Genomic DNA, 57,671 nt, shown 5'->3' on the forward strand with positions numbered 1-57,671 from the left:
CTCTAGGGATCGTTCCTCTTTCAAGTTTTTCTCCTGCTTTGATTTTATTCATACCGTCTTCATTCAAAAGACCACCAGGACGTATAATTGTGTAATCCAAACTTGATTGAGTTAACATTTTGTCTGCATAGTGTTTAGCAACATAGTAAGGTCTAAGGTTTTCATTCCAATTTTCTCGATTATTAGCTTGCAGAGCGCTGACCATGATATATCTTTTCACACCCGCTTTTTCTGCTGCTTCCATGGTTTTTACAGCTCCATCTAAATCAATCAACAACGTTTTATCTGAACCAGTGCTACCTCCTGATCCTGCCGTGAACACAATGGCATCTGCCCCTTTTACAGCATTGGTTAACACTTCAACACTTTTTTCTAAATCAGCTACAACTGCTTCTATACCTTTTTTAATCAGTTGATCTGCTTGTTCTTGTTTTCTAACCATTGCACATACAGAAAATTCTTTGGAGTTCTGTAATAACTCAACAAGTTGTTTTCCTATCTGACCGTTTGCTCCTACAACTAGTACCTTCATAGATGAATTCTCCTCTCTAATAGCTACTTATGCATTTTCATTATTTCAAAAAAACCCCTTGATTTCAAAAGGTTTGCTTCATCACCTCATGGATTCGTAATGATCTTAAGAATATCTTCTTCAATTGCTTTTCCATTTTGATCTTCCTTTAAATGATTAAGTAATATTGAAAAAATAATTTCATCTCCATTATTCATTGTGGTATATCCTGATAACGTACTTACATTTGTTAATGTACCTGTTTTAGCGATAACTTTTTCTTTCAGATGATTATTCGTCATTCGATTAGAAAGTGTTCCACCCGTTAATTTATTATTCTCTCCTGAAACAGGTAAAGAGCGATAATATACTTGAAACCAAGTAGCTTGTTTAATTTCATATAAAAGCTGAGTAATGACATTTGCTTGTACTAAATTCATATGAGATACACCAGATCCATCTCTGATAACAATTTGTTCAATAGGCACTCCTAATTTTGTTAATACATCATTCTCAACCTTAATCCCAGACTTCCAGCTTCCTTTATCTTCTTTGACTTTCCCCATTTCCTTTATAAGTCCTTCAGCTATTGTATTATTACTTAATTTCATAAACGGAACTAACAGTTTCTCAAGTTCTAATGAAGAATGTTTCAACAGTAAATCTGAATGTTTTGGAACATTTCCTTTTGTTATATCCCCAACAAGTTTTATTCCATTTTCTTTTAAAGAATACTTAAACAAGCTAAGAGCATAATTTGTTGTGTCCCATACAGACACCCATTCTCTTACAGGTGCTTGATTTATTGGTATTTCTCCTTCTATTATCAACTCATTTTTTCCATGTTTCCGTTTAATTGTTAATGTATTTTTATTCGTAGCTGCAACAGTTTTAGCACGATTATAGATCTTAAGATAATCCAACTTAGGAGTAAAATTGATAATTGGAGCTTCTTCTTCTTTTAAAGCTGGTGCGATTTCTATCCTCATGGTACCCGCATCATAATCTTTGTCAGGAGATGCGGTTAAAGCAGAGATTTGTGCCCCATAATTAGCCGTTTCATCACTCCATGGTAAATCAATCGAATAACGAACATCATCATACCAAGAATCATCTCCAATTAAATCGCCACTAATATACCTTATTCCTTTACTTCTTAGCTTTTTAGCAAATTGATCAAAATCTTTTGGTAAAAGAGTTGGATCACCTTTACCTTTTAAATATACATTACCAATAAGGCCATTCCATTTGATATGACCATCAGTCCATATTTCTGTATCAAAAGTATATTTAGATCCTAAAATTTCTAATGCTGATGCAGCAGTAAAAAGTTTCATGTTAGATGCTGGTGTTAAACTTGTATCACCGTTATGAGAATAAAGTAATTCACCTGACAAAGCAGATCGGATACTAACTGCAGAAATAGATCCCTGTAAATTAGCATTCCTTTCTAAATAATCTGTTAATTTATTGAAGTGTTGCTTGTGAGTTTCTGCATGAATTGTGTGATGTTGCGGAGAAAGGAATGAAGTAATGAACATTAATAAGATAAGAAAATATTTATGCATAATCAAATAAGAGCTCCTCTCATTTATAGAATCTCCTATAATCTTATCTAACGAGTTATTTACTATACAAATTATCATCTAAAAGAGAGATCCCATATAATTTGGGAATATTCAAAAAATCTAATTATGCTAAAATAGTCAAACTTTATAATATTGCTGTCTTATTAATTAGTTAAGCTGGTAAAACAATCTCGTTCCGTTTTGCTACAGACGCAAGATTGGAGGGGAAAGCTTGAATCTTACTCAGATACACCTGCTTAAGCCTCAGGGTTTCCTCTTCTTTCCTTGAAGTAGAATGTCTTCCCCTCCATTCCACTAGTTATTAAGAATAGTATAAAAAACTATATAAGATAGCAAATAAAGACCCGAACGATTAGACGAAGAATTGAACTGTCATCTAATCAATCGGGCCCAAGCCTCTTTTATTCAGTTAGAATTAAACAAGATTAAACTCATCTGGATCTGGTCCTACACGTTTATCTTGATTAAGTGAATTAATTTTCTCCATATCTTCTTGGTTTAATTCAAAGTCAAAAATGTCTGCATTTTCTTTTATTCTATGTGGTTTTACCGATTTTGGAATTGTAACAACTTCATTCTGTAAATCCCATCGTAAAATGACTTGTGCAGTTGATTTGTTATATTTTTTGGCAATATCAACTAAAACAGGTTCATCAAGTAAACCACCTTGCATTAATGGAGACCACGCTTCAAGCTGGATTCCATTTTTCTTACAAAATTCATGAAGTGCTGTTTGAGTTAATCTTGGATGATATTCTACTTGATTTACCATAGGTTTAATTTCACATTGATCAAAAAGATCTTGGAGATGATGCTCTTTAAAGTTACTTACACCAATAGCACGAACGCGACCATCTTTATAAAGCTCTTCTAATGCTTTCCAAGTTTCAATGTATTTCCCATGCTCTGGAACTGGCCAATGAACAAGATAAAGATCTAGATACTCTAAACCTAATTTGTTCATACTTTCATCAAAAGCAGCAAGAGTTTCTTCAAAGCCTTGGTTTGAATTCCAAACCTTAGTTGTTATAAATAACTCCTTTCTAGAAACACTACTTTTTACAATTGCTTGTCCAACACCCTCTTCATTTCCATAAACAGCAGCTGTGTCAATACTTCTATATCCTGCATCGATCGCTGAAGTAATTGAATTAATAACATCTTCTCCATCCTCAACCTTAAAAACACCTAATCCAAACCATGGCATTTTCACACCATTATGTAATGTTGTTGTACTTTGTAAACCACTCATTCCTTAATTCACTCCTTCCATTCTATATTATTATCTTGCATCATTTAATTATTTATGAAAAGTAATTTGCTCATAAATTCTTATTTAACACTTCGCTATTTTTTATCATTTAGCTCTGTTAAACTTTCCCTAAATAATTAATTTCCCCTTCTAGAAACTAGATCGCGTGATTATGTAAATTTTTAAAATATCTTATATTGTCAGAAAAGCCTATTATCAGGTAGGATAATAGGCTTAAAGTGATATTGGATGTTAATTAGTATCCAACATAAGAAGCACCAATGATGATTAACAAGATAAACAATACTACGATTAAAGCAAAACCTGCTCCGTAACCGTAACCGCCACCTGCAGCACCCATGATATCACCTCCACATTTTTATGTATTACTATATGTTAGGAGTGCTCAGTTCGTTATGGTTAAAACTCTAATTTATAAAAATTCTATTTTTATCCTAACTTGATGTAAAATAATAATTAACATTAGCATAATATGGAGGTCCGAAAATGTGTGGTCGATTTTCTTTAGCGACAGATCAAGAAATACTTCAAAATCAGTTTGATTTCATATTACATGATGAGGTTATGAACAGATACAACATCGCTCCTTCTCAAGATATTTTGGTCATAGGATCTAATGGAAAGAACCGTGTTGGAACACAGATGAAATGGGGACTTGTACCACCTTGGTCTAATGATACAAAGATTGCTTATAAAATGATAAATGCTCGGTCTGAGACAATTGATGAGAAAGTTAGCTTTAAGAAACCATTTCTTATGAAACGATGTTTAATTTTAAGTGACGGATTTTATGAATGGAAGAAGAATGGTAAAGAAAAACAACCCTACCGATTTAAAATGAAAAACAATCGTGCCTTTGCATTTGCTGGGATATGGGAGAGGTGGGATAAAGGTAATAACCCTTTATACACCTGTTCAATTATTACAACAAAAGCTAATTCACTAACAGCGGACGTCCACGATCGAATGCCAGCAATTTTGCCAGAAAGTTCATACGATCATTGGTTAAATAGAGAATTTCAAGATCTTGAAAAGTTAAAATCACTACTTACGCCATATTACTCAGATGAGATGGAGAAGTACCCTGTTTCCAGTATTGTTAATTCACCGAAGAATGATTCAGCAGAGTGTTTAGTTAAGTTAAATAGCCTTTAGAGTTCGCCAATGCCTAAATTAGAAAGATCTTATTTGTTTCAAAATCTTTAGAACTAGTTTCGAGAGTAGAAATCAAAACAATGTAAAAAAATTATACTTTTCACCCATGAAAAAAGGCTGTGACATATCGTAGTAATTAACAAAAATTCCGAACGAAGTAATAGCTTAGCGGATGAAATATACGTAGACTCCTGCGGGATGCAAAGCAGCGGCTAGACCCCAAAGTGCGAAGCACGAGGAGGCTTGCCAGCTTCCCGCAGAAAGCGGAGTATATTTCAGTAGCGATGTAACTACACCTAAAATCATTATTCGGTTTCTGTTTTGTTAAAATACTTATGTCCCAGCCTTTTAAAGGGCTTTAAAAATTGTCATTGTACCATTGTTTTGCTTTTACAATCTCTTCTCTTGTTAATTGATGACCTGCTTCTCCCCAGTATTCTGTCACAATTCCATTAGCAGCTTTTAGTGCATCAACCAATTCTGTCGTTTCTGCTTTTGGAATAATTGGATCATTTAAACCTGCTCCAATAAATATTGGTGTCTCCTTTAAATCTGGTATCTCCACTTCTCTTAAAGGAACCATAGGGTGTAACAAAATGGCACCAGCTAAGGCATCTTGATAGTGATACATCACACTTGCTGCAATGTTTGCGCCATTAGAATATCCTATAGCTAATACATTACCTCTGTCGAAATGATATTTTTTAGACATGTCTTCTATAAAATCATATAATTCCTTTGTTCTAAAAACAAGATCTTCTTCATCGAAAACTCCTTCAGACAATCTACGGAAGAAACGAGGCATTCCATTTTCTAATACATTTCCTCGCACTCCAAGTACAGATGCATTTGGTGAGATCATTTCTGCAATTGGTAATAAATCACGTTCGTTTCCGCCTGTCCCATGAAGTAATAAAAATGTTGGTGCATTCTTATCATTACCTTCCTTAAATATATGTTCCATCTTTATCCCTCCTCTAATTAGTCGTCTCTAATGGCTTTAATCGTGCTTCAATTTCTTCTCTTTTATCCTCAAAATAAGGAGGTAAAGCAAGTCTCTCACCGAGATGTTCGAAATCTTCATCACCTTCAAAACCGGGTCCATCTGTAGCTAGCTCAAATAAAATGCCGTTTGGTTCTCTAAAATATAGCGAACGGAAATAATAGCGCTCAACAAATCCAGAGTTCGGTAAATGATGTTCGTTAAGTTTTTCAACCCATTTATTTAATTCATCAACATTTTCTACTCGAAATGCTACATGGTGCACACTTCCTCTACCAGGTCTTTCGCGTTCTAGCATACCTTCTTCTATCACATGTACTTCGGCACCTGTTCCACCTTCACCTGTTTCAAACACTCTGACAAGATTACCATCTTCCCTTTTGAATCCCTGTATTTCACGAAAGCCCATTACATTTTCTAAAACACGAATGGTTCTTTCCGGACGAGATACTGTTAATTGAACTGGACCAAGACCAGTTACACCATACTCTTGCGGAACAGGACTTTTATCCCAAGGAGTACCACCTGCTACTCCTACATTTTCTTCATCAGAAACTAATACTAAACGTTGACCTTCATGATCTTTAAAGAAAAGTTTTGCTCGACCTCCTTCTTTAATTATATCTTCATGGTCAATTTGTAATTCTTCAAACCTTGTTTTCCAATATTGAAGTGCGTTATCATTTTTCACACGTAAAGATGTAGACGTGATACTATTTGTACCTGTATATGTTCTACCTGCACGTGGAATTTCAAAAAAAGTTAAATCTGTTCCTGGATTACCTCTTTCATCTGCATAAAATAAATGATAAACCGATGTATCATCTTGGTTAACTGTTTTCTTAACTAATCTTAAGCCTAACACTTTCGTATAGAAATGATAATTATCTTTTGCATTTGCTGTAAGAGCAGATACGTGATGAATACCTTTTAATGGTTTTAGATTCATATATTACACTTCCTTTACCAGTGTCTTAATATCTCAATTACAATAATCTTGAATTCAAGATAAATTATAGAGAATTCATAGATTTCTGTCAACACATCTACTCAGGTTAATGAGTAAGGTAAAAAAATTCGAAGTACATAGATTATACTCGGACAGAACTAAAGGTATAGACAATACTCTTTCTACAAAATGACTTTTTGATTTATAGCTCAGAAAAAGGAATTAAATTTCCCCGAGAACCAAGCGATGAAGCTATACACATATTTATGATATTCTGACATTGTTGAATCACATCATTATGTCCTTGCAAACTTTGTTGATCCATTTGTACTGCCTCTCCCTTTCCTTATATACTTTAGAAAGGTGATAAAAAACTACTCTAAATTGTTTCCAATCTAGAGTAGCAGTTATTAAGATCTTGCATGTTGACTAATCAATTGTTCTTCTTGAACTCTTTGCATTTCTTTAATCGGCGATTTCTTATACCGACCGATAATGCTACTTGCTATAAAAATGCAAAAAATAGATAATAAGCCTTTATACCAGCCAACTAAAGCAACTGCAAACAAGATAATAAGAGAGTCACAAAGAAACAAAACAATTCCTCTATTTACTCCAAATTTCTTATCAATATACAGCCCTAAAATATGAATACCACCTAAAGATGAACCGTTATTTAATACGAAAGTAACACCAAATCCAATGAGAAGACCTGCTATTATTGCAGCCAATACAATATTTAAGTCAAAAGCAGGTATTAACACATCAAGCCATTCTCGAATAAACGAAATACCTGTGATTGATAATAAACTTGAAAAAGTAAACCATTTTCCTAGCTCTTGTATGGAAATAAAGAAGAAAGGTAGATTAACAATAAAAAATAATACACCCCATGAAATGTTTGTGATATATGTTAATATGGTCGCAATTCCAGCTGTACCTCCAAAAGTTAATAAACTATTTGAAAGAATTTTTATACCTAATGATGTTAGAACCAGTCCAATTGAAACAAGCAGTAATGTTTTTATTAGATTCATATCTTTCCTCCAATGAAAAAAACGTCTCCTTCTAACTTATAACATGGCACTAGGAAAGGTCAATAAGCTGGGAATTATTCCGAATCTTACGTTTATTTTTAAAAAAATGACAGTTTCATGTAACTGGATAGGTGAATTGGCAAGAAGTTTTACTAAAGAGTATTCCTGTTGGAGTTTCCTAGATACTCGAGACACAAAACTAAAAAAAGCATTCTTTATAAAAAAGTCAAAACCACCTATCACAATCTATTAGGTGGTTTTGACTTTTTTATTATTATCTTTTGTTAGCATCATAGAAATGTAACCTATAATCATTCATTTAACAAACCGATCATACGAACTAGCTTATCCATTACACTTATTCTATTATACTTATTCTATTATACTTAAGGCAGCTACTCTCTCTGTTACTTGTTCATTCGATAACCCATGTTCTGTTACATAACGATTACGTTCATGAACACGACATTCATGACTACATCCTCTTAAGTGCTTATGTTCATTTTCTTCAGAGCAGAGAATTTTTTTATTACATTCAGGATTTCCGCAGTTAACAAAGCGCTCACAAGGTTCACCTGAATAATAATCTCTACCTACTATGGTTGGTTCAACTCGGTTTACAGGTACTATAAGACGCTCATCGAATACATAGCACTGGCCTTCCCAGTCTTTACCTTGAACTTCGGGGTCTTTTCCGTAAGTAACAATTCCACCATGTAATTGTGCAACATCATCAAATCCTTCTTTACGTAACCAACCGGAAAATTTTTCACAACGTACTCCCCCTGTACAATACGTTAAGATTTTTTTCCCTTCAAATTGTTCTTTATTTTCTCGAATCCAATCTGGCAGTTCCTTAAATGTATTAATATCAGGTAGGATGGCATTACGGAAATGTCCTACAGAATATTCATAGTCATTTCTAGCATCAATAACAACTGTATCTTCATGTGTCATAGCTTCGAGAAATTGCTTTGGACTATAATATTTACCAGTAAGCTCTAGAGGGTTAACGTCCTCTTCTAAACGAAGCGTCACAAGCTCTGGACGATGACGGACCTTCATTTTCTTAAAAGCATGTTCATCTTCTTCATCTATTTTATAAACCATGTTTTCAAAGCGCTCATCTTCTTTCATGAACGCCATATATTGGTTCGTTTGCTCAATTGTGCCTGAAATTGTCCCATTTATTCCTTCTTGAGCAACTAAGATTCTCCCTTTTAACCCTAGATTGTTACAAAATTCTAGGTGTTGCTTAACAAACTCTTCAGGATGATCAATAGTAACATAATGATAATACAATAAAACTCGATATTCTTTTGACATACACTTTTCACCCACTATATTATATTTGCAAGATATACATACAGAGATGGTTCTTGCTTTTAAATGCTTCATTTTTTATAAAATGTAACAACTAATTAAAACAGATTATCGCTAAAATTTCAAATGGAAAATTGTTAAAATCAAGCTAGTATAATACATAGCTGCTCAAATACCCTTCCTTTGCTATTTAATGATCGTTTAATACCCAATGTATTTTTCGTTACAGATTTGCTAACAACAAAGTTTTCTTTATGGTGTCTTTTAGATTTTGATTACATCCTTAACTCTTGTTATGATTAGCACAAATGAAAATTTCATTAGTAGGAGGAGTGAGTAAATAATGAAAGTAGTTCTCTACGTTATCATAGTAGGTCTCTTATCAGGCTGTACTTTTGGGGATAACTCTAGCAACAAAGAAAGCATTGAAACTTCTAGCGCAGCAGTTGAAGTTTTAGCAAAGAACTTAAATATTCCTTGGACCATTGCTAAACAAAATGAAACATTTTACTTGTCTCAACGCAATGGGGAAATCATCGAAATCTCTTCAAATAAGAAGATTTCACAAAATGTAGCTGTTACGAAAAATGTCCATCACGAAGGTGAGGGTGGTTTGCTTGGTTTTATCTTAGCGCCCGACTTCGAAACTACTAATCATGCTTATGCTTATCATACATATAAGGACGGAAATCAAATAAAAAATCGAATTGTCCTTTTAGAAAAGCAAGATCAAACATGGATTGAAAAAGATATAATATTGGAAGGTATTCCTGGGGGAAGAATACATAATGGTGGCAGAATAAAAATTGGACCAGATAACATGTTATATGCAACAACAGGTGATTCAGGTAACTCCAGTTTATCTCAAGATAAAAATAGTTTAGCTGGAAAAATACTACGAATGACCTTAGACGGAAATATATCAGATGATAACCCATTTCCTAATTCTTATGTATTTTCTTATGGACATCGCAACCCTCAAGGATTGGCCTGGGATGAGGCAGGAACGTTATATAGCACAGAGCATGGTCAAAGTGCACATGACGAAATCAATTTTATTAAACCCGGATCAAACTACGGATGGCCTATCATTGAAGGCGATGAACAAGCTCGAAATATGGAGTCACCCATTTACCACACAGGTGAAGTCACATGGGCACCTTCTGGTATTGATTATTCAAACGGTAAACTTTACATAGCAACATTAAGAGATAGTAAAATACGAAGCTATGATTTGTCAACTGAAGCTGTGGAGATTGTTCATCAAAACAATGGAAGAATGCGTGACATTTCTATTATAGATGATGTTTTATTTACAATTACGAATAACCGAGACGGTCGTGGAAATCCTTCAAAGGATGATGATCAATTATTAAGATTAAAATTATGAAGTCTAAAAGTGTCATTTTTAATGAGTTTACAGCTCAAGCATGTGAAAAAACACTTACATAGATAATAAATGAAAACAAAAAATCCCTCTTTATCAAATTTAAATCTTTGATAAAGAGGAATTTTCCAAAAAAGAATTTGAACTAGCTTTGTTCATAGCTCAAGGCGCTTTTCCTAGAACATTGGAACTGGAGGATCGATTCCTAGTACAGGTTTACCATCTACCGTTAACCAAATATAGTAGTGATCGATTTCTGTATTTAAACGAGCTTCAATTTTACCGATTAACTTTTCTTGAAATTCAAAGCTCATTTTAGCTGTTTCTTCACCAAGCGGGATGTTTTTCAAACCAATTAAATCAGCTATATATCTAGCATCCTCGTAACTTACTTCTACATATTTATCATATTCTGGTAGATATGCAGCTTTCGCAGGTGTAACTGTAATTAAGATAACAAAAAGTAATGCAGCTAAAATTAGTCCTAACTTCTTCATACAATACCTCCTAATTCATATATTTTTGTATTGAAATAAATGCGTCAACTACTTCTGGAAAATACATTGTACCTTTACAACGGGCAATTTCTGAAATGGCCTCTTCTGAAGATTTTGCTTTATGGTAAGGCCTGTCCGTTGTCATGGCATCAAATGAATCCACAACAGAAATAATTGAAGCTTCAATTCTAATTTCATCTTTTGATAACCCATAAGGATATCCTTTTCCATCATAACGTTCATGATGCTGTTCAACGATTTCACCAACACTTTTAAGTAAAGGGAGTTTTGTTTCTTCTAATAACTGCCTACCATAAATTGAGTGGTTTTTCATTGTCTGCCATTCTTCCGCTGTCAGTTCTCCTGGCTTCAGTAAAATTTCCAAAGGGATTTTCACTTTGCCGATATCATGAAAAAAAGAGGCCATATTTAATCGAAGTAATTGTTGTGAGTCTAACGCTAACTTCTCCCCTACTAGCATTGATAGTTTACTAATTCTACCACAATGATCACTTGTATAGCCATCCTTTTGTTCAATAGAAATAGCTAGATTTACCAAATCTCTTGAAATCTGACTATACCGATGAAACACTGGTTGTGATGAAACATACAGAAACTCTGTCGTACCAACTGATTGAAACACGTAATGTTCTGTAACAGGATTACGATAAAATGAATCGCCTGCTTTATATAAAGTAAATCCTTCTTTTGTTAGTAGCTTTAATTCACCTGATAAGATGAATAAATATTCAAGAGCTACCCATCCTTCTTCAGGTTCTAGTGCCCATCTAGTGTCTGGATCAAGCTTATGATGGATTATTTCAGTAGAATCAGCTGAAGCAATAAGTGATATTGTTAAACCCTTCATCTGAACGGTTTCGATAAAATCCTTTTTATTAGCTAATTCTTTCATATACCTCACTTACTTTCCTTTTTTCTTCACTCTATTATATTAGACCTTTCATCTTTCGACTAGATAATTTATAAAAAATGAATATTATACCATATTTATATTGGAAAAAATATATAAAATACACTATTTTTTAACATTTTAGTAGTTAATAATACCCTTTGATGAACACTACATTTTCCTCATGTTTTTTTTGGATTGTTCTTTTGAAAATTAGTAGTTTTAGATTTAACACTTTGTTAATAAACCTGAATCTATGAAAATTATGCCTTTAATAAGCTGCGCAAAGAAATACCTTCGTGACAACCATCTCATGCGGAGAGTCACAGACCTAGTCTCGTCTTTGAACATGTCGGTCGTTGAGCTTTTCATTATTCTTGCCTGTAACGAAAAATCAACATCAAAGCTAACAAACTTCTAGTAAAAGAAAAGGAATAAAAAAAGGTCCTTCAGAGAATCTCTAAAGGAACCATTCTTTAGTTGCTATCTTCTTGTTTAACTTTTTCTAATACCTCTAAAAACACTTCGATTGGCTGAGCACCTGAAATTGCATATTTTCGGTTAATCACAAAGAAAGGTACGCCAGTAACACCAATTTGTTGGGCATCATTTTCTTCTTGACGAACTACATCTTCAAAAAGATTACTAGCTAACATCTCTTTTACTTCTTGTTCATTTAAACCGATCTCAACAGCAAGCTGTATAAGTGTAGAATGATCTGCTATATGCTTAACTTCTGTAAAATATGCGTCAAATAGACGAACGACCATTTCGTTTTCTTTTCCATTTTTCTTTGCGAAGTGAATTAATCGGTGTGCATCTAATGTATTTGTTGGCTTAACTTGATCAAGATGATATGTTAAACCTACTTCTTTTGCCTGCTCTGTTAATTGGTTATTCATTTTGACGATTTGTTCTTGTGATGTATTATACTTTTTTGCTAGTAATTCAACATAATCCCCCTCTGAGTGAATCGGCGCCTCGGGATTAAGTTCAAAGCTTCTGAATATAACATTCACATCTTCATTATGAGGAAATTGTTTCAGTGCTTCTTCCAATCGTTTTTTTCCGATATAACAAAACGGACATACAATATCCGACCAAACTTCTATATTCATGTAAAATTGCTCCTCTCATTATACAAACAATATTTTCTCATTTTATCAACTCTTATTATTTCTAGTAAAGAAATTTGCCTAGTTTATTGTCGTCAAGTAAAGTGACACTATTTAAATCAAAACTCCTCTAAACTTTGTTATTGATATCCGTCTTTCTGGAAGTTTCTTCGGAACTCTCGCCTCTGTAGTTCTCCCTTTGACACGCTTCTATACGTAGAAGTTACTTTTGTTTACTTCAATCAACAAAGTTCTAAAAACCAACACCGAGCATTAACATAGCTTAAATAAAAAAACAGTCATCTCTTATTGAAATCAACTGTTTTTTAATATTCTTTATTCGATTTTTTCTGGTTCTGGATAGTCGATTCCAAATGTTTCAACTGTTACTTTTTTCATTTTTTGTTCTTCAAGAGGCTTGTCTGCTTTATCAGTTTTGACATTCACAATTGAATCCACGGTATCCATGCCTTCAGTTACTTTTCCAAATGCAGCATAATTTCCGTCTAAACTACTGCTATCAGCGACCATGATGAAAAACTGTGAACCCGCAGAATCTGGTGCTTGTGATCTTGCCATTGAAATAATACCTCTTTCATGCTTCAAATCATTTTCAAAACCATTTTCCTTGAATTCACCTTTAATACCATAGCCCGGTCCACCTGTACCTATACCTTCTGGGTCACCACCTTGAATCATAAAATCAGGTATCACTCTATGAAAAATAAGACCATCATAAAAACCTGATTCAACTAAAGAAATAAAATTATTTACCGTATTCGGTGCAGTATTAGGATATAATTCCATCTTAATTTCTTCATTATTTTCCATCACAATCGTGACTATAGGGTTGTCCTCAATTTTTTGAGTAGGTTTTGTACTTCCATTACTATTACTAGTTGTATCGTTTTTTGCTGTTCCACAGCCACCTAAAATGATAATAAAAATCAAAACGAAAAAAACAAATTGTTTACTTTTCATGTGTCCTCCATACTCCTCATTCTCTATAAAATAACTTCTCGTCACATTCCAGATGAAATAATATCTTGTTTAGTCATGGAAACATTTTTCATATGTAAAATCATAAGGCTTTTATTCCCATCTAAATTTATGTTACCGTTAAATTATACATGATTAAGTAAGGTGGTGTCTAATATGGCAAATACAGAATTAATGCATCTTTTGAAAGATTACTACCCATTTACACTTTTGACCGAATATCAGCTTCAAGATATGACAGATAAAGCAAATCAAACGTCATTTTCCAAAAACGAATTTTTATTGCATGAGGATGAAACTGCAGAAAACTTAGATTTATATTTTCTAGTATCTGGTTTAGCTAAAAATATTTTACATCAAGCAAATGGAAAACAAATTTCCCTCCGCTACTACTACCCTGGTGACATCATTGGCTTAATGGTGATGTTTACGAGTGGAGAGTTGAATTTTTCAGTTCAAGCTTTAGAGGATTGTACCGTATTCAAACTTAATAAAACACATTTTTTTGAAATCATGACAAGAAACAATGAGTTTTCCAAAGTAATATGGGAAAGCATTGGTGAGCGGACAAAAGCTCTGTATGATGAGATGAAAAATAAAACCATCGATGAAGATGACGAAAATCTTGAACTTTTAAGAACTCGAGTTAACACATTGATGACTCCACCAATATTTATATCTTCACTAACATCAATGAGTGAAGCAGCTGCTATGTTGCAAAAAAATAATGTTAGTGGATTAATTATAAGTGATAATTCCTCCAGGATTAATGGAGTAATTACAAGAGATGAAATCTTAGACTATGTTAAGCAAACTTCACCAGGACGTGATAAGGTAACAGATTGGATGAATAGGTCCCCTTTTACCGTTCACGCAAACTCTTTTTCATTTGAAGCTCTTTCATTTATAAAGAATAAATTTCTTGATTTTATTCCAGTTACTCATAACCAGACAGCTATAGGAGTATTATCAAGTCGCTCTTTCTTAAATCTTGAAGAATCCAGTTATTTAGATATCTCCTTTAATGTGCAAAACTCGCATAATATCCATTCATTAACTAAACAAGGATCATTAGAGAACTTGACATTACAATCCTTTGTACAAGATTTAGTTAATAAAGATAGCTATGCTTATGAAGTTGCTGAAGCCATTACAAACCATAATGATAATTTACACAGACAAATTATTAAACTCACAGTAAATGAAATGAAGAAAGAAGGATATGGAACTCCCCCAATAAATTATTGTTTTATTATAATGGGTAGTCAAGCAAGACATGAACAAGGTTTTCATACTGATCAAGATAATGGGTTGATTTTAAATGATTATGCACATTTACCTAATAAGAAAGCTATAGAAGAATACTTTGAAATTTTCACAAAAAAAATAAACCACCATTTAAGTTTATCTGGTTTCCCAAAATGTACTGGTGGAATTATGGCTCAAGAGAAAAAATGGCGTAAATCATTAACTCAATGGAAAGAAGAAATCCAAACATGGAAAACAGAGCTAGATGCTCAAGAAATACAAAACTTTACGATGTTTTATGATTTTAGACCAATATATGGAGATTTTACATTAGCAGAGGAAATAAGAACTTACCTAACAGATAAAGCGAAGCGATCTAAAACATTACAGCAGTTATTAATGAAGGATGCGTTACGCTATAAAATACCGACTCATCCATTTGGAATTTTAAATTTAAAGCAAAAAACGAAGAAAATTAATATTAAGAAAACGGGTCTCACCCAAATTATCTACTCTATTCGTATCAATGCGATTAAATATGGTGTACAGGAAGTTGGTACAATAAAACGCTTGGATGTGTTAAAAAAAATTCATGCAATGCATCCTAGAGATGTTGAGAATGCTAAAACTGCTCTTCATTATTTGCACTATTACCGATTACAGCAAAACTTACATCAATTAGGAAAAAAACAAGAGGTTTCAAATGAAATCAACATTATGGAGCTTTCAAAAGAGGATCGTATAAAGCTAAAGGAAGCATTACAAATTGCACATCGAATGCAGCAAGTAACAAAAATTAGCTTTAACCGAAACCGGGTGGTGTAGAACAATTTGCCAGATGATTTAAAGATTTTAAAATATTATCTATGGGATCAACTATTTTTAAAATATCATATAAATAAACAAATTCATTTACCTGAACATCGTCAGGCTGAAGTAGCAATTGATGCATTTTTGAAAAGCCAGGATAAATTGAGAAATCAGGCTCTCTCTGAAACTACCTTTACAATATTGGATTTAGAAACAACTGGTTTTTTTCCTAACATAGGTGATGAAATCATATCAATTGGAGCTATTAAAGTTAAAAATTTCAAAATATTATATGATGAGGCCTTCTATACAATTATAAAGCCTATTAATAAAATTCCAAAGACCGTCCAAGAGTTAACAGGATTAGAGCCAGATGTTTTGGATAAGGCACAATCATTTCCGATAGGAATGAAAAAATTCATGGATTATTGTAAAGGGACGATTTTAGTAGCACATCCAGCCACATTTGATATTGAATTTTTAACAACAACGATTAAAAAGTGGCAACTTCCCGAATTTACCCCTGATTTTCTTGATTCACATATATTAGCAAATGATATTTATAAAGGGGAGCGAAATTATTTAGATGATTTGATATCTAGATTACAAATCACTGAAAGAGATCGACATCATGCTTTAAACGATTCGATTATGACAGCACATATTTTCATCCATTTATTAACCTATTATCAAAATCAGAACAGAAAAACTGTCGCAAATCTGCAACAGTTACTGGGAAATGAAACTCCTTTTCCATAATTCTTTATACAGCTAAAAAACAAAGAGGCTGATTATTATTCAGCCTCTTTGTTTTGTTGCTATATTTTTTTAAAAACAGCGGCAATCGAAGACATTTCCCCTGCTCCAGCATTTACAATATGTGAAAAGCCGTAGACACATCCTAGTCCATCTAGGTCAAATAAAGTCATTTCCATAAAATCCTGTGGAAGCTCGTGCAAATGCTTCAAAATAATTTCATTTTCAGATTTAATCACTAAATCCCCCTCCTGTAGATAATGAACAAAAGGATTTGTTTCGATACGACTTTCTAAAGGAATGTTATAAAATTTCATTTAAAGCACCTCACATTTTTTAATTTCAGTATTTTCTGATTATTTATATAATACACGAAAGTTATTCGTTTGAAAACTATTTTTTGAAAATTTTTTTATTAATTAACTTTAGTCGATTCCGTTTGTTTCTTCACAATAAATTGTCTCTATTTTCTTCTAATGAATGTTAATCCCCCCCATTCCTATCAGTAATATATTCCAATTACGATTTAGATTTTCCATGTTACTATGTAAACAAGGAAGTGACATAAATGATCAAAATTCGAATGTTTTTTATTATATTAGTAATATCTTTTCCCTTTCTTGCTAGCTTTGAAACTTACCAATCAAACCATCGTTCTCTTGCACTCTACCAATCACCAGAAGGTATTTTATTCAAAAGTTATTCCTCTATGTGGGATCAAAAAAAATTGATAGATTTATATCATAAATTACTTCAGAACAAACATGGTGAAGAACTTAAACTACTAAGAGTTGTTGAAATTAAGGGAACAACGCTAGATGGTTCCTTGTCAAAGGGTAGTTATGATCCACTTAATAAGACTATTACCCTTTATCAAGGAAATAAATACACAAATCCATCTAATTACCAAGAAACACTTTCCCACGAATATGGACATCATTTTGCATATTATTACTTTCCATCCCATCACTTCCCTCTTTCAAAATGGCAAAAAATGAGAGGACTAGATCTAGTTGAGTTAAGGTGGGATGCATTTTGGAATTATCAAAATAAGTATCACGCGAATTATCCTCAAGAAATATTTGCTGATGATTATGTCTTGTTATACGGAGCTACAAGACAAGTAGATACTGAGGATATCGAGACAAATGAGGCCTTTTATTTGAGAACTGAACATGAAAATCAACAAATTCCGAATGTACTTGAAAATTCAGAATTACATTACCTGTTAGAGAAGAAAACGGGAATAGAAATTGATAAAAGCCGTCTTTTACACTTACCAAAATTTAATGATTATAAAAATGAGATACTTTCCTTCCATATTACAGCAAAAAAAGATATTGCTTATCGATTAAATTTATCGTTAAAAGATTCTAGTGGACTAATCAATAAGCATGAATCTTATCGTATTCATATAAACGAGCCACAAAGCCTTTTAACTTTTGATTTAAATAAGATAACAAACGAAAATCTATCAAAATATGATTTAATTTCAGCTAGTATAGATGTAGTAGATTTAAATACTTCGATAGGGATGCAAACTCAAGAATGGTTCATTAAACCAGAGGATATCTAACAAACAAAGATAAGGCAAGAAAACCTCAAGGCCCAAGTCGGTATAATTAAAGCATAGTTTTTAAGTTATTTGCCGATGTTCATGATTTATTTGCTTTTTCGGCATTTATATTTGCTATCTTCATTACTGTATTTGCGGTTTTTAAAAATATATTTGCTAAAATCCACAATATATTAGTTTTTCGACGAAATCCGTCATCATATGACACCCAACACCCCCTACAAATTCTAATACTTTCATATTCTGTATAAAAAATAACTTAAGAGCAATGATGCCCTTAAGTTATTTTTTTCTTATCGTAAAGAACTGTTAAACTGATTAATGTGACAAGAATGGTTGCACCCATATCAGACAGAATGGCAATCCATAGTGTTAATAATCCTGGTATTGTTAAAAGCAAAGCAATCAGTTTTAATCCAAGTGCTAAAGAAATATTTAATTTAATAATCGTATTCACTTTTTTAGCTGATGCAATTGCTGACGGAAGTTTCTCAAGATGATCTTGCATTAAAACGATATCAGCTGTTTCTATAGCACTATCTGTTCCCTTTCCCATCGCAATACCTAGATCCGCTGTTGCTAATGCTGGTGCATCATTTATTCCATCACCAATCATCGCCACTTTGTTCGTGCGAGATATTTCTTTTATTTTCTCTACTTTTTGATCTGGAAGTAACCCCGCGAAATACGATGTAACACCTATTTTATTAGCCACTTTTTTAGCAGTGCTTTCATGGTCTCCAGTTAACATTATCGTATGATTAATTCCTACGGAATGAAGTTTTTGTATGACATTCTTACTTTCTTCACGGATTTCATCAGATATCCCCATTATCCCTAAGGTTTTCTCATCATTTGCTAAAATGACGAGTGTCATCCCTTTTTCTTTATATTCTTTAAGCGTTTTTTTAACTTTTTCGTCAAATGGTGTTTTACTCACATGTGCTTCATTACCTAAATAATAGGTGTTACCGTTGATTTTAGCCACAATCCCACTTCCGGAAATTGTTGTGATTTCATCTGGCTCTATTAAAGATAATCCATCTGCTTTTTTCATCACTGCCTTTGCAATTGGATGTGATGAAGATTTTTCAATTGATGCAGCAATCTGAAGAAACTCGGGATCAAATGCAATATATTCTTCTACATATGGTTTACCTTTTGTTAACGTACCTGTTTTATCAAAAGCAATGGTTGAGACTTTACCAAGTTGTTCTAAAAAAACTCCACCTTTAATTAAAATCCCATTTCTGGCGTTTTTCGTAATCCCAGAAACAATAGCAATGGGTGAAGATAACACTAAGGCACATGGACAACCAACTATTAATACGGCTAATCCTTGATAAAACCAATCTCCCCAATTCGCTTGAAAAAATAATGGTGGAACAATCATAACTATAACTGAAATAATCATAATTAATGGTGTGTAATATTTCGCAAATTTATTAATAAACAACTCTGTTGGTGTTTTTGTTTCTTGTGCTTCTTCAACAAGATGCAAAATTTTAGCTAATGAAGAATCTTCATATGCTTTTGTAATTAGGATCTTTAATACACCTTCATTATTTATACTTCCACCATAAACTGGTTCATTGTATTCTTTTTCAACAGGCATTGATTCACCTGTGATTGCTGCTTCATTTACAGAACTTTTTCCTTCCACAACAATGCCATCAGAAGGGATTTTTTCACCAGAACGAACGAAAACAATATCTTTTTCTTTTAATGAAGAAATCTTAACAGTTCGCTCTTCACCATTTTCAAGAATTGTGGCTTCTTTTGGTGCAATTTCAAGAAGTTTTTCCATTGATTTTCTTGCCTTTTGCATTCCTAATCCTTCTAAATATTCATTTAGACCAAAAAGAATGGCTACAAGGGCACCTTCTTTCCACTCACCGATACTTAGTGCACCAATTAATGCGATTGTCATCAATGTTTCTATATTAAATTTTAGCTTCACTAAATTTTTTAAGCCTTTAATAAATGTTTGAAAACCACTTAACACTGTTGCTGCAAGAAATAATCCAATTGCCACGTATTCATTTATCCACTTCTCTGCTATAAAAGCGACTATATAGAAAAGCGTTGAAATCGATAAAAGCATAATCCAATTAATTGCACCGTGATGATGATGATGTAATTCATCATCATCAGGACCTTCTTCTATATAAGCTCCATCAGATGATAAAATCTTTTTCACTTTACCTATATCAACATGACTCTCAAGTCGTAACTTGCCTGTATTATAGCTTAAGGAAGCTGATTCTCCCTGAGGAAGTTTCTGAATCTCCTCTTGAAGCTCTCTCGTACAATTAGCACAAGTTAAGCCTTTAACTTTAAATTCATTCATTTTGCTCAACTCCATATTTTTATTACTTAAGGCTGTTTTCGTTAAATTTGTTGCTTTAACAATTCCAAGTAATATAAGCACTATATAAAGCATAGTGGCATCTTTTCTTTTTAGGATAGGACATATTTTGCTATAACAACAATTAGATCAATTAGCAACAAACTTTCAGAAAAGAGCCCTACTTAATGATGCTGTGCATGGTTTATAGTTTGTTGTAATACATTCATCACATGATTATCATCTGGAGAATAATATAATGTTGTCCCTTCCCTTCTATATTTAACCAAACGTAAATTCTTTAGAAATCTAAGCTGATGTGATACCGTTGATTGTAAAAGAGATAACTTTTCAGCAATATCATTTACCGAATGTTCATTTTGTGATAACAAATAAAGAATTCTTATTCTGGTCGGATCACCCAAAGCTTTAAAAGTTTGAGAAACAATAAAAAGTGTTTCTTCATCAAGTTGTTCTAGCTGTAGATTTTCATCTTTTACAAATTCATCCACAAGGTTACACCCTTTCATACTACTAGTATATATTCAAATATGTATATATGTTCATATTATACATCTAATATTATAAAAAAAATTGACTAATGTCAAACTTAGCCAATAAGTAACAATACTTGAACAATAAAAAACCCAGTTAACGCACAAAGAAGATGAAATGATTTCGAGCCATACTTTACAGCAGGAAGCAACAATTCAAAAATTGCTACATAAACAAATGTACTAATTGAGAAACCTAATAAAACGCCTATTATATAGGAATCATTTACAGGAAAATGAACACCAAGTAATACAACACTGTATAAACTTACACTAAGAAACGCAAAAGCCAACAATATTTGTCTTTTCTTTAAGAAAGCTGTCATCGCAACCATCATTAATGACATACCCTCGGGAAAATGATGAAAAATGATAAATTCAAGCAAATGACCACTACCATCTTTCCTATTACCTAATGTTAATCCAGAAGGAACATTATGTAGAGTAATAGCTAAAATAAGAAAATAAAAAGAAAATTTATTTTGATTCATCTTACTAGTAAGTTGGTTATGTGCATATTGATCAATACAATAAACAAGGGGAAACCCTAAAGCTATACCAACTAATACAAATGCAAATTCATTTTCTAAAAAGCTATGAGGTATTAATTCTAAAAAAAGAAATCCACAGAGTATCCCTGCACAAATGGATGTAACATAATGAACGTTCATATTTAGCCACTTACAAGTGACATTTGCAAACACTGCTCCTCCTAATAGTGACATAAATACAGCTAGACAAAATAAAAAGCCCATACATACATCTCTCCCCCAAACAAACATCTAGCTTTATTTCTATACTAGATTTATGAATTTCGATGTTTGTTTAGTACAAGTTAATCTACAGGCTTTTTCTTCGTGCTGTATTCGTAAACTTATTTGCCAATTAATGAGTGTAGTGCTAGATTTAGATTCTCTACAATTTCACTCGCGTTTTCATGGAAGAATATAATATAGCTTAACTGCCGGCTTTTTCTCTGTTTAACTAGTGTATTTTCGGTTAAAAGGTGCGATCTGTAGAACCCTCATATCATTAACACAACAAAGTTTAAAAGCAGACTTTTTAATTAATTTGAGTTAAGAAATATTCACAAATAGCCTTAGATATTAATCGAATTCCTACAAAAGGTGGTTTAACAGGATCTTTTGTCGCTTCAAAAGGCATTCCTAACCAAAGACACTCTTCGTCAATCATTACAAATGGAAAATGAATTATTTTCTTTTCAAACTTACTTTCTTTTAATCTAGAATCGATTAGATTTGAAATTATTAATAATTGAACATGTTTGTTTTTATTCAAGAGTATGTTTACCCATTGATCAGGTAATTTCCTGTTTGATGGTAATCCTATAATAATCGTCCTTTTTGCTTTTTCAACGTCCATTTGAATTTCATCGAGCTTTTTAGCATGAATCCATTTTACATTAGAGTGTTGATTTTTTATCCAGGAACCAATATCTTTAGGTAATACTTCTTGATGATGAATTAATTGATGCTCAACAAGTTGACGAATTGTTTTACTTTTATATACTTTAGATTTGATAAAATGCTGATCACAAAGGTGAATAAATTTCCCTCTTGTTCTTGTAATGGCAACATTCAGTAGGCGGTCACTTTCCTTCCCTACTAAAAGCATACCTGGGCGTTCTTGGGGAAAACTGTCTACAGTATCAAATATCATCACGTCTCGTTCACTACCTTGAAACCGGTGAACAGTTGCTGCTATGATATCTGCCTCTACTATTTCTGTTGAATAGATTTCTTGTAATAGTGACTCCATTAATAATGCTTGAGTTCTATATGGTGTGATATAACCAATGGACGTAGCTCCAGAAAGATAAGCTTCGTGTATTAACTGAAACGACAATAAAAGCTGCCACAAATTGTATCGTGAATGTGTATCTTTGTCTCTTAGACAATGATTTCCAGTATAACTACTGTCTAATAAAATAGAAGCTCTATTTGGAAATGGGGTTCTTTCAACGATTTCATTTCGTGCAGTTTTCACACTTTGATGATCACCAACAAGAGAATGATATATATGTTTATTTGTAAAGGAAGAAATATCTGGATGCATTCTTCTTTGCTCTCTCAAAAGAAAGAGATTTGGATGTAACTGTTCATCACTATTTAACCAGTTTACAACACCTGTTTTATGAAAAATATCTTCTCTTAACCAGTCGTCAACAAGTGAATGTTTGGCTGTAGCTATAGGTGGAAGTTGTTTAAAATCACCGCAAATGATAATCCTTTGCCCTAGAGATGCCGCAAAAGCAATTTGAGGTATATAAGCCATACTTGCTTCGTCTACAATAACAACATCATAATTTTTTTCATATATAGTTGGGTCATTTGCTGCTTTTGATAATGTTGTTCCAATAACCATCGCATCGTTAACAAAATCAATTTCCTTTTGCCGGATTTTTTCTAAAACACTAGCTAACTTACCCTCAATAAAAAGCACCTTCTCAGTATCTCTTTTATTATAAGACTTCCCTAAATCCTTTTTTAGAAAGTTTCTCTCTTCTTGTAGTTGCTGCTTTTGCTGCGCTAAGTCAGGATATCTTTTTTCTAAAAGATCTATTGTTGTTAAAGGTGTGTGGGAAATTAAACTGGATTGGGATCCGTATCTTAGTAAATCACCTTCACGTAAACGTTCTTTTTTGTCAACAAAATGAGATACTTCGTTCATTAATACATCTACAGCTTGATTACTTTGTGAAAGGATTAAAACAGCTTGATTTTTAAAGTATTTATTAGCAGCAACTCTTCCTAATGTGTAGGTTTTCCCTGTACCTGGTGGTCCCCAAACAAATGTAACGGGATTATATTTACTTCGGAGAACAAGCTCATGGATGTTGGACTTTATCTTTGCAGTTGGATGCCTTGTTTCATGAGAAGGGTTCATTAGTCTTTTTATTCTTGAGCGCTTTCTTTTACTTTCCTTTATTTCTTCTAATCTTTCGTGTAATTGGTCTAAGAGCTCCCAAGGGTCATGAGATAAAAATAAACCAGATTCCAAATCTCCAAGCGATTGTTCAACAGAAATAATAACGCTATTTCCTTCAGATGATAATATCCTTGCATTAACACGTTGTTGAATTACTTCCACTTTTATCGTGGTTCCAATGGGAATTCGGATTGGTTGTGATGTTTCAAAATAATAGGTATAAAATTCATTTTTGCTTACTAACTGACCATTTTTTAAAGCATATTTTGAACTTCCATATTTCTTCAAATGCATAATTTCTGCTCTTAATGCCTTTTGCCATACTTGTATATAATATTTTGATGAGTGCATATATTCAGCTTCCTATCTCTTATACGATACAATTTAGAATCTGTTCCTTTTAGTAAGGCTATGTTAAAGCTTAATGTTGATTTTCAGCACTTTGTTGATTGGAGTGAAAGGCATGAGACTCCTGCGGGAGGAGCGTGTCAAAGGGAGACCCCACAGGCGCTTGCGCCGAGGAGGCTCCCGGACCTAGGAAAAAACGAACTGCATTTTTTCCCGGGAAAGCGAATGCCTGTAACGGAAATCAACAACAAAGTTTAACAGAGCCTTTAGTAAAAACATATGAATAGCATCTTCATAAAAAATTCTGGATTGATAAATCATACCCTCACTACATGAAAACATAAAAAGTTGAGACAATTAAGTCTCAACTTCGCTTGATTTATCGACTTTTCACTAGTAAATTAACAGCCTCTTTAACTAATTCTTCCGTATTTTCGCCTTTTTTATTCGCTTCTTGTACACATTCAATTAAGTTTGAACTAACAATAACACCTATTGTCCTATCTATAGCTGTTCTTGAAGCAGAGAGCTGTGTAATAATTTCTTTACAATCTTTATTCTCTTCCATCATTCTTAAGATGCCTCTTAACTGTCCTTCAATTCTTTTGACACGATTTTTAACTTGATCAGAATATTCCACTTCCATACTCCTTTCTAAAAGGCTATATCAGCTGATTTGTTCGTACATGTGCATTCTGATAAACTATAGCCTGTTACGCGAAATCCATTTTTTTGCAAAAAACGAATACCTATGTTTTTTTCTAATTTAGTCGATGCCACAACATGAACATTTTTACTAGGTATTTCATGATAATATCTTTTTAAATAAGCAATAGGAATAACAATTGCATCACTTACTAATTCTTTTGATATATTATTATAATCTCTAATATCAACAACAACCTGAGATTGAACATTGCTTGTATTAACATCTATACATGGTACACTTTTTAGTGATATGTTTCGTTGAAATAAAAAGACGACAATCGCTATTAAGGATATTCCTAATAATGAATATAATAGCACTGTTATTACCTCCTATATTGCTTTTCAAATGTTGTAAATAAATAATATACCCCTGTCGGTATATTGTCAATGCTGTTTTCTCTTCAAATTCACTATATAGTGATGGATAATGTTAATCAAGTAATTGAATTTGATCTCCTACATTTATTTCTCCTGTTTTTAATACAGAAGCATAAACACCAAAATGATTATTTCTTTGTTTAACAAGTGTTTTTAGTAAAGTTGATGAAGTGATACCGGTAGTTGGATCGACATTTACAATCATACACCGTTGGCAATGTCTTAAAATCTTCAATTCAACTTCTTTACCAATTTTAATTTTTTTCCCAAACCAATCTTCTTCAATGAATGGATTTTTTTCATGTAATGAAAATAATAGATTAGGTCTAAACCTCTTATAATCTAACTCTTTTCCCCAGATGTTTTGTAATTCTTTTATAGAAGAATCTGTAACCAAAAGAATATGTTCTTCTTCAATTGCTCCGATAGGAACATTCATAGGTTCGTATACAATCGGTAAAAGCTTTCTTTCACTTTGTGCTTCTAACTCATTCATTAACGCTGGGTCTTTCCAATTATAAACTTTCTGGTCTGGTGTTGTTACTTGTATTTCTGGGAAATTCAACTCAGATTCTTCTGATATAAAAGCCGCTTTATATTGAGCCATTCTAGGAAATTGAGTAATTGTTAAAAAGTTATTTTCTCGTGATAAGTCTTTAATAGCATGACTTCTATCTCCATATAATCCATAATTCATGACTTGTGTTTTTTCTATACTTTCTCCTCCGAATGATTTTACAGGATGTCGTGTAATTTCTTTTAAATGGCCTATCATCATGAGTATTGCTCCTTTTTATGAATAAAAGTATTTCCTTACTAAATTTATGATGAGTCATTGAAGGAAGTAACATACAGATTTAAATGAGTTATTTTCTAATTTAAACAAAAATTTTTCTCATACTATTATAAAAAAATTTAATTGGAACAAATATACAGATTCTAGTGAGAACAACGGTAACTAGCCTTAGTCACTTGTTCAAAGAACAATCAGAAAAATGATAAGGATAGAAGTTTTTTAAGATTCAGTTCAAAATAAAAACTAGACCTTTCACTCTTATAGAGTAATAAGTCTAGTTTTTATTTTAAATCACCTATTACTTATTCAATTTATCTAATAATGAAAAAAGCTCCTCAAGATGAGTAATTTCAAAATCAGGTTGAACTTCGTTTCTCTCTTTGTTATGACGATTAATCCAAACTGATTTCATTCCTAACCTAGAAGCACCAAGTATGTCGGTCATTAAGTTGTCTCCTACCATGATTGCTTCATCTTTTGTCACATTCATTTTCTCTAAAGCATGCTCAAAAATTGTGACATCAGGCTTTCCTCTTCCAAAAGCACCAGATATGATAATTTGTTCAAAATATGGAACAAGTTCTGGCGTAATTTCTAATTTAGTATTTTGCAATTCAGGTGAGCCATTTGTTAATAATAATAGTCGATATGATTCTTTTAGTCGATCAAGAACACGAAAAGATTCTTCATAGACGAAAGGCGATTTACGTCTTTGTGCTGGAAATTCCTCTGCTAGTAAAGCACCAAACTCTTGATCATCAACTCCACAAGCTTTTAGCCCTCTTGTCCACGCCTCTTTTCGATAAGTAGGAACGATATCTTTCATTTTTTGAAAATTTTCATGTTCATCATTAAAATTACCCCAAAGTCCTTCAAATGGATTAATTCCAATCATTTGTGTAAATTCATATGTATCATAAGATGAATATAATTCTCTTGCTTCTTGACGAACAGCTTCTTCTAGCTTACTAGCATCTATTTGATATTTTTGTTCTGCTAATTGACAAGTAGCAACAAATGCTTCCTTTACACTTTTTTGGTCCCATAATAATGTATCATCTAAATCAAAGAAAATTGCTTTAATCAACAGTAATCCCCCTAAGAATATGTATTTTAGAAAAAGTAAGAAGTAGTAATAGATTATCAGTCTAATAAATCTATAAAAATTATCGTTTATATTTAACTTAAAAGATCTTTAAAATTGGCTCTGTTAAACTTTGTTGTTGATTTCCGTTACAGGCATTCGCTTTCCCGGAAAAAAAGTACTTTTTTTCCTAGGTCCGGGAGCCTCCTCGGCGCAAGCGCCTGTGAGGTCTCCCTTTGACACGCTTCTCTAAGCAGGAGTCTCATGCCTTTCACTCCAATCAACAAAGTGTTAAAAATCAACATTAAGCTTTAATATAGCCTTAAAGTTAAAGCTTTAACAAGTATTTTCAAGATAATAATGAATTAAGCTAAAATATCATTTTCCCTATTTATAATACTCTTACTATTCAAACAATAGCTTACAGAGATTTTACAGATAAGTAAATAGAGTTATCTTAATTTACTGAATTTAATTGAATACTTTTTCTGCAACAATAATATAAAACCAAGTTTAATTAAACTTTCTCTCAAATTACATAGATTTTCCCCAAAAAAAAGGTTGAGTCAGTTACCTGAACACCTCTTCAAATGGTGCTCGTTTCTAAATCACATTAATGGTAGTATTGCTTTTATACGTTACAAGATCAAACATTCTAACTTTTAGCTCTGCTAGACGATTCTCTAACAATAAGTTCACAAGTTAGTAATATCTTCTCAAAGTTTTCTTTTTTTCTGCTCTTTTGATCGACTATTGAACGAACAGCTCTTTTCCCCATTTGCTCCTTTGGAACATGAATTGTCGTTAAGGTTGGAGACTGTAGATAGGAGTTATCTATATTATCAAAACCCGTTACAGAAATCTCTTCTGGAATTTTGACTTCTAGTTCCTTCAAAATTTCTATTACATATATAGCTATTGAATCATTGGCACAGACAAATGTAGTAGGAAGTTCATGTGATCCCAATTGTACTACTTGTTCCAGCCATTTTTTTATATTAGTGAACAAAGTTTTGAAATCTTCTCCTGTATTTAAGAGATTTACTTGATGATTTATTGGAAGCCCATGATATTCTATAGCACTACGAAAGCCAAGCCAACGATCATAAAAACTTCTTGAAAAGTTAATATTCCCAACAAACTTTAAGTTTTGATGACCTAATCCTATTAAATAATTTGTGAGTTTGAAGCTGCTATCATAATTATTTGCAAAGATTGTATCTGTATTAAATAAAGGTTCTTCATAATCAATTAGAACAACGGGGATTCCCCATTTTTTAAATTCTAATAAAACAGCAGTTGATAATTTACCAACACAGATTATTCCTAAAAACCCCTCTGGATTAATGATAGATGTAAATTGATCTGTTTCAGTAATAATCACCATTCCTAAATTAAGCTCAGAAAGCTCACTTGATACACCATCAATAATTCTTCCCCAGTACATTGAATCTTGATATTGACTTTTAGGCAAAACAACAAGTACATTTTGTTGGCCAGTTTTTAAGTGACTTTCGTTTTGCATTTGATTAGGAGAATTAAAAAATTGACCATTTGTATTGTATCCTAGTTTCTTAGCTGTATCTAAGACTTTGATTCTGGTTTCTTCCTTCACACCGCTTTTACCTGCTAAAGCTCTTGATACAACATATTTAGAAACCCCAAGATAATCTGCTATATGTTGTATTGTAATTTTCTTTCCCATCGTACCACCTCATATGTACCGTACACTTTTGTTATTCTATCTATTTTATCACATTACAAATGTTGTTTTAAATAAAGGTTTGTTCTCGCAAACTTTGTTGCTTTTAAAAAACCGTAGCAATCGGTACTGCATTAAGTCTAGTGGCATAATTTCTTCATAAAATAGTACTCTTATAGTGAAAAAAACTGTGTTCACTTTAAATTTTGGTTACATAGTAACAATCGTTCAGAAAAGAGCCTAATGGATCTGCTTTTTTAAAAGCTTATTTTCCAAAGATTACTACTAGTCACTTAATTTTTTTAGAGGTTGTTATATCATACTTTACTGTTTAAAACGGGAAAATTAAACATAAACAAAGAAGGTGATCAATCTGAAATCCCTAAAGTCACCTTCTTTCTCATCATACCGTTAGCTTTTTTTGTAAGATAAATTCTTCTACTACTTTTGCAACTCCATCATTCATATTTGTATCTGTTACAAAATTTGCTATTTTTTTTATATCTTCCGGTGCATTGCCCATCGCAACACCAAGTCCAGCAAATTCAATCATAGAAAGATCATTATAACTATCACCAATAGCAATAACTTCTTCTCTTTTAATATCACAACTTTTGATTAATTGATCTAAGCTTGTCCCTTTTGTTACACCTTTTTCTGTAAATTCTAAGAAAAATGGCTTTGAGCGCATAACACTAAAATCTTCTAATTCATTTTGAAGCTTTTCTTCTACTAATTTTAATTTATCTTGATGATCAACCATTAAAGCTTTCACAACTGGCACTTTTACTTCATCAACAAATGAGTTCACAATTTTAATGGGTAACCCAGTTAATTCTGATTCAATCGTTGTATATGGATTTTCATCTTCTGTAATAATTTCATCCCCAACATAGGTATGAATAAATACACCCTCACGACGACTAATTGTAAATAACTGTTTCATTGCTTCAGGAGATAATGCACTACTAAACATTTCTTCATTTGTTTTACAATTAATGATTTTACCACCATTAAAAGAGAGAATAAAACTCCCATACTCATCTAATGCTAATTCTTTTGCGATATGCTTCATTCCATAAGTTGGACGTCCAGACGCTAGAACAACTTTCACACCATTTTCTTGAGCTTTCATTAATGCATCTTTTGTTACGTTAGAAATTGTGTGATCATCTCGAAGCAAAGTATCGTCTAAATCTAAAACAATCATTTTATAATTCATATTCATATATCCCCTTTAATAAAATCAATATCTTACTATCCTACTATAAAACGTAATTTGATGGGAGATAATTCAGTAATTTTGCTTTACTAACTATTCATCTTTTATACTGAGATTTTATTAACTATGCTTTTAATTGTCCCCATTAGAGCATTCTCTTCCCTTTAAAAAATCAAGCCCATTTTTTTTGCTTCTCTAAGCAAAAATCTTGTATATTATTCATCCCCATATCAACATACTATTAAAATTCAACAACAAGCTATAACTTAACCTAACTTAAAAAATGATTTATTGTCTCATAAAATTGACAATAAACCATTTTTGGTAGTAATAGTTTTATACTCTTTTCGTCGAATTTTTTGCAGCAGTTACTTGAACTTCTATTGTTCCTGAAGATTTGTTAACAAATGTCTTAATCATAACAGGATAATCTTTATTATTCATAAATTTAAAGTCTGGTCCATTCCAAGAAACTGTAGCATCCCTACCTTTTGGAACATACCCGATTGATCTTGAATGAGAGTGCAGTTCAATGATGTCTAATCCTGCATTATCCACCGCATTAAATAAGGTGGATGAAGTTTGGCAAATACCTCCTCCAATTCCCTCAACAAACTCTTTATCTACAATTTCCATAGCCTTTTGATAGCCTCTTGCTGTTGTTCTTTCTCCGACAACTAAATTAAAATAAAACCGATCACCTGGTCCTAGCACAATTTGATTAATCGCATTTGCTGACAAAGAAATATTTTCCGTTCTTCCTGTCACACCTGGATTAAACGAAGTCTTATAGCTACCTATAACGATTTCCTCTATGGACTTAATAGCTTCCTCAGTAACATTGGGTGCTGTGATCTCTAATGGTAGGTCCATTTCCTTGTCAAGTGCTTTTACATTATTTATCATTGTTACTAATTTCTCTTCATCAAGAATAACACGACTCACACCATTTATTAGCTTTCCATTATTATCTAATTTGCTCGGCACCATTGGTTGATCAAATTTCAAAGATAACTCTTTGGCCAATTGTTTTAGCTCTTCATCGTCATTTTCATCAGGATTTAAAGATGGTAAAAATGAATAAATAACTTCTTTTGATTCCGGGTGAGTTAACTTAATGGTAAATTCAATTTCTTTGTCTATCACCTGTGATTCGTGTGTAGGTACATTTCTTACTTTTAATTGATCATCCTGATTAACACTTCCCCCACTAACACTACAACCTGTAACCATCAATAATAAAAAAATAACAGAACCATAATTTTTCACCATTATCTCTCCCACATTTCCTATGTTAATATGATTCTCTTGCTTTTCTCAAATTACTTTCAAGCAAAATTATATATATTCGAAATTCACCAAAATATCCTACCAAATGTTATTTTTTCCCTTAGAAATATAAAATGTTAGATAAATTAAGGACATTTGTGGTTCATAACGAATTCATTAACTGTAAGACGGTTCAGAAACAGGAAAAGTTTCAGAAGATTTTTCTGAAGAATTTATATGATAACACTATTAATAGGTTGTATTGTTTTAATTGCGGCAACTTTACGAAAGTCTTCTCGTATAAGGTTTGTGGGGCTTCTTTTTGCCATGCAATACCGCTAAAGTCTAATGCTTTTCACTCCCCACCCATATTCTAAAAATTATACAATGAGCTATCTCATAGACCTTAAAAAAGCAAGACTACAGTGGATGTAGTCTTGCAAACAATAAATTATTTCACTTCTGTTACCCAATTAAAGATGTCCTCGTGAGAACCCTTTTGAATACCAGTTAATGTATCATATAGTTTTTTTGAAATTTCACCTGTTTCACCATTGTTAATAATGATTTTCTCATTATTATAATAAAATTCACCAATAGGAGAAATCACAGCAGCAGTTCCCGTACCAAATGCTTCTTCCAATAGCCCTTCTTTATATGCTTGATACACATCTTCCATCGAGATCTTTCTTTCTGAAACAGTCATTCCCCAATGTGAAAGCATCTGAAGAATAGAATTCCTTGTTACACCTTCAAGAATGCTACCGTTAATTTCAGGAGTGATAACTTCACCATTAATTTTGAAAAAGATGTTCATACTTCCTACTTCTTCAATATATTTCTTTTCTACTCCATCTAACCATAACACTTGAGAGTAACCTTTCTTTGAAGCTTCTTCTTGTGCTTTTAAGCTTGAAGCATAGTTGCCGCCTGTTTTTGCCTTTCCAGTACCACCAGCTACTGCACGAACGTATTGATTTTCTACGAAAATCTTTACAGGATGAATGCCTTCTTTATAATAAGATCCAACCGGTGATAAAATGATCATAAATCTGTAATATTTTGATGGTGCCACACCTAAATAGTATTCTGTTGGAATGATAAATGGGCGAATATAAAGAGATGTACCCTCTGCTGATGGAATCCATTCCTTGTCAATAGCTACTAGCTGCTTCAATGCTTCAATGACAAATTCTCCATCAATTTGTGGGATACAAAGGCGATCATTTGATAAATTCAACCTTTGCATATTTTTTTCGGGTCTAAATAATAAAACTTTGTCATCTTTCGTACGATAAGCTTTCAAACCTTCAAATACAGTTTGCCCGTAATGGAAAACCATAGATGACGGGTTTAAAGAAATAGGCTCATATGGTGTAATACGTGCATCATGCCAGCCTTTAGTTGGACTATAATCCATCACAAACATATGATCAGTAAATACTCGGCCGAATTCCAATTGACTTGATTGAGGTTTTTCTTTTTTTGTTTCACTTAACGTGATATCAATTTTAGTTGTCATCTTTAACTCTCCCACCTATAAATTTAAAGAAGTTTTTTAAAGGCTCTTTTGCGAAAGTTTGTTGCTTATTGCCCTAGTATTGCAGTTTAATACATTGTACTTATTTCTTAATAAGTACTATTACATTAAGAAAAAGTGCCACCATGCTCGTGCTGTATACTTGGATTTGTTAAAAGCACCAAAGTTTTACGAAAACAGCCTTTTTAAAAAAACTTCCGAATGATAAAAAACAATATTCATAATTATTGAACTATATTTACCTATTTTATATCTTTAAGGAAGTAGATAACAACTGTTTTTCGACAAAAGATTCAAAATAATCTATAAAAATATTATTTCCATATAGAAATTCTTCCAAACTAGTTGATTTCACTGGATTTCTATAGAAAATATTTCCTCATTTCAGTTATTTAGGGGTTTCATTCAATTATCTTTTAAAGATAATATTACTTACAATGAATGATTGAAGATGTATTTTTATGTATACAGTTTATACTAAAGCAATATGAGTATTAAAAAAAGCATCGAAGTTTAATCGATGCTTCAGTTTATATATTATTGTTCTTTTGTTCGTCTAGATACAAGAAGTCCAATGATTAAAAGCATAAATCCAAGTAAAATAAAGTTAAAACTAGAGGTAGCAGTGTTAGGTAATTTATGATTAGTTGAAGAAACTGTTTGTTTCGAGTCATCTGCTTTATCTTCGCCAGCATCCTCAATTTTATTCTTCATTTTCTCTTCAACTACATCTTCCTTTATTTTGTCATCCTTAGTTTTTTCTGGAATAATTACTTCATCTTTTGGGTGATTTTCATCATTGGCAATTGGTGCTGGGTCTTTATCTTTCTCTGGATCTTCAGTTTCATCTGGGTTATCTGGGTTATCTGGGTTATCTGGTGTTTCATTTTCTTCTGGCACATTTACCTCTATTCCAATCTGATATGCTGCAATTGTGCCTGAAACTTCATGTGCGGCAAGTAAAAGGTTTTGACCTGTTGGACTATTAACAGCAGGAATAAATGTTAAACCTTCTGGAGCAACGTCACCACTTGAAGGTGTAACTTCTTCCTCTTCATTAAATACACGACTAGAGAAGTATTTAGTAAATATAGGAGCACTCGGATTATTAATATTATATATCATAATCCCCCCAACACGTTCTAAACCTATAAACGCATAATTCTCTCCTTGCACATTCCCGACAATAACAGATTCTGGTTCTATCCCTTTATCATCACTACGAGAATCAAAACTATTTTCGTCATTATTTGAATTAAAGTAATTTTCACCATAGACTTTTGCTGTTATTTCCTCAAAATCTGATCCACTATCATATGTTTGTTCTAAAGTTTCAGTATTCCAAATTGAGAAAGAACGCGCTCCATACCCATATATTGCTTCATATTTATCATTAGCATTTTTCGGTGCTGAAGTTGTTGTCATTAATCTTCCTAGTTGATTATCCTCGAATAATCCTTCGTTCACCATTTTATCTAACTCTTCTTGTGAATAACCATTATATAAATCTGCATTTAATTCATAGGAATCTTTTAAGTCCTTCACCCTTGCTTCCTCAGAAAAACCCCCATAATCTTGAGCATCACCTTCATTTGCTGATAATATATATGTTTGTCCATTTACTTTATAAGATGCAAGTCCATCAGGTTGATACATCGATAAAACAGGCCAGTTGTTAATGGCAATTTCATCATCTTTATTCGAAACATCCATTTTGTTACGATCAAAAGAGAAATCTTTATACCCAAGACTTTTGACAGAAGTGATTTGTTGTTTTTGTAAATCAAGTTTTGCTATTGCATTATTTTCTTGCAATGCAATGTAAGCAAACTTATTTTCTTCATCAACAACAATATATTCAGGTTCTAATTCTACAGCGTATGTATTTTCATGATTCACTTTTCTGACATTTTGATCTATTACTTCATCATTAAATTTTATTGTAGAAACATGCTTATTTTCTAATTGATGTATATCTCCTGTTACATCGATTATACTAACCGTTCCCTCAGGATTAATAGAGTAATCGTCATTTGGCTCTCCTTCATTTGCAACAAGTACTTTTGATCCATCAGAAGTAAATGTCAGCATATCAGGCAAAGATCCAACTTCTACATGTGAAAGATAATTTCCATCTTTCGTTAAAAAAACAACATGACCATAATCTACTTTATTTTCAGCAGGAGCTGCAATGGCGATATATTCACCTTTAGGATGAATTGCTACACTTGTAACATCAGAAGCTGAGACCCCAAGATCTGATAAAGTGATTTGTTTTATTAAAGGAATTTCTGGATTTCCTTCTTTTAACTTTGTCAAATCTAATATATCTACAGCTTTAGCTGCACCATTTACTGAGAAAGCATATTTATTAATTGAATCATAAGCAACAATTTCTGTTCCTCCATATCCAATATCTGCCCCGCTTTTGTATTGACCTACTAACTCAACATGAAGTTGTTTTCCTGTTTCATTATCATACTTCGTTAAAAATCCTGCTGCATGAGACTCATTAGCTGTTAGCAAAATAACACATGAAACAGCTGTAACTATTGCCTTTGTAACGATCTTTTTCATCATAAATCCTAATCCTCCTACTAATTTTTTAGACATGTTTATTTTAATAGATTGCTATAAAGTTAATATGTCTTTTATGTAATTTTTTTGTTAATTTCAACAATTTTCGTCAAATAGTGGATAAGAAGGGAAGTATTAGTTTAGTTTTTAGATGATAAAGAAGTCAACCATAGACTATTATATAAAAAAATGAAGACGTTATTTTTCTCGTCTTCATTTCCACAACATATTAAAATCAAGTAACTAATTTTGTCCATAATGTCATTTGTTTTATAAAATGGGTCTGTTATACTTTTAAGTTACTTATAAAAAAAAATCACCTAAATATATTCGATTGTTTAATCGAGTCAATTGCCTTAGTTAATTCATCATTACTTTGAACAAGGGCAATTCTAACATACCCTTCACCATGTGGCCCGAAAGCATGACCTGGAGTGACAACAACATTTGCTGAATCTATTAAAGCATAAGTGAAATCTAGTGAACTCCAACCCTTTGGTACTTCTGCCCAAACAAACATCCCTGCATCAGGTTTTACAACCTGCCAACCTAATTCATTTAATCCCCCTACAAGTAAATTCCTACGTGATTCATAGATTTCACGACTTCTTTTACAAAATTCCTCACCTTCTCTTAATGCAATAAGCGCGGCTTTTTGCAAAGGTAAGAAGACGCCATAATCAAGATTACTTTTCAGCTGATTCATCGCTTTTATCACTTCCGGATTGCCAGCCAAATACCCAATTCTAGCTCCCGCTAAATGATAATTTTTCGAAAAAGAAGACAGTTCTACGCCAATATCCTTTGCACCTTCAATTGATAAAAAACTAATAGGCTTCTTCCCCTCAAAATATAGTTCAGAATAAGCAAAATCATGGAGTACAAGAATATTGTTTTTCTTAGCAAACTCGACAACCTCTTCAAAAAATGCTCTGCTCGCTAATGCGGGAACAGGATTACCAGGAAAATTTAAAATCATCATTTTTGCTTTTGCGGCAATCTCCTTTGATATTTCAGAAAGTTTTGGCAAAAATTTATTTTCTTTTTTAAGAGGCATAAAATAAGGCTTAGCGCCAGCCATAGCAATTCCAGCTGCATAAGCAGTATATCCGGGATCTGGTACCAAGATAAGATCACCAGGATCTGCAAATACCATAGGAAAATGGACAAGGCCATCTTGTGATCCCATTAGTAATAAGATGTCAGAATCATGTTGAAGTTGAACATGATAGTTTCTTTTATAAAAAGCTGATACCTCTTTATAGAATTCAGCAGTTCCAGTTAAAGAGTAGCCATATTGATCTCTTTTCGTCACCTCTTTAGATAAAAGTGTTGTTATAAAAGTCGGAGGTGGTAAATCTGGACTACCAATACTTAAATCTATCATCTCTGCACCCTCAGCTATTTTTTTATTCTTATATCGAGAGAGCTCTGTAAAAATCGAATCTTTAAAAGAATCCATCCGCTCTGATAGTGATATTTTCATCTGCCTACCTCCACTTATTTCCCAATTAAAATATATTTATATAGTTATATTTTTCTAAAAATAAGTGTATCATATTTCATTCTCACTTATGAATATTACATAAGTGAATTTTGTCGAAATTACACATCGGCTCGTTCTTTATAATGAACAAACTGAGCACTTGAAAAGAAATGTATTGAACATAAGTGCGGTGATATGTGGATTTTATGTCCTATTTTGTCACTTTTGTCGTTTTCTAAAATACCATTTCAAATCCTTTAAAATGACCATAACTTGACATCGAAGAAAATAAAATCCTTAATCTAGCTTTATACTACGAATTATTGAAATCATAGAATGAATCAAAAACCATCCATGTATCACATACTACTTTGAAGATCATTCGAAACTTGTCTAATGCAAGGTGTTTATCTATGAAATTATGTAAAGTCAAGCTATGACAAATGTTCAAGAATATAAGACAATGTAAGCTAATGTTCATATAGAGCGCTTTAGTGGTTATATATATGAGACTACAATTTAGAGATTTGATGGCAACAGGTGACAACACAGGTTCGCAGCTTACCTGGAAACTCCCTGACTAGAATCCCTGAGGAAAGCGAATGCCTCCCAAACGGAAATCACGGATTCAGAAAAAGCAATAGTGTCTCAAAAATTTCTCTATAGCACCTTCAAGTTTTCCTAATCTATAAAGTCTAACTATAATAAATATAATTATTAATAAAGGTAGGAATGTATAGTGAGTCTTTTAAATCATAGTTATTATTTTCAAGAATATCCTTCAATTGTTATATCTCCCATTGGAAAAAAGAATAAAAACATCCGTTCGATTGGTCATAAAAATGAAAAGTCATTACTTAGCAGAATAAACGAAGCACTCTTAAAAATTGAATTATCTGAAGATGAACGTAAAAAACTGAGGAGATTTTTGCAGCTAAAGGATGATGCTTTTTTTCCTGTGATGATGAATAAAAATGAGAAAATCGAAGCAAAAATTATTAAACCGGAGTATCTACTTTGGCAATCTTTTTCACCTAATCACGGAATACCTCATCATAAAGATTCATTTTATAAGCAAGATATCTCTATTTTATCAAATGAAGATTTATCAAGATTTTTAGTAAATGTTTTAAAAGATTACTTATTTTGTGCGGTGCTTAATGAGAAAACAGAACAGAGTTGGGAATTATTTATTAAGAAGGCATATGATCAACATCCATTTGTCCAGTTGGAACAGGAAAAAAGAGAAATTGTTCATGCTGTAGAAAAAGCAAATCGTTCTCCCCTTCTTTCCATCCTTTCCTCACCAGAAGATGTGACTTACTGGAGACATCGAGTTGAAATTGTCCTAAGACCATATCGAAATCTTCCAGTATGGTGTGATCATGATAAAAATTTAGAGGTTTTACCAATAAAAGAAGCTATTTTATGTAGTTGCTTATCATGTCAAACTGAATATATATATCATGTTAAAGAGGAAAAAATATTGTTAGAAAATGATCCTAATATGGAACAAGCGAATAAACGAATAGCAACCATTGAAAAACAGTTTAATGACATCATTGATAAAAACTCTTCATTAGTAAGTGATTTAGAATTTCTCTCTTATCTAAAACAACATATTGACCTCTCAGAAATAGTACAGCTTATAAAGAATGTTCATTCTCTGCCATTTACTGTGAATATAGAAAATCAATTATCATTAAAATTAGTAACAGAGCTTTCCAGGGTAATTGTTCCTATCGAACGTTCAAACTCTAACTTATTGTGGGTTAGCCAATTTGAAATACCTAACATTACTTTTTTATCAGAACTAAAGAGATATTCATTTGAAGAAATAAAGAAGAAAGTACCACAGTTAATTGATGAACTTAAATATATTTGTAATGAATTGCCTTTCAAACCTAATGAAATTCTTATTAAAATAAACAATAAAACTCTTTCTTATTTAGAAGTAGCACACATTTTGAATGGGATATTAACCTTATGTGACTTTCCTTTACATATTATTGCTCAAATTATGAAAGGAAGAACTTCTTATTCTCTGCGTGAACAGAATCTTAACCATCATTTCTTATATCGTTTTTTAGAAAGTTGGGAAGAAAAAAGCATTCAAAAATTGCTAAAAAGGCTAGAGAAAGATTCGTGGATTAAGAAAAAAACAAGAGGGTATGAAATATTAGAGAAAGGAAATTCATTAATAGATATTTTAATAAATAACTACAATAACAATTAGAGTTACGAAGAAAAAGTGATAAGCACATAAAATAATGGCAATCAACATTAAGCTTTAATATAGCCATAAAAAAAGAAAGCTAAGTAGAAGTCATTTATAAAACATTCTTGACTCTTAAATTAACACTTACAAAATATGAACACTTTCTCGAGAATTGGTTTTGTGAAGTCTCGAGAAAGTCCCTTTTTAACATCCATCAATTCCACAAGTCATTCCTTCACCAAACATTGTTAAACTAGGTGATTTCAGGTTTTCATCAATAATTTCTTCAAGTTCTTCTTTTGATCGTACACCTGCTAAAATTTTATCGCCGATAATAATTGTTGGTACTGCTTGAATATTCGCTTCATTGGCAGCATGGTTTAAAGCTTCTTGATGCTTGTGTTTATAAATTCTTGTGACCAATGATTGCTTAAATTCATCTCCATTTAACCCTAACTCTTTTGCTAAATTTGTTAAAACTTCAATATTACCGATATCTTGTTCTCCCTCAAAAAATGCACGTAATATTTTTTCATTATATCCATTTGCTTTTCCGTTTTCTTTTGCATATTGATAACCTTCAAAAGCTAAATGAGTGTGTGGCTGTGGAGATACTTTAGGTAAAATGATCGGAATTCCTAGCTTATCTGCAAAAGGATAAACTGAGTCTTTCCATATTGATTGTAAATACTCACCTTCAGGTTTCAGCGCTTCTTTTGGGTAAGGGCGTAATTCAAATGGCATCCACTCAATTTCAACATCTTTACCTTTTGTTGCTTCTTCAAGGGGCTTTTTAGCTAGTAAACAAAATGGGCAAACGTAGTCACTATATACTTTTATCTTTAAGGACATTTCCTTTTCAACTCCTTGAAAGCTTGTATTAATTATGAAATACAATAATTATAAAAGGAGGAAGTGAAAATACCTAACAATCTGCTTTAGAAACGAGTTTCCCATAAAAGTAAAAACTACGTTTCCTAAATTTTTTTTCACTCTTCATACAATCAACCCACTTTTTTATCTCTATGGTTTTAATATAATTTTTAAGCATTTTTGTTTACGTCTATTAAAGATTCTATAAGCATGCTCTGCTTCTGATAAAGGAAAGGTGTGTGTAATTACATCTTTTGTATTCAGCTCGTCATTTTGTAATAAATGGTATAAAGTAGGCATATTATGTACGGCTGGAGCTAATCCCATTTTTAATGAAATATTTCTTGCAAATAAATCTCCTAATGGAAATTGATTATATCTTAACCCATAAATTCCAATTAATTGAATTGTACCGCCTATTTTTACAACTTGACTTGCAAACTCAATTGTCCCAAGAGCCCCACCTTGAAGCTGGAGTGCAGTTTCGACCATTTCAATAGCAGTCATCTTACCACTCATTCCTACACAATCAATCACAACATCTGCCCCACCATTTGTGAGTTCTCTTATCATTTCTGAAAGCAATTCTTGTGTATCAATATTAAACCCTTCCGTATTATTCCATTTCACAGAATGATCAATTCGATAAGGAATCCGATCCACAGCTATTACTCTTTTAGCTCCTTTTAACCAAGCAAGTTTTTGTGTAAGTAAACCAATTGGACCACAGCCTATAACAATAACTGTATCTCCCTTTTTCATCCCAGATTGAGTAATTCCCCAATATGCTGTTGGAAGCGCGTCACATAATAGAAGTAACTCTTCATCAGTTACTTGATTTGAATCAGGAACTTTAAATGGAGTAAAATTAGCAAAAGGAACTCTTACAAATTCAGCCTGACTTCCACTATAATCTCCATACAATCTTGAACAACCATAGCATGCACCTATTTCACCTTCAGAGTTTGCTATCTTACACTGACTTTCAAGCTTATTTCTGCAATTTTCACAAACACCACAAGCTATATTATAAGGAATGACTACCTTATCACCTTTGGCCACCTTTGTAATACCTGTTCCAACTTCTTCAACGATTCCTATAGCTTCATGTCCAATAATTGAACCTTTCTCTAGACTAGGAATCATTCCATGATAAAAATGAAGGTCAGATCCACAAATTGATGCATGTGTTACTTTTACAATGATGTCATCTGGATTTTGTATGACAGGTACTTGTACATCCTTTACTTTCATATCCATAAACCCTTGATAGGTGACAGCTTTCATTCTCTTTTCCCCTTTTTTCTTAATCAGTGACCTTCAATAAATAATCAATTAATGCTTGTTGTTCTTCTTTTGAGAATCCTGTTGATTGATCCACCCAGTATTCGTGCCCCTTGCCATTGACATGTACTGACCTTAATTTCTCGTTCTTTGTGTTAGCCATTATTACTTTATTTCGTAAATTTGAATCAATCATGGCTAATAAGCTATTTCTTGGAGAAGATTTGATTCCTTTTAATATTGTTCCAGGAACTCCAAGGTCTTTCTCAATATTAGGTCCAACAGCCACACCTCCATCATGAAGATATGGTGCACTCCAGTATAATCCGTACAAACTTATTGTCTTATATCCACCAGCTGATTTCCCAAAGGCCCAGCTAAGTTTTAATTGCTCTTCTTGTTCTTTTGACATTTTAACTTCTTTTACAATAGGCTTTTTAGGTAAAGGTACTGGTGTTTCAGGATCATATAAAGAAGGTGATGCAAAGAAATTTTCTAGTTTTTTGAATCCTTTTGCTCTTGAATCATCTGTTTTAATTTCTTGAGAAGGTATAACCTTATTGTTTGTTAAATAAGTTCCACCATGACAAGAAATACAGCCTGCATTTTCAAAGACAATTCTTCCTTCAGCTCTAGTTGTGTCGGACCTTGCCTTCAAGTCTGTTTTAGGTGGATGCAATGTATTCATGTACGCAGACAATGCATTTTGTTGCTCCCATGCACGATAACCTTCTGAGCTTGAAAATAATCCCACACTTGTCATATATGATACTTTGGGATAAGTTGAAGCTGGAATTAATTCATTCACTCCATCAGCACCTGGAGTAGGATCTACTTTTGAAAAAAATTCTGTTGGTTTCATACCTGTTTCAGGATCATAGCGAAACTTTTTATTTGCTGCATTTTGAAGAAGTGTGGCAAGATATAACTCTTTATCGATATTTAATACTTTTTTACTTATTGCTGTTTGTGAAACAGAATCCATATTTTGCGAGTGTGCATTATTAATTGCAGCACTTAACCCTTTAAATGGTCCAATCTGACCTTGTCCACTCCATCCGTATGGTTGATCTCCTATTGTAAATACATCTAGAAATTGAACAGGGTTATTTTTAAAATCAATTGTTGTATCATTACTTCCTTTTGGCCATTTCATAACTTCTCGATCAACAAAGTCCTCAAGCATATCAATATCAGGTAGTGCTTCAAATTCCCCTTCAGAATTTTCAATCACACGGTTTTCATCTTTAATAAATTGTTTAATACTTTCCATTTCTGTATGGGTAAAATATGAAGCTGTATTGGTAGATAAAGCTAATATTAATCCCACATCAAGATCTGAATTTGGAATTCCTTGAACAACTTCTCTTTCTTGATTCACACTAGCATGACAAAGTGCACAACTAATCCCAGCCTTCATATGACCTTCTTCATATTTAAATTTAACACCTAATGGAACATGTGTACCTTTTGGAATATCTAGACCAGTTTCAATCAAATCACCCTTTTGAAAGGTACGATCTCCAACTTTTACAGTTTTAGCTGATTCTATGATTAAATTATCTGTTCCTTGCCCTTTTAATTTAATTATTGCTTTTGTAATAGCTGGAAAAGAAAATGCTCCATCAAACATCCCCATAATGTCTGTAAAAAAAACTTCATTACCAAAAGTATCTTGGTAAAATACCTTTTTCCCTTCTTCAATCAACTTATCTTGATCTTCATTTTGTAAAAATGACACTTGGTGAAAATTTTTCAAATTTTTGTTCTCACTGTTGAGTATTTTTTCATTAGGTGGTAGATAAGCATACTCTGGTTCTACTATTGTTAAATAAACAATGACTCCTGTTACCAATATAAAAATAACTAATAATGAAATTATGCTCTTACGCACACTAATCCCCCCTTTGTCAGATCTAGAAATTTAAATAAAATACGGACACAATTATTATTCTTCTTAGTAGCGAAGACATACCACTTTTTTTAAAAAAGTGACATGTGACGTTTCTATATATTCAAATATAGCTTTATAAAATCAAATGTAGATTTAATCCATTACCATTTATGAATTTACAACTTTTTAAAACACACTAATAACCAAAATGAGATCAAAATAAAAAACATCCATTCATAGGATGTTTAGAAAGTTGATTTAGTATTTGGTTATTAATGATTATTGATGATTTTTAGCATTTATTGATGAAGGTGAATAAGAATGGACTCCTGATAAGAAAAGCTTGTTAACAGATGACCCCCAAAACGGGTAGCTTACGAGAAGGCACCAGTACCTAAGAATTGCAATTGCTGTAAGGAAATCACCTACAATAGTTAACAGCGCCAGAATTTAAAATCTTGATTATTTCACTTTTTCAAGTTCTTGAATCTTTGAAGCTATTGATTTAGTTAGGTCCTGTGTCATTTCTTTAATATTTTTCTTTAATTTAGCATTAATCATTTTAGACATTGCTGCTTCAGATGATAAATCTAAAAATCCATTCATTAATGTTTCTTGAGAACTTATCTCTTCTGCAAGAAAATAACCATGACCAGAGATTTTTTCATTTAAACCATAAAGATTAAAAGTAACTTTATTAGGCTCTTCCCATTTAGTAATTTCGACTCGAAGCTCTACCTTCTTCTTTATAAGTCCAAAGTCACTTTTAAATGTCCATATGGAATCTGTGTTATTAATTGTTTCATGGTCAATATATCCCGGAACAAGTGGTGCCCAATTATCCATAACACTCACAAAATTCCAAATTGATCGAATAGGAAGGCTAACTCGTATTTGATGAAGCTCGCTTGGCATATCTATATCCTCACTTTCTATACAAATAGTTATTTGTGAAGTAGTATTAGTTTGACTTTATTCACGAAAACTAAATGTTATGCAAAAATAAGGTTATAAATTTTAATATCTTATTATTCTTGGTTAATTTCTACAATTGGCATGCGGATAAAAATAGTTGTTCCTTTTTCTAATTCACTTTCAGCCCAGATAAAACCGTTATGACTCTTTATAATTTCTTTACATATTGACAATCCTAATCCATGACCTTTCATTGAGGGACGTGTAGAAACAGTAAAATTACGTTCAAAAACATATGGTAAATCGTCTTTATCGATCCCTAGCCCAGTATCAGAACAAGCGATAATAATATGGTCTTGTTCCAAGACTAATTTTAATTCAATTCCTCCTTCTTCGGTATGTTTAATAGCATTAGTTAATAAGTTAGTAAATACTTGTTTTATTCGTTCAAAATCAACCTCAATAAGAGGATATTCCAAACCGTTTTCCACCTGAGGTAATTTTAAATGTAAATGTAACCCCTTCTTTGACACATCATATTCAAACGATTCTTTGATATGTTTTAATAATCGATCGATTCGAACATAATCAAAACTAAATGACAGATGACCAAATTCTAATTGTGTTAAATCAAATAAGTCATTTATCAATATATTCAAGCTTTTTATTCGCACAATACTATTTCTAATATAATCATTTCTTTGTTCTTCCGTTTCAGCAAAACCTTCCAATATTGCTTCCATATAACCCTGAACACTAGCAATCGGTGATTTTAAATCATGAGAAATATTGGATAATAATTGCCTTCTTCTTTCATCAGCAGAAGCAACTTGTTCATGAGCCTTAATCAATTGATTTTTTGCGTATTCTAGATCAACCGTTCTTTTTTGTACTTTGTTTTCAAGCTCTCTATAAAGAGTAGCATTGTCAATTAATATGGCTGCCTGTGTTGATAAGAGTTTAAGAAATTTAAGTCTTTCCTCAGTAAAAACATGTGAAACCCTTTCATTTTCTAAATAGAGAATTCCTTTCAAGTCTTGTTGATACATAATCGGCAAACAAATAATTGACTTTGCTTTTGAATTCTTAATATATTCATCTTCTTGAAAAATGGCATGTTGACTAGCATAATCCAACTGCACTATTTCTCCTGTTTTTAAAACATATTGAACAACACTTTTTGAGTAGCCGCTGTTATCCTCTTGCTGCCTTTCTTGATTAGATTGTGCGACAACAGTTAGATCTTCAACCTGTTTTAATAATATCGTTCCTTTTGTTGCACCAGTGTTAGAAATGGTAATCGAAATTAGTTTTTCTAATAATTGCTCAATTTGTACTTCTCTAGATAAAATTTGCGCAGCTTGATATACTGCATTTAATTCAAAATTTTGAAGAGAATTGCTTTCACCTTGATGAGATAGAGGTGAAGTAACGATAGAATGTTCAAACCTTACCACCATATCTTCTGCCTTTTTTATCGCTCCCCATTTCATGAAGTGATGATAAGCTTCAGTTAAATAAAAACTTGCTTGCTTTTGGCGATTTTCTTTCATATAAAATAGACCAGCTGATTCATAACAAATTGCTGTCATATGGACAAACGAACTTGTTTCACATGATAATATAGCTTCGTCAAAATACTTTATTGCATGTTTTTTCTTATCAGAAATAACAGCTAACTCAGCTCTTATTAAGAGTTGTTTTCCTTTGTAATTAACAGGTGATTGTTCAGCATATTTTTCTAGTATTTGATAGCTTTTTACAATATTTTTATATAATTCATTTTTTGTTTTTATGTTCTTTACACTCTTATATTTCCTTATGAGAACTAAAGCTTGATAGAAATAAAATTCAGGTGCGATAACTAATGTTAATCTTTTTGTTACTAATGTTGATAGTTCTTGTAAAACTTCAGAAGCAAAGTCAGCTTTATTGAATAAATATGCCATTGTCAAACGTATTGTATAATGTATTATTTTCGCTGAATCATCATCAATAATCTTTTTAAAGTGCCAATTATGATTTCTGACTCCTATAAGATGATTCGTCCACTCAAGTACTTCTGCAAGAAAGCCCTCAGAAATAACGTATTTAATTTCTTTAATAAATGATTGTTGTTTTTTTGTGACCTTTCCTAGTTCATTTAAATTCGTACCATTTAATAAATGGCTGATCACAATAAATGAACTGTTTGCCCCAGCTAGGTGGAGGTTACCTGATTGCACGCAATATTTCTGAGATTTTTCTAATAATGTAATATTTTCTTTGATATGTTTTTTCCAATGATTCACAAAACTACCAAATACAAAATACACTCTTCCTTGCACATCAATTCTTTCATTCTTATTGGCATATAAAAGAGCTAATTTCCCAAAATCATATGATTGAGTGAAATCACTAAATCCAGCACTTAGGATTAATGCATAATTATTTAAAACTAATGGGCTAAATTCAGTTAACCCATATTTCAGGGTCATCCTCATCGCTCTAAGCATAAAAATTGTTGATAGATTTTGATCAACATGATAACTTGGTCCATTTAAATTGATCAATGTTTTTAAGATAAGCGTTTTTTCTTCTGATTTTATTAAAGGCAAATTCAGGATATCTTCTGGCTTTTTACCGATGAAAGCCAGCTTGAGGAGAAGAAGTTCAACTAGAACATCCAATTTAGTTGGTTTACTCGGGAACTTCTCATCAAACAATCTTAATGCAGTTACTCCTGAAACAACTGCTTCTTTTACACGATGTACATGGGTATACAATGTGATTTTTAAATTGTAGATTGCCAGTTTTTCAACCTTACTTTTAGCATTGCTTAATACAAGATCAAAGGTAAATTCTGATTGCTCAAATTGACTATTTAAATAATAAGCTTCTCCTAACTGTATAAGAAGGTCAAATGTTAAATCGTAAAACAATTCCCATTGAGTCCCTAAAATTTCATGAGCTATTAAGAAGTAGGATAAAGCTGATTGGAATGCTGCTGATTTTTTTGAATATTTCCCTGCCTGTATATTCAATTTCACTAATTTAATTTTCTCTTTTTCAGTTATATCTTCTCTTGAATAATTAAGATGATACAAGATAATTAATAGCTGTGCCTCATCATTCTGCCTATCGCTCGCTAACAAATATTTACCAATTCTTGAATGAATTAACTTCTTTTCATTAAAATCGATTGAAGCATAAATTGTTCCTTGTATTTGGTCATGCACAAATTTATATTTTACGTCTTCATTCGTATTTTTAAATTTTTTACTGCTAGACAATTGAGATACTAATCCATCATCAATTGCTTTTTGAAGAATTGATTTTGTTGTCGTACTATTCTGTTCAGCATTGTTTGATAATGTCTGCAAATCAAAAATACTACCAATACAAGAAGCTATCTTTAAGAGTAATTTTGTTTTATTTGGTAATGTATGAAATCTATGCTCGATATGCGTGACAATATTTTCTTCCATTTGAGAAAACATTAGTTTCGTTTTATCAACTTTACAGACTTTTTTTAATTCATCAAAAACAATCACTTCACTCGTAATAAAAGAATGAATCAATTGTTTAATATGAAAGGGATTTCCTTGTGAAAGCCTTAATATGTTATTTGATAAATATGCAAGATCTTTTTTATCTTTAATAGAAAACGTGTTTAGCCAAACTTTCAAATCATCTTCTGTTAAACCATTTAATCTTAATTTGTTAATTGGTGTTTTTCTAATTAGATTCCTCTCCAAAAGATGAAGATGATGGTCGATATCCACTTCGTTTTCTCGATAAGCACCAATCACTAAGAAATACTCAGTTTCTTTATTAGATAACAAGTACTCAATTAGATTTAAAGAAGCAGGATCAGCCCATTGAATGTCATCTAGAAACAAAATCAAAGGATGCTCTTTCTTAGCGAAGATTCTAATTAGTTTTTGAAACATAAAATAAAAATGTGATTTAGTATCAGCAGAATCAATACCTTTCACTTGCTGATCACTTATATCTACTAACCATTTTAATTCAGGTAAATAATTAGATAGCATTGGGAGGTATGCAGAAAGGTCATGTTGTAATGTTTCTGCCCAATATTTTTTCGAATTATTTTCTACTAGTATTTTCTTTAGTAATAACTTAACTGCCGTAAGAATTCCACTATAAGGCGTATTTTTAATCAGAAGATCAAACTTACCTTGAATAAAATAGATTGGTTTATTTTTCAAATCATTTTTTAGTTCTTCTACCAATGCAGTTTTTCCCGTTCCTGAATCTCCAAAAAGTAAAAAAAGCTGTGACTCACCTTTTTCAACATTGCTACAAACGGTTTTTAATTGGTGTAATTCTTCCTGCCTACCATATATCCGATCTAATGACAGAAGTGATAAATGATCATGATGACTGGTTGAGAATAAATGGACCATATCTTTATCAAATAATTGTCTCAACCTGATTAAATCTTCTTTTAATGAAAAAACAGATTGGTAACGTTCCTCTGGAGATTTATTTAATAGCTTTAGAATCATTTCAGCTAGAGCAACAGGTATATTTTGATTAAGCTCACAAGGGTGTATAGGTTGTTTCGTTAAATGCTTTTGAAACCATTCAATCGGTGTATGAGCTAAAAAAGGTGTTCTTTTCGTTAAGTACTCATAAAAGATTACTCCTATAGAGTATAGATCTGTTCGATAATCAATAAATCTATTCATTCTTCCTGTTTGTTCAGGAGCTATATAAGGTAGTTCTAAATCATTATTAAAATGATAGTGATGAGTTTTTTCAGAGGGTTCTTTCCTACTATGATGAAATCCAGTCAATTTAATGTCTTTCGTTTTTGGGTCAACAAAAATTGTAGTAGGTGAGAGATTACAATGAAGATAGTGACGTTGATGAATTTCTCCCATTATAGAAGTTAATTTAATTGCAAAATCAAGAAAATCATTGATTGATTGATCACTATCAAAGATTTTCCACAAAGGGAGAGAAGATGTATATTTATAAAACGTTCTTACACCGCGCCCCTCAATACCTAGCGGTTGTAAAACTTCTTCCATTCCTAATTCATTTAATATATTGACCTCATGCTGATGACCAATTTCACCATTTAATGAATTTTTCTTTGCTTTCAAAATTTTAATCAGTACTTTTTGATTATGAATAGAAGAATAGCCACTATAAAAAGCAACAGATTGACATTCTGCTATTACTTCCAATGCTTGAACGTTTAGTAATGATACCATTTGAATGTTACCACCTTCACTTACTAAAATAATGCAATAAAGCTTTAACAAATCTTTAACGATTTTTAAACTAGGTTTATACTTTTTGAAGTATCCTACTTACATACCTATATTTTTAGGAGGGGTTTGATGAAGCCTGTGCAAACATCATTGCATTTTGAGGGAAAAGAACTTGATTATGAATGGACTGTTCTTATAAAAGAAGCACTAGAAATGGGCATTACTAAAGAAGAAATCATTTCTTTCTTACAAACGTTTCCTTTTATTGATCAAAAGCATTAAACTTATAACCCATTCCCCTTAGCGTTATAATATAAATTGGTTCAGATGGGTTTGGCTCAATTTTCTTTCTTAAATTACTTATATGAACCATTACAGTTCTATAATCACCTAAGCTATCTTCACCCCAAATATTCTCAAACATTTGCTCGACATTGAACACACGATTAGGATTATCTGCCATTAAACATAATAGTTGAAATTCCTTTGCTGATAAAGATATATTTCTATTTTTCATCTTAACTATACAGCTTAGTTTATCAATATACAGATCCTTAAAAACAAGAACTAAATTTCTATCTTTTTGTTCTGAAACAAAATTTTGTTGATAGCTTGTATGTTTACGACGTAAGTGGGCTTGTACTTTAGCAACCAAAACTGCAGGACTAAATGGTTTTGTTATATAATCATCTCCACCAATTCGATGAGCTAATATTTTGTCAAAATCTTCTTCCTTAGAACTGACAAATAAGATTGGTGCATCTGTTTTTTGACGTAATAACCTGCACACTTCATAACCATCAATATCTGGAAGCAAAACATCTAAAATAATTAAACTAGGTTTATGTAAATTTACAAGATGAACGGCATCTTTTCCAACAGTTGATGTTATTACTTTAAAACCTTCTTTAACTAAATACATTCTTAAGATGGATTTCAAGTCTAAATCATCATCAATTATTAATAATGTTTCTCCTGCCATAAGTTCAATTATCCTCCGTCTAAAAATAAGCTAAATAAAACAAAGTCTTCAAAATATAGGCTCTTCTAACTAGATTATATTGAGTTTATAATTAGCTTTATAGTTATATCTTTAAACATCCTTAACATATCTTATTATATACTGTTTTCGACATTCTTCAATCAATAATATGTAATTATAGGAAATTTGTAGAAGACCATTCCCCATAATAATCCTATAAAATTAACTAATACCTAGTTAAGAAGATTGCTAGGTATTACCTACTTAAGGATAATCAAACGAACAATAAGTTAAGAAACGAAAAAAATGAGTTTTATTAACATTTTTTATAAATACTTTATTTCTTTATTTGAACAAAGCATTGCTCCGATCTACACAATATTTACAACCATCTTAGTGCTATTGTTAAATGACAACATTCAATATTATCGTAACTAGAGGATAATTTCATATTTATCCCATCTGGAGTAAAAGATGTTTTGACTATTGATTTAATACCTGTCGATTGAATAAGACGATTCACTTCATCCATATTCGATTGCTGTGCTGCATACATCACTTTATTTGCAAACGTTTTAGAATCAGCCAATTTATTTAAAACAATACTAGCTTCCTTCATCAGGTTTCTCATTGCTTTAGCGGATTTTTCTAAAAGTGTAGAGTCTACATCAGGAAATTGTCTATTTGTTTTCAAATTGTAGTGATTTGAAACAAAATACTGTGGGATATAATTAATGGGGACCTGATTTTCATAATACATATATTGATACCTTGGCAGACAGTAACAGTTACCCATATTAAGCAGCTCCTTAAGATTTTTTTACACATAATAATATACTGAATTAAGAGCTGTTGGTGACTATTATTTTAAAATGTATTTATAGATAATACTGGATTAATAGTAAAATTGAGAATGCAATTATAATAGGTATTACAGTGTTAAGAAATCTTGATAAGCGTTTTTTAAAAAAATTCTGGTTGAATTTTTTTAATTCTTTTGTTCTCTCCAAGATAACTCCCCCTTTCTATTTTGCGTTTAAGTAAAACCTTTAGACAGTCACAATAATATTTCATTCACGCAACTTTTAATTTTATTTTATCAGATTTTTCAGAAAAAGTGCATTGTTTTTGAAAAGAATATTTCAAAATATCATAAAAAGGCTGTTTATATTATGATCTTTATTTAATTAAATAGCTGTATTTTTAGGCTTATTCGTTTAGGAAGAAAGCCATAATATTTATGTACGGAGAATACTTTAGAAAAAAAGAACCAGCTCTTTTTTGGAATTTATACCAATGAATAAATAAGTGATTCATTAGGTAATCCTAGATCGGGCTGGTTCTCATAGTGAAAAATTTTTTTCAGTCTAACTTTGATTATATTTACTACTACCTTCTTACAGGAAGAATAATTTGTACCTTTGTTCCTTGATTTACTTCACTTGAAATCTTAATTTCTCCGTTATGAAATTCGACTATTCGATAACTAACTGTTAACCCCAGACCTGTTCCTTTCTCCTTCATAGAATAAAAGGGTTCTCCTAAATGTTTTAGTCTTTTCTCCTCTATTCCGCAGCCGTCATCAGTAAATACTAAACTAATTGAATGATCATCAAACATAGAAAGAGATACAATAATGTTTTTTGAGGAAGCTTCAATTGAATTCTTAATCAGATTTATAAATAACTGTTTTAATTGATTAGGCTCACAATTAATTTTAGGTAATAAATCATTTGTTTCAACTTTTAATAAAACATTATGGAGATTAGCCTCCGACTCCAATAAGGAGTATACATCAGAGAGAAGGATATTAATGTCTTTTTCTTGGAATTTAATTTTTTGAGGCTTAGACAATACTAAAAGCTCACTTGCTATAATATTAATCCGCTCAAGTTCATCTAACATAATTTTGTAATATAAATCATTTTCCTTTGTTTTAGTTGATGATTGCATCATTTGAATAAACCCTTTAATCGAAGTTAGAGGGTTCCTGATCTCATGTGCCACACTAGCAGCAAGCTCTCCAACGACTGATAGTTTTTCTGTTTTCCTTAGTAATTCTTCTGTTTCTTTCTCTTTTGTAATGTCAGCTGCATAACCAATCGCTCCAACTGTTTTATCATTAATGATCATTGGCACTGCCGTGCAACGAAGAACTTTTTTAATATTATTTTTAGTCACAATTTCAATTTCCTCATTAATCCAAGGATTGTTACCATGAATAACTTCTATAAAAGCTTTAAAAACTTTTGAACGATCTTTCCTAGAAATGATTGGAAGAATCGATTGATTGAGAAATTGATTAATCTCATAACCTGTACATCGATAAAAATGTTCATTTGCCTTGATTAATCTTCCTTGAATATCAATCATGTAGACAAGTTCAGGGTTAAACTCAAATAATGATTTATATTTTTGCTCACTTTCAGCTAACTTATTTTCTGCTAGAACTTTTTCTGTCACATCTCTACCCATTACAACCAATTCTTTTCTTTCACCAAGATCACTAAAACTAGGAATTTTTATTGTATCAAAAGTCTTAACTGTTCCATCTGGCATAGGAATTTCTTCTATACACCGACTGGCCGTTCCATGTAACCATGCTTGTTCATCAGATGTTTCACAGTATCTTAATGCATCACCATAAAATTTAGTATATTCTGCTAGCTCAGCATCTGTTTTTCCACGATAGTTTACATTTTCCACTTGAAAAAGCTTTAAAGCAAAATCGTTTGCTTCAATCCATCTTCCTTCCCCATCTTTGAAATTAACAAAATCCACCATTGAGTTTATTAATATGTGTAATTTATTATTTTCTGCTTTCTCACTTTCATATGCTTCTTTTTTTAATATTAAATAATAAATGAAAATACTAGTGATAATGACAAAAATGAAGCCTTTAATATTTTGAAATATTATTAATATTTCTTTAGGAATATTTAAATAAACGATTATATTATCAGTAAGTACGATCCATATTGTACTGAATATTATATAGAAAAAAAGTAGTTTAAATTTGTTTATCATGTTGTTCTCCTTTAAAGACAAAAACGTAATCGTGATGATTTGTTGCTAACTTTTTAATTATATCCTCATAACAAACAATAATATAGTTTTTATCTATAAGCATAATACATTTTTTCACTAAAACAATACTTTATAGATTAATAAGGCTGTTTTCGCAAACTTTGTTGCTTTTAAATACCCGAAGCAATATGCACTGTATTAAGTCTATTGGCATCTTTTCTTCATAAAACAGTATCCAGTATCCTTATATTGAAAAATCACTGTTTTCACTCCAAATCTTGGTTACATAGCAACAATCGTTCAGAAAAGAGCCATTAATAAAAATAATTTTAGAATAGCACTATTAAATTCATTGTTAATCTTGTTACAGACTTTCCTATTTCTCAGGAAAAATATCTCTAAGCAAGAATCTCTGGTTAACATAGTTCGAAAAAATAGCTTCGAGCTTTGCCATAACTAAATAACAAAAAAGACCTAGAAATCATCATCTAGGTCTTTTTTGTTATTTACACATTTTGTTAGTTTTATACTAATACAGTACTTCCCATTAAAGCTCGATCTACTTCACGTGCAACTTCACGGCCTTCGTTAATTGCCCAAACAATTAAGCTTTGACCACGACGTGCATCACCAGCAGCATAGACACCTTCAATGTTTGTACGGAAGTCACCGTATTTTGCAGCAACAACATTACGAGCTGTTGTATCAACATTAAATTGTTTTAATACAGGTTGATCTGCACCTTCAAAACCAATTGCAATAAATACTAGTTGTGCCGGCCATACTTTTTCAGAACCTGGAATTTCTTTAAAGTAGTATAAACCATTTTCATCTTTTAATTTCTCCATATTGATTGTATGAAGTTCTTTTAAGTTTCCATTTTCATCAGAAACTAACTTTGTTGTTTGAATGCAATATTGACGAGGATCATCACCAAATTTAGCTTCAGCTTCCTCATATGCGTATTCCATTGTAAAAACATGTGGAGATTCTGGCCACATATTTTCCTTTTTACGAGACATTGGTAATTTAGGATGTTTACCAAACTGAACAACGCTATTACATTCTTGACGAAGTGCTGTTGCCACACAGTCTGCACCAGTGTCTCCTCCACCAATAACAATAACATCTTTACCTTTAGCATTGATGAACTGACCATCTTCAAAATTTGTATTTAAATAGCTCTTTGTCACATCTGTTAGATAGTCCATTGCAAAATGAACACCCTTTGCTTCGCGTCCTTCAATAACAAGATCACGTTGCTTTTGAGCACCTACACAAAGAATAATTGAGTCATACTGTTCACGAAGCTGTTCAGATGTAATATCTTTACCTACTTCAGTGTTCGTAACAAAAGTAATTCCTTCTTGTGTCATTAAGTTGATACGACGCTCTACAATACCTTTATCAAGCTTCATATTAGGAATACCATATGTTAACAAGCCACCTGGACGGTCTGCACGTTCGTACACAGTTACAGAATGACCTACTTGATTCAATTGATCTGCAGCTGCTAAGCCAGCAGGACCAGAACCAACAATTGCAACTTTCTTTCCTGTACGTTTCTCAGGAATTCTCGGCGTTATCCAGCCATTTTCAAAGCCTTTATCAATGATTGCTTTTTCAATATTTTTTATTGTGACCGCAGGATCATTGATTGCTACGTTACAAGAACCCTCACATGGTGCTGGACAAACTCTACCGGTAAATTCAGGGAAATTATTCGTTTTCATTAAACGATCTAATGCTTCCTTCCATCTACCACGATAAACTAAATCATTCCACTCAGGAATTAAGTTATGAATTGGACAACCAGAGGTAAAACCATTAATTTCAGTTCCAATGTGACAGAAAGGAGTGCCGCAATCCATGCAGCGTGCTCCTTGTCTGCTTAACTTTTCCTCAGAGAAAGGAGCTGAATACTCTTTCCAGTCATTTAAACGTTTGAGAGGGTCACGTTCGGCCGCCTCTTCACGCTTAAACTCTAAAAATCCTGTTGCTTTCCCCATCTTCCTCTCCCCTTTCTACTGTACTACTGCTTTAGAACGAACTGCTTTTGCTGCTGGTTCTTTTTTTTCAGATTTTGCATTTGCTTCGAACGCACTCATAATTGCTTCTTCGTTCGTTAAGCCAGCTTCCATTTGCTCTGCTATACGATTCATCATACGTTTGTAGTCTTTTGGAATGACTTTCACAAATTTTGATACTGTTTCATCCCAATTAGCAAGCAATGCATTTGCTTTAGCACTATCCGTATAATTCAAATGATTTTGTATCATGTTTTGTAATAAACTAATTTCTTGGTCATCTATTAAACTCTCAAATTCGATCATTTCATCATTACATAATTCTTTGAATTCATCTTTGTCGTCAGCAAGAACATAGGCAATCCCGCCTGACATACCTGCTCCGAAGTTTTTACCAACTTCTCCTAGAATAACAACACGACCACCAGTCATATATTCACAACCATGATCTCCAACACCTTCAACAACTACATTCACACCACTGTTACGAACACCAAAACGCTCACCTGCATGACCATTGATATAAGCTTCACCACTTGTTGCACCATAGAATGGAACATTCCCAATGATAACATTATCAGCCGGAACAATCGTTGAATCAGCTGATGGCTTAACAATAATCTTTCCACCAGATAAACCTTTTCCTAGATAATCGTTTGAATCTCCAGTTAAATGCATTGTTACACCTTTTGGTACAAATGCACCAAAGCTTTGACCAGCAGAACCAGAAAATCTTAATGTAATCGTATCTTCTGGCAATCCCTCTTCACCATAGCGTTTCGAAATTTCACTACCAACAATCGTACCTGCGACACGATTAATATTCTTAATGTTAAATGACGCATCTATTGGTGTACCTGTTTCGATTGCATCTGCAACCTTAGGTAATATTTCAACCATATCAAGAGATTGATCAATTTTATGGTTTTGCTTAATTTTAGCTGTACGAGCACCTTCAGGTTGGTACAAAAGAGTTGTTAAATCTAAGTGCTTCGCTTTCCAGTGTTCTTTTGCACGCTCACTTACTTGAAGAACATCTGTACTACCGACCATTTCTTCCATCGTTTTGAAGCCAAGTTCAGCCATGATTTCACGTACTTCTTGTGCGACAAATCTCATATAGTTCACAATATGATCTGGATCTCCAGCAAACTTATCACGTAGCTCTGGATTTTGCGTAGCAACACCTACTGGACAAGTATCTAAGTGACAAACACGCATCATAATACATCCCATAACTACAAGTGGAGCTGTTGCGAACCCATATTCTTCAGCACCTAAAATAGCTGCCATTGCAACGTCACGGCCAGTCATTAATTTACCATCAGTTTCTAAAACAACACGATCACGAAGACCATTTAACATTAAAGTTTGGTGGGCTTCAGCCAAGCCAAGCTCCCAAGGTAAACCCGTGTGTTTAATACTTGTTTTCGGCGATGCACCAGTACCACCGTCATAACCACTGATTACGATTACGTCCGCAGCACCTTTTGCAACACCTGCTGCAATTGTACCAACACCTGCTTTTGCTACCAGTTTTACACTTATACGCGCATCACGATTTGAGTTTTTCAGGTCATGGATTAGTTGTGCTAAATCCTCGATAGAATAAATATCATGATGCGGTGGTGGCGAAATCAATCCCACACCAGGTGTAGATCCTCGAACATCTGCTACCCAAGGGTATACTTTGTTACCAGGTAACTGTCCACCTTCTCCAGGCTTCGCACCTTGAGCCATCTTAATTTGTAGTTCATCAGCATTCACTAAATAATGACTCTTAACTCCAAATCGACCTGATGCAATTTGCTTAACAGCACTACGGCGAAGATCACCATTTTGATCAGCAATAAAACGGTTTGGATCCTCTCCACCTTCACCACTATTGCTTTTACCGCCTAGACGATTCATAGCAATTGCTAGTGTTTCATGTGCTTCTTTACTTAATGATCCAAATGACATAGCACCTGTTTTAAATCGTTTAACAATTGAATCAACTGATTCAACTTCATCAATTGAGATCGGTGTTCTATTACTCTTTAGTGAGAATAAGTTACGTAAGAAACCAATTCTTTCTTCGTTTGCTGAATAAGAATACTTTTTAAATAACTCATAATCATTTTTGCGA

The 57,671-nt window shown here is 32.4% G+C and carries 44 protein-coding genes (2 of these 44 running past the window's edge); 7 read left to right on the plus strand and 37 right to left on the minus strand.

What is annotated here, in order from left to right; all coding sequences use genetic code 11:
• The 4 genes from LC076_RS04525 to LC076_RS04540 all read right to left on the minus strand — a co-directional run.
• A protein-coding gene (locus LC076_RS04525) for an SDR family oxidoreductase (protein WP_226666524.1) crosses the window boundary here: on the minus strand, nt 1-532 show its 5' portion. 113 nt of this gene lie to the left of the window's left edge; 532 of the gene's 645 nt are visible here — the first part of the coding sequence; the start codon lies at nt 530-532; its stop codon lies beyond the left edge, outside the window.
• 86 nt (nt 533-618) lie between these two features.
• Entirely contained in the window at nt 619-2,079 is a 1,461-nt protein-coding gene (dacB, locus tag LC076_RS04530) for a D-alanyl-D-alanine carboxypeptidase/D-alanyl-D-alanine-endopeptidase (RefSeq protein WP_226666988.1), read from the minus strand.
• A gap of 436 nt (nt 2,080-2,515) precedes the next feature.
• Complete coding sequence (locus LC076_RS04535) at nt 2,516-3,352, minus strand: aldo/keto reductase (RefSeq protein ID WP_226666526.1); 837 nt, start codon at nt 3,350-3,352, stop codon at nt 2,516-2,518.
• Nucleotides 3,353-3,608: 256 nt separating this feature from the next.
• Entirely contained in the window at nt 3,609-3,713 is a 105-nt protein-coding gene (locus LC076_RS04540) for a YjcZ family sporulation protein (protein ID WP_226666528.1), read from the minus strand.
• 146 nt (nt 3,714-3,859) lie between these two features.
• On the opposite strand from LC076_RS04540, the gene LC076_RS04545 reads away from it, so the two are divergent.
• On the plus strand, nt 3,860-4,528 hold the full coding sequence (locus tag LC076_RS04545) for an SOS response-associated peptidase (RefSeq protein ID WP_226666529.1): 669 nt from the start codon (nt 3,860-3,862) through the stop codon (nt 4,526-4,528).
• Between the two features lie 358 nt (nt 4,529-4,886).
• Here LC076_RS04545 and LC076_RS04550 read toward each other — a convergent pair whose 3' ends face one another.
• The 4 genes from LC076_RS04550 to LC076_RS04565 form a co-directional block, all read right to left on the minus strand.
• Nucleotides 4,887-5,492: an alpha/beta hydrolase gene (locus LC076_RS04550; protein WP_226666530.1), complete on the minus strand. Its 606-nt coding sequence runs from the start codon at nt 5,490-5,492 to the stop codon at nt 4,887-4,889.
• A gap of 13 nt (nt 5,493-5,505) precedes the next feature.
• A complete protein-coding gene (locus LC076_RS04555) occupies nt 5,506-6,480 on the minus strand; it encodes a ring-cleaving dioxygenase (RefSeq protein ID WP_226666531.1) in 975 nt (324 codons plus the stop codon).
• A 410-nt stretch (nt 6,481-6,890) separates the two neighbouring features.
• On the minus strand, nt 6,891-7,517 hold the full coding sequence (locus LC076_RS04560; protein WP_226666532.1) for a YitT family protein: 627 nt from the start codon (nt 7,515-7,517) through the stop codon (nt 6,891-6,893).
• A gap of 372 nt (nt 7,518-7,889) precedes the next feature.
• Complete coding sequence (locus LC076_RS04565; RefSeq protein ID WP_226666533.1) at nt 7,890-8,843, minus strand: rhodanese-related sulfurtransferase; 954 nt, start codon at nt 8,841-8,843, stop codon at nt 7,890-7,892.
• A 340-nt stretch (nt 8,844-9,183) separates the two neighbouring features.
• Between LC076_RS04565 and LC076_RS04570 the strand changes: the two genes are divergently transcribed.
• Entirely contained in the window at nt 9,184-10,230 is a 1,047-nt protein-coding gene (locus tag LC076_RS04570) for a PQQ-dependent sugar dehydrogenase (RefSeq protein WP_226666534.1), read from the plus strand.
• A 173-nt stretch (nt 10,231-10,403) separates the two neighbouring features.
• Here the strand turns inward: LC076_RS04570 and LC076_RS04575 are convergent, their stop codons facing one another.
• The 4 genes from LC076_RS04575 to LC076_RS04590 form a co-directional block, all read right to left on the minus strand.
• Nucleotides 10,404-10,724 (minus strand): 8-amino-7-oxononanoate synthase, encoded by a 321-nt coding sequence (locus LC076_RS04575; RefSeq protein WP_226666535.1) that lies wholly within the window; start codon nt 10,722-10,724, stop codon nt 10,404-10,406.
• 10 nt (nt 10,725-10,734) lie between these two features.
• On the minus strand, nt 10,735-11,637 hold the full coding sequence (locus LC076_RS04580) for an HD-GYP domain-containing protein (protein WP_226666537.1): 903 nt from the start codon (nt 11,635-11,637) through the stop codon (nt 10,735-10,737).
• 473 nt (nt 11,638-12,110) lie between these two features.
• Nucleotides 12,111-12,752 (minus strand): DsbA family oxidoreductase, encoded by a 642-nt coding sequence (locus tag LC076_RS04585; RefSeq protein WP_226666539.1) that lies wholly within the window; start codon nt 12,750-12,752, stop codon nt 12,111-12,113.
• 333 nt (nt 12,753-13,085) lie between these two features.
• Complete coding sequence (locus tag LC076_RS04590; protein WP_226666541.1) at nt 13,086-13,730, minus strand: peptidylprolyl isomerase; 645 nt, start codon at nt 13,728-13,730, stop codon at nt 13,086-13,088.
• Between the two features lie 174 nt (nt 13,731-13,904).
• On the opposite strand from LC076_RS04590, the gene LC076_RS04595 reads away from it, so the two are divergent.
• Together LC076_RS04595 and LC076_RS04600 are read left to right on the plus strand one after the other, a co-directional pair.
• Nucleotides 13,905-15,821: a DUF294 nucleotidyltransferase-like domain-containing protein gene (locus LC076_RS04595; RefSeq protein ID WP_226666543.1), complete on the plus strand. Its 1,917-nt coding sequence runs from the start codon at nt 13,905-13,907 to the stop codon at nt 15,819-15,821.
• A gap of 6 nt (nt 15,822-15,827) precedes the next feature.
• Nucleotides 15,828-16,565 carry a PolC-type DNA polymerase III gene (locus tag LC076_RS04600; RefSeq protein WP_226666545.1) on the plus strand — a complete coding sequence of 246 codons (738 nt, stop codon included), beginning with the start codon at nt 15,828-15,830 and terminating at the stop codon, nt 16,563-16,565.
• Between the two features lie 59 nt (nt 16,566-16,624).
• On the opposite strand, the gene LC076_RS04605 is transcribed toward LC076_RS04600, so the two are convergent.
• Complete coding sequence (locus LC076_RS04605) at nt 16,625-16,879, minus strand: hypothetical protein (RefSeq protein ID WP_226666546.1); 255 nt, start codon at nt 16,877-16,879, stop codon at nt 16,625-16,627.
• 251 nt (nt 16,880-17,130) lie between these two features.
• On the opposite strand from LC076_RS04605, the gene LC076_RS04610 reads away from it, so the two are divergent.
• Nucleotides 17,131-18,138 carry a hypothetical protein gene (locus tag LC076_RS04610; RefSeq protein WP_226666547.1) on the plus strand — a complete coding sequence of 336 codons (1,008 nt, stop codon included), beginning with the start codon at nt 17,131-17,133 and terminating at the stop codon, nt 18,136-18,138.
• Between the two features lie 277 nt (nt 18,139-18,415).
• On the opposite strand, the gene LC076_RS04615 is transcribed toward LC076_RS04610, so the two are convergent.
• The 14 genes from LC076_RS04615 to LC076_RS04680 all read right to left on the minus strand — a co-directional run bounded on the left by LC076_RS04615 (nt 18,416) and on the right by LC076_RS04680 (nt 37,098).
• A complete protein-coding gene (locus LC076_RS04615; RefSeq protein WP_226666548.1) occupies nt 18,416-20,488 on the minus strand; it encodes a heavy metal translocating P-type ATPase in 2,073 nt (690 codons plus the stop codon).
• A gap of 182 nt (nt 20,489-20,670) precedes the next feature.
• The gene (locus tag LC076_RS04620; protein ID WP_413465943.1) at nt 20,671-20,997 is read right to left on the minus strand and encodes an ArsR/SmtB family transcription factor; all 327 of its coding nucleotides are present in this window, start codon (nt 20,995-20,997) and stop codon (nt 20,671-20,673) included.
• A 98-nt stretch (nt 20,998-21,095) separates the two neighbouring features.
• On the minus strand, nt 21,096-21,794 hold the full coding sequence (locus tag LC076_RS04625) for a ZIP family metal transporter (RefSeq protein WP_226666550.1): 699 nt from the start codon (nt 21,792-21,794) through the stop codon (nt 21,096-21,098).
• A gap of 307 nt (nt 21,795-22,101) precedes the next feature.
• Nucleotides 22,102-24,339, minus strand: a complete 2,238-nt coding sequence (locus tag LC076_RS04630; protein WP_226666551.1) for an AAA domain-containing protein — start codon at nt 24,337-24,339, stop codon at nt 22,102-22,104.
• Nucleotides 24,340-24,715: 376 nt separating this feature from the next.
• On the minus strand, nt 24,716-24,976 hold the full coding sequence (locus LC076_RS04635; RefSeq protein WP_226666552.1) for a metal-sensitive transcriptional regulator: 261 nt from the start codon (nt 24,974-24,976) through the stop codon (nt 24,716-24,718).
• A 14-nt stretch (nt 24,977-24,990) separates the two neighbouring features.
• Complete coding sequence (locus LC076_RS04640) at nt 24,991-25,362, minus strand: hypothetical protein (protein WP_226666554.1); 372 nt, start codon at nt 25,360-25,362, stop codon at nt 24,991-24,993.
• Between the two features lie 112 nt (nt 25,363-25,474).
• Entirely contained in the window at nt 25,475-26,200 is a 726-nt protein-coding gene (locus tag LC076_RS04645) for an MOSC domain-containing protein (protein WP_226666555.1), read from the minus strand.
• Nucleotides 26,201-26,516: 316 nt separating this feature from the next.
• On the minus strand, nt 26,517-27,305 hold the full coding sequence (locus tag LC076_RS04650) for an HAD family hydrolase (RefSeq protein WP_226666557.1): 789 nt from the start codon (nt 27,303-27,305) through the stop codon (nt 26,517-26,519).
• 652 nt (nt 27,306-27,957) lie between these two features.
• The gene (locus LC076_RS04655) at nt 27,958-29,007 is read right to left on the minus strand and encodes a LacI family DNA-binding transcriptional regulator (RefSeq protein WP_226666558.1); all 1,050 of its coding nucleotides are present in this window, start codon (nt 29,005-29,007) and stop codon (nt 27,958-27,960) included.
• A gap of 400 nt (nt 29,008-29,407) precedes the next feature.
• Entirely contained in the window at nt 29,408-30,226 is an 819-nt protein-coding gene (locus LC076_RS04660; protein ID WP_226666560.1) for a Cof-type HAD-IIB family hydrolase, read from the minus strand.
• A 336-nt stretch (nt 30,227-30,562) separates the two neighbouring features.
• The gene (locus LC076_RS04665; RefSeq protein WP_226666561.1) at nt 30,563-31,495 is read right to left on the minus strand and encodes a VanW family protein; all 933 of its coding nucleotides are present in this window, start codon (nt 31,493-31,495) and stop codon (nt 30,563-30,565) included.
• A gap of 451 nt (nt 31,496-31,946) precedes the next feature.
• On the minus strand, nt 31,947-33,017 hold the full coding sequence (locus tag LC076_RS04670) for a branched-chain amino acid aminotransferase (protein ID WP_226666562.1): 1,071 nt from the start codon (nt 33,015-33,017) through the stop codon (nt 31,947-31,949).
• Between the two features lie 555 nt (nt 33,018-33,572).
• Complete coding sequence (locus LC076_RS04675; protein WP_226666563.1) at nt 33,573-35,615, minus strand: choice-of-anchor I family protein; 2,043 nt, start codon at nt 35,613-35,615, stop codon at nt 33,573-33,575.
• A 313-nt stretch (nt 35,616-35,928) separates the two neighbouring features.
• Nucleotides 35,929-37,098: an LL-diaminopimelate aminotransferase gene (locus LC076_RS04680; RefSeq protein WP_226666564.1), complete on the minus strand. Its 1,170-nt coding sequence runs from the start codon at nt 37,096-37,098 to the stop codon at nt 35,929-35,931.
• Between the two features lie 739 nt (nt 37,099-37,837).
• On the opposite strand from LC076_RS04680, the gene LC076_RS04685 reads away from it, so the two are divergent.
• Entirely contained in the window at nt 37,838-39,334 is a 1,497-nt protein-coding gene (locus tag LC076_RS04685; RefSeq protein ID WP_226666565.1) for an RQC-minor-2 family DNA-binding protein, read from the plus strand.
• A 186-nt stretch (nt 39,335-39,520) separates the two neighbouring features.
• Here LC076_RS04685 and LC076_RS04690 read toward each other — a convergent pair whose 3' ends face one another.
• From LC076_RS04690 to LC076_RS04710, 5 genes are all read right to left on the minus strand, one after another.
• Nucleotides 39,521-40,168 carry a DsbA family protein gene (locus LC076_RS04690; RefSeq protein ID WP_226666566.1) on the minus strand — a complete coding sequence of 216 codons (648 nt, stop codon included), beginning with the start codon at nt 40,166-40,168 and terminating at the stop codon, nt 39,521-39,523.
• Between the two features lie 171 nt (nt 40,169-40,339).
• Complete coding sequence (locus tag LC076_RS04695; RefSeq protein ID WP_226666567.1) at nt 40,340-41,476, minus strand: alcohol dehydrogenase catalytic domain-containing protein; 1,137 nt, start codon at nt 41,474-41,476, stop codon at nt 40,340-40,342.
• A gap of 19 nt (nt 41,477-41,495) precedes the next feature.
• Nucleotides 41,496-43,367, minus strand: coding sequence for an electron transport protein (locus tag LC076_RS04700; RefSeq protein ID WP_226666568.1), 1,872 nt, complete (start codon nt 43,365-43,367; stop codon nt 41,496-41,498).
• Nucleotides 43,368-43,829: 462 nt separating this feature from the next.
• Nucleotides 43,830-44,282: a CoxG family protein gene (locus LC076_RS04705; RefSeq protein WP_226666570.1), complete on the minus strand. Its 453-nt coding sequence runs from the start codon at nt 44,280-44,282 to the stop codon at nt 43,830-43,832.
• Between the two features lie 113 nt (nt 44,283-44,395).
• Nucleotides 44,396-49,507, minus strand: a complete 5,112-nt coding sequence (locus LC076_RS04710; protein ID WP_226666571.1) for an AAA family ATPase — start codon at nt 49,505-49,507, stop codon at nt 44,396-44,398.
• A 129-nt stretch (nt 49,508-49,636) separates the two neighbouring features.
• Between LC076_RS04710 and LC076_RS04715 the strand changes: the two genes are divergently transcribed.
• The gene (locus LC076_RS04715; RefSeq protein WP_226666572.1) at nt 49,637-49,789 is read left to right on the plus strand and encodes an anti-repressor SinI family protein; all 153 of its coding nucleotides are present in this window, start codon (nt 49,637-49,639) and stop codon (nt 49,787-49,789) included.
• Here the strand turns inward: LC076_RS04715 and LC076_RS04720 are convergent.
• The 5 genes from LC076_RS04720 to gltB all read right to left on the minus strand — a co-directional run.
• On the minus strand, nt 49,770-50,489 hold the full coding sequence (locus LC076_RS04720) for a response regulator transcription factor (protein ID WP_226666573.1): 720 nt from the start codon (nt 50,487-50,489) through the stop codon (nt 49,770-49,772). The genes LC076_RS04715 and LC076_RS04720 overlap by 20 nt on opposite strands.
• 382 nt (nt 50,490-50,871) lie before the next feature.
• Nucleotides 50,872-51,285 carry a hypothetical protein gene (locus tag LC076_RS04725; RefSeq protein ID WP_226666575.1) on the minus strand — a complete coding sequence of 138 codons (414 nt, stop codon included), beginning with the start codon at nt 51,283-51,285 and terminating at the stop codon, nt 50,872-50,874.
• A gap of 593 nt (nt 51,286-51,878) precedes the next feature.
• Entirely contained in the window at nt 51,879-53,516 is a 1,638-nt protein-coding gene (locus LC076_RS04730; protein ID WP_226666577.1) for a PAS domain-containing sensor histidine kinase, read from the minus strand.
• 524 nt (nt 53,517-54,040) lie between these two features.
• Nucleotides 54,041-55,525 (minus strand): glutamate synthase small subunit, encoded by a 1,485-nt coding sequence (gltD, locus tag LC076_RS04735; RefSeq protein WP_226666579.1) that lies wholly within the window; start codon nt 55,523-55,525, stop codon nt 54,041-54,043.
• 15 nt (nt 55,526-55,540) lie between these two features.
• Nucleotides 55,541-57,671: the 3' portion of a glutamate synthase large subunit gene (gene gltB / locus LC076_RS04740; RefSeq protein ID WP_226666580.1), read on the minus strand. 2,438 nt of this gene lie beyond the right edge of the window; 2,131 of the gene's 4,569 nt are visible here — the last part of the coding sequence; its start codon lies beyond the right edge, outside the window; it ends in the stop codon at nt 55,541-55,543.

Source organism: Metabacillus litoralis (genome assembly GCF_020524045.1).
GTDB lineage: Bacteria > Bacillota > Bacilli > Bacillales > Bacillaceae > Metabacillus > Metabacillus litoralis_C.

Coding starts and splice junctions, on each gene's coding strand:
- LC076_RS04695 (WP_226666567.1), bottom strand. CDS start 41,476: ATGAAAGCTGTCACCTATCAAGGGTTTATGGATATGAAAGTAAAGGAT.
- LC076_RS04545 (WP_226666529.1), top strand. CDS start 3,860: ATGTGTGGTCGATTTTCTTTAGCGACAGATCAAGAAATACTTCAAAAT.
- LC076_RS04705 (WP_226666570.1), bottom strand. CDS start 44,282: ATGCCAAGCGAGCTTCATCAAATACGAGTTAGCCTTCCTATTCGATCA.
- LC076_RS04680 (WP_226666564.1), bottom strand. CDS start 37,098: ATGAAAATATCACTATCAGAGCGGATGGATTCTTTTAAAGATTCGATT.
- LC076_RS04630 (WP_226666551.1), bottom strand. CDS start 24,339: ATGCACTCATCAAAATATTATATACAAGTATGGCAAAAGGCATTAAGA.
- LC076_RS04690 (WP_226666566.1), bottom strand. CDS start 40,168: ATGTCCTTAAAGATAAAAGTATATAGTGACTACGTTTGCCCATTTTGT.
- LC076_RS04730 (WP_226666577.1), bottom strand. CDS start 53,516: ATGATAAACAAATTTAAACTACTTTTTTTCTATATAATATTCAGTACA.
- LC076_RS04570 (WP_226666534.1), top strand. CDS start 9,184: ATGAAAGTAGTTCTCTACGTTATCATAGTAGGTCTCTTATCAGGCTGT.
- LC076_RS04720 (WP_226666573.1), bottom strand. CDS start 50,489: ATGGCAGGAGAAACATTATTAATAATTGATGATGATTTAGACTTGAAA.
- LC076_RS04585 (WP_226666539.1), bottom strand. CDS start 12,752: ATGAATATAGAAGTTTGGTCGGATATTGTATGTCCGTTTTGTTATATC.
- LC076_RS04645 (WP_226666555.1), bottom strand. CDS start 26,200: ATGATGATAGGCCATTTAAAAGAAATTACACGACATCCTGTAAAATCA.
- LC076_RS04540 (WP_226666528.1), bottom strand. CDS start 3,713: ATGGGTGCTGCAGGTGGCGGTTACGGTTACGGAGCAGGTTTTGCTTTA.
- LC076_RS04535 (WP_226666526.1), bottom strand. CDS start 3,352: ATGAGTGGTTTACAAAGTACAACAACATTACATAATGGTGTGAAAATG.
- LC076_RS04560 (WP_226666532.1), bottom strand. CDS start 7,517: ATGAATCTAATAAAAACATTACTGCTTGTTTCAATTGGACTGGTTCTA.
- LC076_RS04580 (WP_226666537.1), bottom strand. CDS start 11,637: ATGAAAGAATTAGCTAATAAAAAGGATTTTATCGAAACCGTTCAGATG.
- LC076_RS04715 (WP_226666572.1), top strand. CDS start 49,637: ATGAAGCCTGTGCAAACATCATTGCATTTTGAGGGAAAAGAACTTGAT.
- LC076_RS04725 (WP_226666575.1), bottom strand. CDS start 51,285: ATGGGTAACTGTTACTGTCTGCCAAGGTATCAATATATGTATTATGAA.
- LC076_RS04655 (WP_226666558.1), bottom strand. CDS start 29,007: ATGGGAAAGAAAATTACAATACAACATATAGCAGATTATCTTGGGGTT.
- dacB (WP_226666988.1), bottom strand. CDS start 2,079: ATGCATAAATATTTTCTTATCTTATTAATGTTCATTACTTCATTCCTT.
- LC076_RS04565 (WP_226666533.1), bottom strand. CDS start 8,843: ATGTCAAAAGAATATCGAGTTTTATTGTATTATCATTATGTTACTATT.
- LC076_RS04555 (WP_226666531.1), bottom strand. CDS start 6,480: ATGAATCTAAAACCATTAAAAGGTATTCATCACGTATCTGCTCTTACA.
- LC076_RS04670 (WP_226666562.1), bottom strand. CDS start 33,017: ATGACAACTAAAATTGATATCACGTTAAGTGAAACAAAAAAAGAAAAA.
- LC076_RS04575 (WP_226666535.1), bottom strand. CDS start 10,724: ATGAAGAAGTTAGGACTAATTTTAGCTGCATTACTTTTTGTTATCTTA.
- LC076_RS04590 (WP_226666541.1), bottom strand. CDS start 13,730: ATGAAAAGTAAACAATTTGTTTTTTTCGTTTTGATTTTTATTATCATT.
- LC076_RS04610 (WP_226666547.1), top strand. CDS start 17,131: ATGATCAAAATTCGAATGTTTTTTATTATATTAGTAATATCTTTTCCC.
- gltD (WP_226666579.1), bottom strand. CDS start 55,525: ATGGGGAAAGCAACAGGATTTTTAGAGTTTAAGCGTGAAGAGGCGGCC.
- LC076_RS04550 (WP_226666530.1), bottom strand. CDS start 5,492: ATGGAACATATATTTAAGGAAGGTAATGATAAGAATGCACCAACATTT.
- LC076_RS04615 (WP_226666548.1), bottom strand. CDS start 20,488: ATGAATGAATTTAAAGTTAAAGGCTTAACTTGTGCTAATTGTACGAGA.
- LC076_RS04595 (WP_226666543.1), top strand. CDS start 13,905: ATGGCAAATACAGAATTAATGCATCTTTTGAAAGATTACTACCCATTT.
- LC076_RS04625 (WP_226666550.1), bottom strand. CDS start 21,794: ATGGGCTTTTTATTTTGTCTAGCTGTATTTATGTCACTATTAGGAGGA.
- LC076_RS04675 (WP_226666563.1), bottom strand. CDS start 35,615: ATGATGAAAAAGATCGTTACAAAGGCAATAGTTACAGCTGTTTCATGT.
- LC076_RS04605 (WP_226666546.1), bottom strand. CDS start 16,879: ATGAAATTTTATAACATTCCTTTAGAAAGTCGTATCGAAACAAATCCT.
- LC076_RS04660 (WP_226666560.1), bottom strand. CDS start 30,226: ATGAATTATAAAATGATTGTTTTAGATTTAGACGATACTTTGCTTCGA.
- LC076_RS04710 (WP_226666571.1), bottom strand. CDS start 49,507: ATGGTATCATTACTAAACGTTCAAGCATTGGAAGTAATAGCAGAATGT.